Annotated in this window: 53 protein-coding genes and 1 pseudogene (2 of these 54 cut by a window edge); 19 read left to right on the top strand and 35 right to left on the bottom strand. The window is 67.1% G+C overall.

The window, feature by feature from the left end; genetic code table 11:
* Positions 1-2801 carry the 5' portion of an HD domain-containing protein gene (locus ACQEVG_RS18885; protein WP_432985495.1) on the bottom strand. 106 nt of this gene lie to the left of the window's left edge, so the window shows 2801 of its 2907 coding nt (coding positions 1-2801); the start codon lies at positions 2799-2801; the stop codon falls past the left edge of the window.
* Positions 2802-5234: 2433 nt separating this feature from the next.
* On the opposite strand from ACQEVG_RS18885, the gene ACQEVG_RS18880 reads away from it, so the two are divergent.
* Positions 5235-5570 (top strand): hypothetical protein, encoded by a 336-nt coding sequence (locus tag ACQEVG_RS18880; protein WP_432984814.1) that lies wholly within the window; start codon positions 5235-5237, stop codon positions 5568-5570.
* Between the two features lie 151 nt (positions 5571-5721).
* Here ACQEVG_RS18880 and ACQEVG_RS18875 read toward each other — a convergent pair whose 3' ends face one another.
* Positions 5722-5958 (bottom strand): hypothetical protein, encoded by a 237-nt coding sequence (locus tag ACQEVG_RS18875; RefSeq protein WP_432984811.1) that lies wholly within the window; start codon positions 5956-5958, stop codon positions 5722-5724.
* A 743-nt stretch (positions 5959-6701) separates the two neighbouring features.
* On the opposite strand from ACQEVG_RS18875, the gene ACQEVG_RS18870 reads away from it, so the two are divergent.
* The 5 genes from ACQEVG_RS18870 to ACQEVG_RS18850 all read left to right on the top strand — a co-directional run bounded on the left by ACQEVG_RS18870 (position 6702) and on the right by ACQEVG_RS18850 (position 11716).
* Entirely contained in the window at positions 6702-7763 is a 1062-nt protein-coding gene (locus ACQEVG_RS18870) for a hypothetical protein (RefSeq protein WP_432984808.1), read from the top strand.
* Positions 7764-7791: 28 nt separating this feature from the next.
* Complete coding sequence (locus ACQEVG_RS18865; RefSeq protein ID WP_432984805.1) at positions 7792-8427, top strand: histidine phosphatase family protein; 636 nt, start codon at positions 7792-7794, stop codon at positions 8425-8427.
* The gene (locus ACQEVG_RS18860; protein ID WP_432984802.1) at positions 8428-9231 is read left to right on the top strand and encodes a glycosyltransferase family 2 protein; all 804 of its coding nucleotides are present in this window, start codon (positions 8428-8430) and stop codon (positions 9229-9231) included.
* A 78-nt stretch (positions 9232-9309) separates the two neighbouring features.
* Positions 9310-10395: a hypothetical protein gene (locus ACQEVG_RS18855; RefSeq protein WP_432984799.1), complete on the top strand. Its 1086-nt coding sequence runs from the start codon at positions 9310-9312 to the stop codon at positions 10393-10395.
* An 88-nt stretch (positions 10396-10483) separates the two neighbouring features.
* Positions 10484-11716 carry an MFS transporter gene (locus ACQEVG_RS18850; RefSeq protein WP_432984796.1) on the top strand — a complete coding sequence of 411 codons (1233 nt, stop codon included), beginning with the start codon at positions 10484-10486 and terminating at the stop codon, positions 11714-11716.
* A gap of 219 nt (positions 11717-11935) precedes the next feature.
* Here ACQEVG_RS18850 and ACQEVG_RS18845 read toward each other — a convergent pair whose 3' ends face one another.
* The 4 genes from ACQEVG_RS18845 to ACQEVG_RS18830 all read right to left on the bottom strand — a co-directional run bounded on the left by ACQEVG_RS18845 (position 11936) and on the right by ACQEVG_RS18830 (position 16432).
* Positions 11936-12340, bottom strand: a complete 405-nt coding sequence (locus ACQEVG_RS18845) for a transposase (protein ID WP_432984793.1) — start codon at positions 12338-12340, stop codon at positions 11936-11938.
* A 1-nt stretch (position 12341) separates the two neighbouring features.
* On the bottom strand, positions 12342-12932 hold the full coding sequence (locus ACQEVG_RS18840) for a helix-turn-helix domain-containing protein (RefSeq protein WP_432984790.1): 591 nt from the start codon (positions 12930-12932) through the stop codon (positions 12342-12344).
* Positions 12933-13560: 628 nt separating this feature from the next.
* Positions 13561-15207 carry a GNAT family N-acetyltransferase gene (locus ACQEVG_RS18835; RefSeq protein WP_432984787.1) on the bottom strand — a complete coding sequence of 549 codons (1647 nt, stop codon included), beginning with the start codon at positions 15205-15207 and terminating at the stop codon, positions 13561-13563.
* Positions 15200-16432 carry a DUF6271 family protein gene (locus tag ACQEVG_RS18830; RefSeq protein ID WP_432984784.1) on the bottom strand — a complete coding sequence of 411 codons (1233 nt, stop codon included), beginning with the start codon at positions 16430-16432 and terminating at the stop codon, positions 15200-15202. The genes ACQEVG_RS18835 and ACQEVG_RS18830 overlap by 8 nt, the downstream gene beginning before the upstream one ends.
* A 995-nt stretch (positions 16433-17427) precedes the next feature.
* Here ACQEVG_RS18830 and ACQEVG_RS18825 point away from each other — a divergent pair.
* The 4 genes and pseudogenes from ACQEVG_RS18825 to ACQEVG_RS18810 form a co-directional block, all read left to right on the top strand.
* Positions 17428-17715 (top strand): annotated as a pseudogene (locus ACQEVG_RS18825) (helix-turn-helix domain-containing protein); the annotation flags it as partial.
* Between the two features lie 346 nt (positions 17716-18061).
* On the top strand, positions 18062-18391 hold the full coding sequence (locus ACQEVG_RS18820) for a peptidase inhibitor family I36 protein (RefSeq protein WP_432984781.1): 330 nt from the start codon (positions 18062-18064) through the stop codon (positions 18389-18391).
* Between the two features lie 47 nt (positions 18392-18438).
* On the top strand, positions 18439-19353 hold the full coding sequence (locus tag ACQEVG_RS18815) for a phytanoyl-CoA dioxygenase family protein (protein WP_432984778.1): 915 nt from the start codon (positions 18439-18441) through the stop codon (positions 19351-19353).
* Positions 19343-20272, top strand: a complete 930-nt coding sequence (locus ACQEVG_RS18810; RefSeq protein WP_432984775.1) for a TIGR03621 family F420-dependent LLM class oxidoreductase — start codon at positions 19343-19345, stop codon at positions 20270-20272. Before ACQEVG_RS18815 ends, ACQEVG_RS18810 begins: the two co-directional genes overlap by 11 nt.
* 83 nt (positions 20273-20355) lie before the next feature.
* Here the strand turns inward: ACQEVG_RS18810 and ACQEVG_RS18805 are convergent, their stop codons facing one another.
* The 7 genes from ACQEVG_RS18805 to ACQEVG_RS18775 form a co-directional block, all read right to left on the bottom strand.
* Positions 20356-21471, bottom strand: coding sequence for a glycosyltransferase (locus tag ACQEVG_RS18805; protein ID WP_432984772.1), 1116 nt, complete (start codon positions 21469-21471; stop codon positions 20356-20358).
* A 22-nt stretch (positions 21472-21493) separates the two neighbouring features.
* A complete protein-coding gene (locus ACQEVG_RS18800) occupies positions 21494-22720 on the bottom strand; it encodes a hypothetical protein (RefSeq protein ID WP_432984769.1) in 1227 nt (408 codons plus the stop codon).
* A complete protein-coding gene (locus ACQEVG_RS18795) occupies positions 22717-23955 on the bottom strand; it encodes an ABC transporter substrate-binding protein (RefSeq protein WP_432984766.1) in 1239 nt (412 codons plus the stop codon). Before ACQEVG_RS18795 ends, ACQEVG_RS18800 begins: the two co-directional genes overlap by 4 nt.
* 64 nt (positions 23956-24019) lie before the next feature.
* On the bottom strand, positions 24020-24862 hold the full coding sequence (locus ACQEVG_RS18790) for a carbohydrate ABC transporter permease (protein ID WP_432984763.1): 843 nt from the start codon (positions 24860-24862) through the stop codon (positions 24020-24022).
* Positions 24859-25701, bottom strand: a complete 843-nt coding sequence (locus ACQEVG_RS18785) for a carbohydrate ABC transporter permease (RefSeq protein ID WP_432984760.1) — start codon at positions 25699-25701, stop codon at positions 24859-24861. Before ACQEVG_RS18785 ends, ACQEVG_RS18790 begins: the two co-directional genes overlap by 4 nt.
* Positions 25702-25899: 198 nt before the next feature.
* Entirely contained in the window at positions 25900-27684 is a 1785-nt protein-coding gene (locus ACQEVG_RS18780; RefSeq protein ID WP_432984758.1) for an ATP-binding cassette domain-containing protein, read from the bottom strand.
* Positions 27681-29621 (bottom strand): ABC transporter ATP-binding protein, encoded by a 1941-nt coding sequence (locus tag ACQEVG_RS18775; RefSeq protein ID WP_432984756.1) that lies wholly within the window; start codon positions 29619-29621, stop codon positions 27681-27683. Before ACQEVG_RS18775 ends, ACQEVG_RS18780 begins: the two co-directional genes overlap by 4 nt.
* A gap of 550 nt (positions 29622-30171) precedes the next feature.
* Between ACQEVG_RS18775 and ACQEVG_RS18770 the strand changes: the two genes are divergently transcribed.
* A complete protein-coding gene (locus ACQEVG_RS18770) occupies positions 30172-31833 on the top strand; it encodes a carbamoyltransferase family protein (RefSeq protein ID WP_432984754.1) in 1662 nt (553 codons plus the stop codon).
* A gap of 102 nt (positions 31834-31935) precedes the next feature.
* Positions 31936-32157, top strand: coding sequence for a hypothetical protein (locus ACQEVG_RS18765; protein ID WP_432984752.1), 222 nt, complete (start codon positions 31936-31938; stop codon positions 32155-32157).
* Between the two features lie 88 nt (positions 32158-32245).
* On the opposite strand, the gene ACQEVG_RS18760 is transcribed toward ACQEVG_RS18765, so the two are convergent.
* Positions 32246-32401, bottom strand: a complete 156-nt coding sequence (locus ACQEVG_RS18760) for a hypothetical protein (RefSeq protein WP_432984750.1) — start codon at positions 32399-32401, stop codon at positions 32246-32248.
* Positions 32402-32445: 44 nt separating this feature from the next.
* On the opposite strand from ACQEVG_RS18760, the gene ACQEVG_RS18755 reads away from it, so the two are divergent.
* Both ACQEVG_RS18755 and ACQEVG_RS18750 read left to right on the top strand, forming a co-directional pair.
* A complete protein-coding gene (locus ACQEVG_RS18755; protein ID WP_432984748.1) occupies positions 32446-33030 on the top strand; it encodes a hypothetical protein in 585 nt (194 codons plus the stop codon).
* Positions 33030-33689, top strand: a complete 660-nt coding sequence (locus ACQEVG_RS18750; protein ID WP_432984746.1) for a Sua5/YciO/YrdC/YwlC family protein — start codon at positions 33030-33032, stop codon at positions 33687-33689. The genes ACQEVG_RS18755 and ACQEVG_RS18750 overlap by 1 nt, the downstream gene beginning before the upstream one ends.
* Before the next feature lie 6 nt (positions 33690-33695).
* Here ACQEVG_RS18750 and ACQEVG_RS18745 read toward each other — a convergent pair whose 3' ends face one another.
* Genes ACQEVG_RS18745 through ACQEVG_RS18690 form a run of 12 tightly spaced genes read right to left on the bottom strand, consistent with a single transcriptional unit; the run spans position 33696 to position 46528 of the window.
* On the bottom strand, positions 33696-34466 hold the full coding sequence (locus ACQEVG_RS18745; RefSeq protein WP_432984744.1) for a class I SAM-dependent methyltransferase: 771 nt from the start codon (positions 34464-34466) through the stop codon (positions 33696-33698).
* Positions 34463-35338, bottom strand: coding sequence for a phytanoyl-CoA dioxygenase family protein (locus ACQEVG_RS18740; protein ID WP_432984742.1), 876 nt, complete (start codon positions 35336-35338; stop codon positions 34463-34465). Before ACQEVG_RS18740 ends, ACQEVG_RS18745 begins: the two co-directional genes overlap by 4 nt.
* Before the next feature lie 48 nt (positions 35339-35386).
* Positions 35387-36337: an SDR family NAD(P)-dependent oxidoreductase gene (locus tag ACQEVG_RS18735; RefSeq protein WP_432984740.1), complete on the bottom strand. Its 951-nt coding sequence runs from the start codon at positions 36335-36337 to the stop codon at positions 35387-35389.
* Between the two features lie 55 nt (positions 36338-36392).
* Positions 36393-37145 (bottom strand): phytanoyl-CoA dioxygenase family protein, encoded by a 753-nt coding sequence (locus ACQEVG_RS18730; protein WP_432984738.1) that lies wholly within the window; start codon positions 37143-37145, stop codon positions 36393-36395.
* Positions 37146-37179: 34 nt separating this feature from the next.
* Positions 37180-38109 carry a TIGR03621 family F420-dependent LLM class oxidoreductase gene (locus tag ACQEVG_RS18725; protein ID WP_432984736.1) on the bottom strand — a complete coding sequence of 310 codons (930 nt, stop codon included), beginning with the start codon at positions 38107-38109 and terminating at the stop codon, positions 37180-37182.
* Positions 38106-40124 carry a hypothetical protein gene (locus ACQEVG_RS18720; RefSeq protein ID WP_432984734.1) on the bottom strand — a complete coding sequence of 673 codons (2019 nt, stop codon included), beginning with the start codon at positions 40122-40124 and terminating at the stop codon, positions 38106-38108. Before ACQEVG_RS18720 ends, ACQEVG_RS18725 begins: the two co-directional genes overlap by 4 nt.
* Positions 40121-40969, bottom strand: coding sequence for a class I SAM-dependent methyltransferase (locus ACQEVG_RS18715; protein WP_432984731.1), 849 nt, complete (start codon positions 40967-40969; stop codon positions 40121-40123). Before ACQEVG_RS18715 ends, ACQEVG_RS18720 begins: the two co-directional genes overlap by 4 nt.
* Positions 40969-42006, bottom strand: a complete 1038-nt coding sequence (locus ACQEVG_RS18710) for an HAD family hydrolase (RefSeq protein ID WP_432984729.1) — start codon at positions 42004-42006, stop codon at positions 40969-40971. Before ACQEVG_RS18710 ends, ACQEVG_RS18715 begins: the two co-directional genes overlap by 1 nt.
* A complete protein-coding gene (locus ACQEVG_RS18705) occupies positions 41999-43126 on the bottom strand; it encodes an enolase C-terminal domain-like protein (RefSeq protein WP_432984727.1) in 1128 nt (375 codons plus the stop codon). The genes ACQEVG_RS18710 and ACQEVG_RS18705 overlap by 8 nt, the downstream gene beginning before the upstream one ends.
* Positions 43123-44178: a hypothetical protein gene (locus ACQEVG_RS18700; RefSeq protein WP_432984725.1), complete on the bottom strand. Its 1056-nt coding sequence runs from the start codon at positions 44176-44178 to the stop codon at positions 43123-43125. Before ACQEVG_RS18700 ends, ACQEVG_RS18705 begins: the two co-directional genes overlap by 4 nt.
* 23 nt (positions 44179-44201) lie before the next feature.
* A complete protein-coding gene (locus ACQEVG_RS18695) occupies positions 44202-44894 on the bottom strand; it encodes a hypothetical protein (RefSeq protein ID WP_432984723.1) in 693 nt (230 codons plus the stop codon).
* Positions 44888-46528 carry a B12-binding domain-containing radical SAM protein gene (locus ACQEVG_RS18690; RefSeq protein WP_432984721.1) on the bottom strand — a complete coding sequence of 547 codons (1641 nt, stop codon included), beginning with the start codon at positions 46526-46528 and terminating at the stop codon, positions 44888-44890. Before ACQEVG_RS18690 ends, ACQEVG_RS18695 begins: the two co-directional genes overlap by 7 nt.
* Before the next feature lie 538 nt (positions 46529-47066).
* Between ACQEVG_RS18690 and ACQEVG_RS18685 the strand changes: the two genes are divergently transcribed.
* The gene (locus ACQEVG_RS18685) at positions 47067-47231 is read left to right on the top strand and encodes a hypothetical protein (protein WP_432984719.1); all 165 of its coding nucleotides are present in this window, start codon (positions 47067-47069) and stop codon (positions 47229-47231) included.
* A 380-nt stretch (positions 47232-47611) separates the two neighbouring features.
* Positions 47612-48454: a class I SAM-dependent methyltransferase gene (locus ACQEVG_RS18680; RefSeq protein ID WP_432984717.1), complete on the top strand. Its 843-nt coding sequence runs from the start codon at positions 47612-47614 to the stop codon at positions 48452-48454.
* A gap of 93 nt (positions 48455-48547) precedes the next feature.
* Here ACQEVG_RS18680 and ACQEVG_RS18675 read toward each other — a convergent pair whose 3' ends face one another.
* Positions 48548-49462, bottom strand: coding sequence for a metallophosphoesterase family protein (locus ACQEVG_RS18675; RefSeq protein WP_432984715.1), 915 nt, complete (start codon positions 49460-49462; stop codon positions 48548-48550).
* A gap of 314 nt (positions 49463-49776) precedes the next feature.
* Here ACQEVG_RS18675 and ACQEVG_RS18670 point away from each other — a divergent pair, with 314 nt between their 5' ends.
* Entirely contained in the window at positions 49777-50598 is an 822-nt protein-coding gene (locus ACQEVG_RS18670) for a phytanoyl-CoA dioxygenase family protein (protein WP_432984713.1), read from the top strand.
* A 180-nt stretch (positions 50599-50778) separates the two neighbouring features.
* On the opposite strand, the gene ACQEVG_RS18665 is transcribed toward ACQEVG_RS18670, so the two are convergent.
* The 8 genes from ACQEVG_RS18665 to ACQEVG_RS18630 all read right to left on the bottom strand — a co-directional run bounded on the left by ACQEVG_RS18665 (position 50779) and on the right by ACQEVG_RS18630 (position 56399).
* Positions 50779-51834 carry a LacI family DNA-binding transcriptional regulator gene (locus tag ACQEVG_RS18665; protein WP_432985492.1) on the bottom strand — a complete coding sequence of 352 codons (1056 nt, stop codon included), beginning with the start codon at positions 51832-51834 and terminating at the stop codon, positions 50779-50781.
* Positions 51824-52087 carry a hypothetical protein gene (locus tag ACQEVG_RS18660; RefSeq protein WP_432985510.1) on the bottom strand — a complete coding sequence of 88 codons (264 nt, stop codon included), beginning with the start codon at positions 52085-52087 and terminating at the stop codon, positions 51824-51826. The genes ACQEVG_RS18665 and ACQEVG_RS18660 overlap by 11 nt, the downstream gene beginning before the upstream one ends.
* 422 nt (positions 52088-52509) lie before the next feature.
* On the bottom strand, positions 52510-53139 hold the full coding sequence (locus tag ACQEVG_RS18655) for a DUF6000 family protein (protein ID WP_432984711.1): 630 nt from the start codon (positions 53137-53139) through the stop codon (positions 52510-52512).
* A gap of 57 nt (positions 53140-53196) precedes the next feature.
* Positions 53197-54081 (bottom strand): tyrosine-type recombinase/integrase, encoded by an 885-nt coding sequence (locus ACQEVG_RS18650; RefSeq protein WP_432984708.1) that lies wholly within the window; start codon positions 54079-54081, stop codon positions 53197-53199.
* 37 nt (positions 54082-54118) lie between these two features.
* Positions 54119-54340, bottom strand: coding sequence for a hypothetical protein (locus tag ACQEVG_RS18645; protein ID WP_432984705.1), 222 nt, complete (start codon positions 54338-54340; stop codon positions 54119-54121).
* A gap of 13 nt (positions 54341-54353) precedes the next feature.
* Positions 54354-55061, bottom strand: coding sequence for a hypothetical protein (locus ACQEVG_RS18640; RefSeq protein WP_432984702.1), 708 nt, complete (start codon positions 55059-55061; stop codon positions 54354-54356).
* 208 nt (positions 55062-55269) lie between these two features.
* The gene (locus ACQEVG_RS18635; RefSeq protein WP_432984699.1) at positions 55270-55563 is read right to left on the bottom strand and encodes a tyrosine-type recombinase/integrase; all 294 of its coding nucleotides are present in this window, start codon (positions 55561-55563) and stop codon (positions 55270-55272) included.
* Positions 55563-56399, bottom strand: coding sequence for a tyrosine-type recombinase/integrase (locus ACQEVG_RS18630; RefSeq protein ID WP_432984696.1), 837 nt, complete (start codon positions 56397-56399; stop codon positions 55563-55565). Before ACQEVG_RS18630 ends, ACQEVG_RS18635 begins: the two co-directional genes overlap by 1 nt.
* Positions 56400-56552: 153 nt before the next feature.
* On the opposite strand from ACQEVG_RS18630, the gene ACQEVG_RS18625 reads away from it, so the two are divergent.
* The gene (locus ACQEVG_RS18625; RefSeq protein WP_432984693.1) at positions 56553-57107 is read left to right on the top strand and encodes a DNA cytosine methyltransferase; all 555 of its coding nucleotides are present in this window, start codon (positions 56553-56555) and stop codon (positions 57105-57107) included.
* 448 nt (positions 57108-57555) lie between these two features.
* Positions 57556-57671 carry the 5' end (the start) of a hypothetical protein gene (locus ACQEVG_RS18620; protein ID WP_432984690.1) on the top strand. 487 nt of this gene lie beyond the right edge of the window, so only the first 116 of its 603 coding nucleotides appear in the window; it begins with the start codon at positions 57556-57558; its stop codon lies off the right edge, out of view.

Here is a 57671-nt window from a genome sequence, read left to right as displayed (position 1 = left end):
ACCAGGTCGGCAAGCAGCGGATGCTGCTCCCAGCTGGCCGGAGGACAGTGCTGCGGGCCGCGGCGGGCGACCCAGGCGGCTGGCACGGGCACGGTGTGCTGCAGGATATGGCGTACCTGGCGGGGGCTCAGGTACCTCTGGTCGGGCAGCGACTGCGTACCCGCACGGTCCAGGGCCAGTTCGCCGCCAGAGGTCAGATAGCAGGGCAGCAGACGTCGTGGCAGGGTGCCCAGGCGGGTGGCAGCCTGGGCGGCGGTCAGATACTGACGATGCAGGTCGGCCAGGGCCGATACCCGGTCGTGCGGCGGGATCAGGTGCACGGCGCTGAGGTGTTCCTCGGCCCTGGAGCGCTCCAGGTGTCCTGCCAGCAGCCGGCGCAGGTTCGCCGTCTCCTCGGCGAACGGAGAGTCCTCGCCGTGGACCTGCTCGACCAGATCCTGCACGTCGCCGGGCACGCCCAGCTGCAAGTCATAATTCTTGGCCTGCAGGAGGGCCGCGGTGGCGTGCAGCAGGAATGCCGGCTCCACGGTGCGCCACTCGGCCGGGACTGCGGTGGCCCCCGCGGCGCCGAGCGGCTGTAGAACCGTCAGGTGCGGCACGCCGTCGGAGTTCCACCAGCGCGGGCGGCGGGCGGTGTTCTGCCAGGCCAGGTAGAAGCGCGCGAGGCGGCCGGCGCGCTGCAGCAGCCGGGCGATCGAGGCCAGGTCACTGACCATCATGTCAACGTCGATGTCCAAGCTGGTGTCCAGCATGCTCGTGGTCACCACGACCAGCCGGTGCGGGCGGGGCCCGGACGGCCCGAGAGCCCGGCGCACCCAGCCGGTGCGCTGTTCGCGCACCCAGCCGGGGAACCGCGCATGCAGCAGCAGCAGTTCCCCCGGATCGCCCGTCCAGGACCGTTGCAGATATCGGTAGGTGTCCTGGCTGTCGGCGACCGTCGCGCATGCCACCGTTGCGCAGCCGCCCTCACGGGCCACCTGTCCGATCGTCTGGCCGATCACGGCGAGCCGCTCGTGCGGTTCCACGTCCCGGTTCACGTCACGCAGCCGCCGGTAGGTCACCGCGCGCATGGTCATCCGCAGTGGGCGGCTCTGGGCCCGGGAATGCCGGATGCGGGCTGTGTCCTCCATCCGGTGGGCGGTGCCGGTGGCGGCATCGGCGAACAGCCACCCCGGGTAGGCCGGCGCATAGTCCGCGGCCGCAAGCCGGGCCGGCTCATGTCCGGCGCCAGCCAGGTACGCGGCCACCATGGCGCTGCTGGTTGAGGCGGGCATCGTCGCCGACAGCAGCACCACTGGTGTACGCAGACTCCCCAGCCAGCGCAGCAGTCGCAGCAACTGCAGGTGGCTGTACGGGGTCAAGGCGTGGGCTTCGTCGACGACCACCGTCTTGCCCGACAGGGCCAGCAACCGCAGCGCGCTGAACTGCACCGGCAGCACCGCCATCTGCGCCTGATCGACGGTCGCCGCGCTGAACTGGGCCAGCAGCGCCGCGTCCTGGCCGCGCAGGAAGCCCTCCGGCGCGGTCACCTCCCGCGCCGCCTGCCACTCCCCCGCCTCTGTCGGCTCCAGCGCTCCGCTGTCCCGGCCGGCCGCACCGCCCTCGGCGGGTGCCGGAATGTCGGCCGGGCGGGTGCCGTCAGGCATCAGTGTGGTCACGGCACCGGCAGGATCAGCGTGCCCGCTGGCCGCCTCGCTGGTGAGCCGTGTGTCGGTGTAGGCGGCGTTCAGCCGGCTGTGGCCGTGGACCAGCGTCACCGGCGCACGCTCGGGCCGGTGGGCGCGCACATACGTTTCCAGCGTCTCCCACGCGGCGTCGGTGGTCGCGGTGGTCGGCATCAGCCACGCCACGCCGGCCGTGCCGCACCCGCCGTTGCAGATCCGGCTGACCTCCAGCGCGCCGACGCTCTTGCCCGATCCCGTACCGTCGGCAATCACCGTGATGCCGACGCCGTACTCGCCCACCAAACCGGGCAGCTGCGCCATCAGCGAAGCCTGCAGAGCGTTGGGGCCCTTCAAGTGCGGGTGGGCGGTGGTGAACGGGAGCGGCTCCAGGTCGACGCGCTCCAACTCCGCCTCATCGACCGTCTCGACCGCCCAAGCGCGGGCGGTCGCGAAGTGCTCGGCTGCGCCGAACGCCGGCATGTGCGCTGCCCCCTCCCAGTGCCCGCGCTGCCCGGACAGCCGGCCCGCCAGCATCCCCACGCCGGTCAGCAGAACCGCCGCCTGCACCGAAACGCGCTCCGGAACCGTCACGGCACCGGTCAGATACCGCAGCAGCGCCGCGTAGCGGGCCCGTAACTCCCGCCAGGTTGGTCCGCCCGCCGTGTCCGCGACCCTCCGCACGGCAGCGCCACCGCTCACATCGACCTGCAGGAACCGGCCCCCCATGCCCCCGACCACCTGCGCGCAACGTAGCGCCGGACTGCTGTTGCCGCCGACGGCGAAGCCGAACCCGCCCAGCACACCGAGCGCCACATGCATCGAGGACCGGTCCACCTCCACCGGTACCTGCGGGATACGGCCCGCCCCGGCCACCAGATCCTCACCCAGCCGCTCCCACGCGCCACGCTCACGCCGCTGGAAGCCCGGCACCAGCTTGCCCAACTCCCGCAAGCCCGCCAGCAACGCCGTCAGCGACCGCGCCTGCTCCTCGCCCACACCCAGGCCCTCAGCGATCACCGCACGCTGCGACGCGCTCAAGAACCGGTCCCACAACACCGCCGCAACCGCCGCGTCATCCAGCATCCGAAACAGCAACGGATACGACGTCCACGTCGCTGCATCAAACTCCGCCCACACCCTAAGGTCGATACCGCCGAACCGTGCATCCTCAACCACCCCCACCCGCAACCCCTTTCAGCCCCGGTCCCACTCATCGCACCAGTCGATCACGTTCAGCACACTAGGCTTAACGGCATGTCACCGGACACCAGGACAGCCTGCCTTGCACCACCAGCGGCACCGAGACCGCCGACTTCGCCCCGCACACGCAGGGATGACTCAGCGGCCTGATTGCGCTTATTGCTCCACCCGCTTCCCGCCCCGCACACGCAGGGATGACACGGTCTTCTCCAACCCGCGCAACGGCACCGCGGGCCCCTCCCCGCAAACGCAGGGATGACACGCCGGTGAGGAGCGGGGCTGGCAGTACCGGTGACCCCACCCCGCACCCGCAGGAATGGCCCGTTCGTGTCCACGAGGGGTAAGCCGAACTCCAACTCCGCCCAGACACGCAGGGATGACTCGCACGGCGCTGGCCTGATCGCCGGATCCCACGAATCCGCCCCGCACATGCAGGGATGACACCATGCAGTCGGCGTCGGTCAGTTCGTCCTCGTCCTCAGCCCCGCACACGCGGGGATGACTCACGGGTCCAGTCGCAGCGCACGCCCTGGGACAGCTCCGCCCCGCACACGCAGAGACGACTCTCAGGACTCCATGCTGCTTACCGAGTTCGGCCCCAATCGCCCCGCACAGGCGGGGATGACTCCTGATCGGCCGCCATCACACCCGGACGGATTCCCTCCGCCCCGCACACGCGGGGACGAACTCTCAGGTGTAGCAGGTGCCATCGCGTACCGTCCCCGGGCCCCGTCCTGCCGGGCCACGTCACTCCCCGGTGGCCGGAGCCAATCCGCTAACACACCGGTCTCACCCGCCGTGACCAAGATCAGCCACACGAACCAGTGTTGCGACCAGACAAAAACCATAGTGGGCTCTGGTAACGTCCCAGCTCAGCAAGCCTCCGCCCCGCCACACGCAGGGATGACTCGTTCGGTGACCTCATCACCCTGGCCGCTCAGGGCTCCACCCCGCACACGCAGGGATGACTCCGGCCAGACCTACCAGCCCCGGCTCCTCGGCGGCTCCGCCCCGCACATGCAGGGATGACTCGCGGGTCCAGTCGCAGCGCACGCCCTGGGACAGCTCCGCCCCGCACATGCAGGGATGAGTCGGCGCATACGCTCGCGAGCCACAGCATGATGAGCTCCGCCCTGCACACGCAGGGATGACTCCAGCCTGTGGACCAATCCCGACGACAATCAGGGCGCCGCCCCGCACGCGCAGGGATGGCTCAGTCCGGTACGCGTGCGCCGTCACCATCGCCCACTCCACCCCGCACACGCAGGGATGACTCCCGGCTCAGCAGCGCGTCACTCAGGTGCGCCCCCTCCGCCCCGCACACGCAGGGATGACACCTACTCGAAGGCCTCCCCATTGAGTAACTGCGCCTCTGCCCCGCCACACGCAGGGATGACTCCGAGAGCCGCCTCATGACCGACGGACAGATCTTCTCCGCCCCGCACACGCGGGGAAGACTCGACCAGCGGCAACCTCACCGCCCGCGCCAGGAACTCCGCCCCGCCACACGCAGGGATGGCTCTCAGGCGCAGTATCATCGAGTGCCGTCCCCGACCCCGTCCTGACGGGCCACGACACCACTCCCCCGATGGCCGGGGCGAATCCACTGCCGCACCGATCTCACCCGCCGTGACCAAGCTCAGCCACGCGAACCAGTCTTGCGGACAGCAAAAACTGCAGTGGGCTCTAACGCCCCAGCTCACAAGTCTCCGCCCCGCACACGCAGGGATGACACCTCACGGTCGGTCAGGCCGCCGTCCTTCTTGGGCTCCGCCCCGCACACGCAGGGATGACACCACGGCAGTCCATACATCGCGGTCGAACCACTTCCGGCCCCGCACACGCAGGGTTGATTCGCTCACCGGGGGCGGCCCTGACATCCTGCATGTCCCTGCCGAAGCATGAGTCATCCGACAGCAAGCCCTCTTCAGGTGGCAGGGAGCTGGGTCCCCTCCTTCGCAGGACCCGGCGCCCAACACTGGGCACCCGACCCACGCAGCCGACCTCGCCCCCGCTAAATGGAAGAACCTGCAGGTCAGGTAGGGACCGCTATCGGGATTCTCACTTCAATGTCCTGCAATGTCCCATATGACGTCACGTCAACTTCTCACCGGCTGCCGCTCTTGATTCTGCCAGGGATCGGCAAATGAGCACGTGACATGGGGTGCAGCAACAGAGGAACACAGGACATCACTATGAGAGCCTCGTCGGACATCAAAGTGAGACTCAGCACATACCGTCACTGACACCCACCCACTGACACCAAACCGGCACATCGCAAACGACACCGCACAGATCTACCGACTCGACCTGGAGCGCGCCGCCGAACTCCCCACGGAGGCCGACCTGACCGCAGCGCAGCGCACCCAGATGCCGGGGTATCTCGCCATCGCCGATGCCATCTGCATCGGCGGCCCCGGCCTGGCCCGCCTCGCGATCCGCTACGCGAACAACTGGCAGGTGATCGAGGCCGACGCAGAGCTCGTGCACTTCGGCCACGCCCGGATCGGCATCGGAGGGTCCGCACCGGACTCCCTCACGGTGATCACCGAACTCGCGGACACCGCCCTGAAGAGGGGCGCCGCGACGCTCGAACTGACCACCGAACACCCGGGCTGCACCCGCACCGTGCAGCGCCTGAAGTTCACCGACGAGCGTGGCGCCGAGGTCGATGAGCTTTACAGCCGCACCGCGCCGCCTTTCTGACTTCTCCGCCGGTCCGGCCCGGGCACCCGCCCCGGGCCGGACGGGCAGCTGGTCGAGGGTCCGGCGCCGACGCCGGAGTTCAGCAGCAACGCCGATCCCCAGGGCCGAAGCCCCTTCGTGTGAGGACCCGCTCATGGACATCACCACCCGTTTACAGCTCTTGGAGTCCATCCGCCGTGCCGACCAGGCCGACGCTGCGCTCACTGCTGCCGAGCGTGCCGTCCGCAAAGCCGTAGACGACGCTTGCCAGGCACTGGAGAACATCACCAGCCTGGAGCAGAAACTGACCGAGGCCACCGCCCGAACTGAGCGCACCCAGCTCGCCGACAAGTTGGAAGCCGCCCGCCAGACCTACGCCGCATGCGGCCGACGCAAGCAGGCTGCGCAAGCAAAGCAGAACCGGGCCAAGGATGTGGCACAAGCCGCCACCGACGCATGGAACACCCTCCACTCCACGCGGGCCTGGGGCCCTGCTGAGGGGACACGAGCCGCCCTGAAGGTGGACCTGCTCTACCAAGTTGCCTCCGTGCCAGCGGAGTTGCTACGCGAAGCCGACGCCATTGCGGTGCAGTCGACGTTCGTTCTGTATGACGAAACGCATAGAGGTACTCCCCGATATGGCGGGCGTGCCCCTTCGACACTGGTGCGCCCGCCACGGCGTGGGCATGCTGGCCCGCACTCAATGAGTCGAGTTCCAGCCAGAGTTGTGGCTGGCAGGGCAGGGGGCGCCCGCTGTCTCCTCCGCCGCGTCGGCCCGGGTCCGCGCTGTGGGACGAGCAGTTGCTGATTGACGAAGTCCGCACGTCAGAGGGGGATTTTGGGTCGGCCGATGCCCACCGCACGCCCGGAGGCCGTTCACCTGCGTCCGGGTTCCGACAGCAGCATATATGCGAATTCAGCCGATCCCTGTAGTGGCGACCGGTCAGTCATTCATCTGTCGCGCCTTGACAGCCAAGTGGCGTCGCGTGTTCGATCATTGCCGAAACAACGTGTCCGAATGTGACTGAAAGCGCAGACCTACAAGCCCACTCCTGGACCGCGCCACCGCATTCTGCGGTTCCCGTACAAGCACCCGCACCTGCGGGCAGCTGATAGTGAACGCATACAGAACGTGACACGCCGGAGGCACGAGTGACTGCATTTCTGTACCATTTTCATGGTCTTGGCGATTTCGACTTCTCATCCATGTACCCGGATGACGTGAAAAGCGTCCAGGAGCTCGCGGCTCAGCGTGATCTTGAGATCCTACCCACTATATATCTGCGCCGCGAGTCCCTTCCGCAGTTGCGTGACACCATCCAGGCGTTCTCGGAACTCTCGCGCGCGGGCGACGTTCCGAACATCGCCGGTTTCGCCATCGAAGGGCCGATTCTCGGTCCGGACGGCGGAATTCCCAGGCGCGGAAAGTGGTATCCGACTGCCGACGAGTGGATTCAACTGGCGGAGCTCGGCCCCTTGGGACTGAAGTATGTGATCATGGCTCCCGATGCGGCGGATCTCGATGAATCGGTCGGCGAAGGACTGCCCTTCTCGGAACTGCTCTGCCGTTTGTATGACAAGGGTGTGAGGATTGGAGTCGGGCACTATCACCGAGACAATCCCCACCGCAGCGCCCGCAGGCTCGAGGAAGTAGTCGATCATCTCCATCGCCACTACGAGTCGTCGCCCTTCCTCTTGCTGACCGATCACCTCTACAACGACACGCCGAGGGACTTCGTCCACGCCTGGCGCTCCGCGTCGGCGATGGAGCGTCGTACCGACGAACTGGCCGCGGTGATGGCTCCTCGCTGGACCCGGGACACGCTGACCGATCTGCTCGGGCCCGTGCCGGCGGCAATGCTCAACGCCGCCCTCGACGACCGGCTCATGCCCTGCCTCAACTTCGACGGTCGCCATGTCGACCTCGCGATCTGCAGGCGCACCGTCGATTACCTCGGCGCCGACCGGCTCATCGCGCTGACCGACCATATCGAGGTCGACACGATGGCGGGAGAGCCTCTCACTCAGGACGCCCACTCGGGACTTCGACTCCGCGACGACGGCGCGGTTGCCGCAGGATCGTCCGGGTACGCCACGCAGCGCGCCAACATGCTGTCGATCGGTCTGGACGACGATCAGGTGCAGCAGCTCTTCTACCGGAACCCGAAGGCCGCCATCGAGTTCCGGCCCGCAAGGCGGACGTCGTCCGTGTGACCGCTCTGCATGAGAGTGAGGTTCGGATATGCGTCTCATTTTCCTGCGGCACGGGCAGACGGATGACAACACCGTGCTCAGGATCTCCACAGAGCCGCCGGGCCCTTCCCTGAACGCTGTCGGACGTGAGCAGGCAAGTCTGGCCGGTGAGCGGCTAGCCTCGGCCGTCGGTGTGAGGGCGGTCTATTCGAGCCCGCTCCGGCGAGCCGTCGAGACCGCCGAAATCGTCGCCTCGATCGCCGGATGCAAGGTGCTGACGGCCGAGGAACTGGCAGAGTGCCGGGCGGGAAGTGCCGAGGGACAACTGCACCAGGAGATCGACGCCGAGATCCGGCGGACCTGGAAGCGGTGGCTTCGCGGCGATCTGGACCATCCGTTCTCACCGAACGGTGAGTCGGCCCGGTCGGCAGCGGCGCGGGTCACGAACCTGCTGGGCCGGCTGAGTCGGCCCGACCCCGGCGACAAGGCGTTCGTCCTCGTCGGGCACGGCACGCTCTTCCGGCTCGCGATCCCCACCTTCTGCCCGAACGTCACTCCCGAGTTCGTTCGGTCGCGCTGGCTCGAGAACGGGGAGTACGTCGAAGTGTCCATGATCGATGGTGTCGGTCATTGCCTGTCGTGGCACGGAGAGTCCCCCTCCGCACGCACCGAGAGTGGAGTGTGAATGATCGGCACCGTGTCGGAGACCCAACAAGAGAATGGCTCCGCGCCACCGAAGGTTTCGCTCATCACTGCGGCCCACCCTCAGCGCCTGGATCACCTCCCCGAAACGTCTCGCAGCATCGAAGAGGTGCGGCGGCGGCTGACCCGGGCGGGTGTTGCCGTGGAGTGGATCGTTGTGATCGACGGGCCCGGTGCCGATGAAGGGTGCGTTTCACACATGCTGGCAGACCGGGTCCACCGGCTTCCCATTGCGCAGGGCGTCTCCTCGGCCCGCAACCACGGCCTGGCGATGAGCCGAGGTGTGTGGGTCTTCCCCGTCGATGCGGACGACATGCTCGATGCGGACGGTTTCGAATCTCTCGTCACGCGGACGTTCGACGAGGACATCATGTGGGTCGCGACCAATCGCTGCTGGCTTGACGACCTTTCTCCCACCCCCCGCTGGATCAGCGCGGTACGTCGATGGCGGCAGTATGAGCTGGAGGAGGAGTGGACATCACCGTTTCCATTTCACCCCAACAACATCATGGTCCGGCGGATTACTGCACTGTCTCACTTCGGTTGGCCCGGCCTGGGCGTGAACGAGGACGTCGGCTACTGCCTGCTGGCGTCCGCCGCAGGCGCCGGGTTGAGCCTGCCTATCACGACGCTCCTCTACCGGCGATGGGAAGGACAGACCATCCGCAGGGAGGGCTACCACGAGGCGAAGGTAGACTCGTTCCTCACGATGGAGGCCGTCATCAATGCACGGCGCTCGCAGGTCGGCATCCCTCCGATCAAGGCACCCTACCCAAGCCCTTTCTGACTGCCCGTCGAGACCTCCTGCGCGACGAATGCGAGGTGAGCCGTGCGCGGCGACCCAATCACAATCTCGGCTGCGGTCATGACGCATCCAGCACGAGCAGATGTCGCCGCCGCCCTGTGCGAGCGCCATTCCGAACTCAATCTGCGCATCGTCATGGACCCCGAGCCCGACCAGCCGCCCTGGGTCGTGAGAACCTTCCGCGAGGGCTGGCGGGCCGCGGACCGTCTCGCCTCGCATCACCTACTGCTCCAGGACGACGTCCTCCTGTGCGAGGACTTCGCACTTCACGTGGACCGCGTAGTGCGATTGATGCCGCACGCGGCGATCAGCCTGTTCGCCGACTGGAGTGCCCGTAACTCCGCGACGGTGCGCCTGGCCGCCCTGACCGGGGCCTCCTGGGCTCCGGTCATCGGCAGGTTCGCGCCAACGCAGGGCATGGTGCTGCCGACCGACGTGGCCAGGTCCTTGGTGGACTACCTGTCCAACGGGGGCGCTGTCCCGGGGGAACCCGAGGACATCACGGTGCTCCGGTTTTTCAGATCATGCGGAATACAGCCGGTGATCATGGTTCCCAATATCATTGAGCACCGTGAGATGCCGAGTATCGCTGGCAATTCTGATCTTGGACTGCGTCAGTCGGCCTGCTTTCTTGATCCCCTGCCTCGGGGGCATGAGTGGAACAAGGAAGTCCTCCGCACACCAGTGGTGCCGTACCTCCGCTGGGACACCGGCGAGGCGTACTGCCTTGAGGAAAAGAAGGCTGGGGAGCCGTGGAATTTCCTCGAAGCTCGTACATGGCTGGCCCAGCAAGGCACAACGGCAGAGGCTCTCCTTGCTCCGTTATTGCGGGATCGACACGTGTCACAACTGTTGAACTCTATGAGCCCCGACATAGAGCCCCGTCTTCTGCAAGAGATCTCACTGGTCAGCCACATGACTGCCATGGTCGCGGAAGAGTTGGGATCCGTCTCCGGAGGCGAATTTCGCGCCCGGCCGAAGGGATGGGGACCAACCGGCGATCAAGCACTGGACAGCCTCGCGCCCGGCACGCTTCGAAGCTTCCTCGACATGTCGATCATTGATCAACACAGGGCGTCGCTGAGGTCGTTGGCTCAAAGGAGCGCGATGCTGGGCTCTCGGACCGCGTGGCCGACTCCCGCTTGACCCGGCCTCTTCTGGACGTGGTCACCACGAGCTCTCCGGTGGGCAGTCGCGTTCACGACCTCCCCCCATCCCCCAGGGAGACCTGCTGATGCGAACCCCGCGATCCCGCCGCCAGACGGAGTCGACGGGCCGCCTCGGTCTTGCGACATGCTTCCTGCTCACTGGCGTGGCCGTGGCAGTCTGGGGGTCCCGTATACCCGACATTCAGCAGCATGCCGACGCTCAACCTGCCAAATTCGGACTCACGCTGTTCGCAGGTGCGGTGGGCGCTTTGATTGCAATGCAACTGTCGGGGCGGCTGTTGCCCCGCTTGCCGGCGCCCATTTTTCTCAGGAGCGCCAGCGTGGGCGTCGCCGTCACGCTAGTCGGTCCCGCTCTGGCCGACAGCGTTGTGCAGTTGGCCGTCGCCTTGTTCCTCCAGGGCCTTGCGCATGGCGCCATGGCCGTCGCAATGAACACATGCGCAGTTGGCGTTGAGCGGGAACTCGGTCGTCCGGTCATGTCGTCGTTTCACTCCGCCTTCAGCATCGGCAGCCTGGCAGGCGCACTCGCAGGAGTTGGATCGACCCACATCAGCATTGATGCCCTTACCTTGTTCACGACAGCTGGCAGCGTGCAATTGCTGGTTCTGGCCATGATTTGGCGGAACCTGCCGTCAAGCGCAGCGACACGCGCCGATGACATGGGTACCTCGGTCGCTCGTGCCACCACTCCGCCGAGCCAAGCAAATCGCACACGTCTGATGATCCTCTCCCTGCTCGCCGTAGCGGCCATGGTTTGTGAGGGGTCGATCAGCGACTGGTGCGGAATTTACGTACGCGACGAACTTGGTGGCAGTTCCAAGCAAGCCCCGTTGGCCTTCGCCGCGTATGCCGTGTCCATGACCATAGGGCGTCTCATAGGCGACTCCATTGCAGGCCGATGGGGTCGACTCCGGTTCCTGCGGTACTCTGCCCTCGCCGCTGCGGTCGGCTTGGCGCTGACAGTCATCGCTTCCAGTCCGGGGCTTGGCCTCGTTGGTTTCGCCATATTCGGCCTGGGGCAAGCGTGCGTGATGCCCCAACTGATCTCACTGGCAGGGCAATCAGAGGGCATCGATACTGGGCGAGTCGTTGCCAGAGTCGTCGGCCTCAGCCAGGTTGGCTTTCTCATCGGGCCGATGCTGGTGGGGCCTGTCGCGCAAAACATGTCCCTGCGTATTGCTTTCGGAATCACGACGTTGCTTTGCCTAGTGATTGCCGCAACTCGCATGCCCGGTATCACGCGCCAAGGGCCTGGCGACCGAACGCCCAAGGGGCACGTTAAGGATCTCGAGACCTGAACCTCAACCCCCCGAGCGTTACACAACCGGCGATCACGATAGGCGGCCGGTCGTGGGAACGGCTGCGGCCGTTCTTACCGGTCAGCGATGGGCGATGTGGCCGGTGGCGGGTCACCGACAGGTGACCAACGGGATTCTGCACCGGGTTCGGGCCGGGGTGCACTGCCAAAACCCCAGAACTCTATTGTCTCGTGATCCTGATTGCGTTACTTCGAGTTGTTATTGACGAGTTTCTTCACCGCGGTCTGGACGAGTTGGACCTTGGCGAGGATCTCGCCGGCGGTGGCGGTCCAGGTGAAGGGTTTCGCGTTCTCGTTCCAGGATGTAGTCGCCGATCTGTTTGACCAGGACGTTGACCCTCGCGAACGTGCCGCGGCGGATGGACCGCCGGGTGATGATCCCGAACCATATCTCGATCTGGTTCAACCACGAGGACTCGACGGGGGTGAAATGGAAGTGGACGTGCGGGTTTTTCGCCAGCCATGCCTTCACGTCCGGGGTGGGGTGCGTGGAAAGGTTGTCCAAGACGACATGGATTTCCTTGCCCGCATGCGGGGTGACTGCCTTCTCCATGAACGCCAGGAAGTTCGCGCCGTTCCGATTCGGCTTGCACTCGCCCAGCACTTCACCTTTCGTGACGTTCAGCGCGGCTTCGTGGTGCCGTGCCGCCTATAGTCGCAGGTGCGCCTCTCCGTGGCCGCGAAGTCCACCGGCAGCACTGGCTGGGTCCGGTCCAGGGCTTGTACTGCGTCTTGTCGTCGATCGACAGCACCACGGCGCCATCGGGCGGGGCCAGGTACAAACCGACGACATCGGCGACCTTCTCCGCGAACGCCGGGTCTTTCGAGATCTTGAAGGTGCCCGAGCGGTGCGGCTTCAGATTCTCCTCACGCCAGACGCGATGTAATGCCAGGACACCGAGATGCCCTCCCGCCGCTTCAGATGGTCGGCCAGCGGCCGCGTCGACCAGTGCGACGGGGCCGGATTCCGCCGGCGGGGACATCCTCGTCAAAGCGATCACCCGAGCCCGCACCCGCGGCGGCACCTGGGTACGTGGCCCGCCACGGCGCTTCTCCTCCAGACCGGCAAGGCCCCGCTCGGCATAACGGGCCTTGCAGCGGTCAACCGTCAGCGGCGCCACACCGGCAAGCTCGGCGATGTCCTTGCGCCGCCGCCCCTCGCCGGACCACAACACGATCCGTGCGCGAAGCGCCACATCGGCCGGAACATCCCACGACTGGGCCAACTCCCCAGTTCTGCCATCTGTTCAGAGGAGAGTTCGAAACCAGACTCAACGATCACAGAAGCCTCAGGTTCCATGAACAGCATCACGAGACACTAGGGTGAAATCGCGTGGCAGTGCCTTCACGCCCGCCTGGTGGAGGCGGTGCGGGAGGTGAGGTCCTGGGCCGTTCGGGGGCGGCTTCACCAGCGAGAGCTCCATCTGAGCGCGGACGGCCGCTGCCGACCGCTGTCCCTGATCGTCACGGGCGGGCAGCGAGCGGACTGTGCCCAGTTCAAGCCTGTCCTGGAGAAGATCCGTGGGGCGCGGCTCATGTCGGGCGTGCCGCGCAAGAAGCCCGCGAGTCTGGCGGCCGATAAGGCGTACAGCAAACAGTCAGGCCCGCCTGCGTAAGGAGTCACAGGGGACGGCCACCCGACGCGGCAGTAGGTGCGGGGCGGCGTGGGCGACCTCCCAGGGCGGACCAATCGGTCATCGCGCCCTCGGTCACGGTGGCGAAGACCATCGCGGAACCCAGCCGACGCGTGCCGCCCCGGTCGAGTACTGGAAGCCGAGCAAGAAGAACAGCTCGGCAAGGACGACTGGGAGCGGCGGAACCCGGTCATGGGCATGCGGATCCTTGGCTCTCGTCGCCGATCACACGAGACATGTAGACGGCGTCCGAGCCGTATCCGGCGGGGAGAGCGATCTCCGGATGGGCGCGGTACCCGTGTGCCGACCAGAATCCGTTGGTTCCGCCCACTGCGACCAGGGAGATCTGTTCGTACCGGAAGGATCTGGCGGCGTCGGTGAGGTGCTGCAGCATTCGTTTAGCCCAGCCACGGCCGCGATACTCGTCGCCTATGACGATGTCGTGCAGGTGCAGGTTCGACGAACGGAAGACAGTGTCCTCGGGACGTTCCGGATCGGGAAACCTGAACTGCGGATAGGGCAGGGCGAGCAGGTATCCGGCGATGCGTTCGTTGGTGTCCAGCACGAACGAGGTCGCCGGGGAACTGCGGCCCCGCGACTCGAGCGCGACGCGGCTCTCGGAGAGTCCGCTCGCGGTGTACGCGCCTGCCTCTAGCGCCGCGATGGCGCTCCAGTCGTCGGCCTTGATCGGCCGGACCCGCTCCGCGCGGAGGGGCACACAGGGCAGCGGGTCGTAGCCGTTGAATCCCAGCGTGGTGTAGCTGATGGCGTAGGCACCGGCGGAGTGGATCCACACCGGGTCCCCCGAGGCTAGATCGATCGGCACAGGTACCGGAGCGCCACCGAGCACGTCGTCGCTGTCGCAGGACGGGCCAGCGACGACGGCCGGAGAGCTCCGGCTGGCGGTGCGGGTGGGAAATTCCAGGCGGTAGTGGAGTTGGTCACCCTCGTACAGTCCATTGAACCGGCCGCAACTCAGGTAGAGCCACCTCTGCTCGCGGTCGGTCAGGCGGGCAACGTGAGCGCGTATCGTTCCATGGTCGGCAACGAGATGCCGTCCGGGTTCAATGATGAATTCGAGGTGGCTGCGCGACACCTTCCGCAGACGCCGCATACCGGCCCGAATGGCGGCGAAGATCTCTGCCGTCGGCGGAGTCAGCGGGTTGCCGTCACCGGTGAGGTAGCCGCGGGCGGGCAGCCCGCCGCCGAGGTTGATGTGGTCGAGGTGGATGCCCCGCGACTCCAGCTCTGGTAGGACGGAGGCAAATTCTTCCAGGCCCTGCTGCCACCCGGGTACGGTCATCTGTTGCGACCCTACGTGGACGGACAACCCGGCGGGGACGAGACCGTGCCGACGGGCCTCGTCCAGGACGCCGACCGGATCGATGCTGCCACACTTGCCGGTGAGCCCCCACAGCGCACCATGGCCGCTGGCGACCAGGCGGCAGAACACCCTTGCCCCAGGGGCGTGCTGGGCGATCGCCCGCACGTCCTCGACGCAGTCGGTCGCGAACGTGGTGATGCCCAGCTTGTGGGCGGCTGCGATCTCGGCGTCGGACTTGACCGTGTTGCCGTAGTGCACGTCCTGCGGGACGGCCCCGGCTCGCAGGGCCTCCCGGATCTCGCCAGGGCTGGCCGCGTCGAAGCCGGAGCCCCGGGCGGCCAGGCATGCGAGCACCTCGTGCGACGGGCATGCCTTCATGGCGAATCGCACTGTGACGCCGGGCAGTTCGCCACGCAGGACGTCGTACTGGTTCTCGATGCCGGTCAGGTCATAGATGAGCGCGTCCTCAACGGCGCTGATGAGCGTGGATCGTATGTGCGCCGGATCAGGCATGGCGGACGCTCGTGACGCGGGCCGCCTCGACCAGCGGCGCCCACGCGCCGATGAGCAGCGCGTAGTCGGACATGTCCTGGCGAGCCTCGACAAGCAGGCCTTCCCGACGGGACCGCACCTGATCCGCGACGACCGTGAACCGCCCGCCGAGTCTGCGGTACGCGCGCTCAAGCTTGTCGATCTTGGCCTCGTTGGGCTCTCGGTTCTGCCGGGTGCTCTCCCGGACGATCGCGGCGATCGTGGCCGGGTTGTCGTCGGTCATCCGCTGGTAGACGAAGTGGAAGTAGTGCATGGACAGGATGAACTTCGTGAACCGCATCTGGTAGGCCAGGAAACCGGCGTCCGCCTTGCGTTCGGGCGTGTGGAAATTGACGATGTGGCGGTTGTGGAGAACCCCCGGCATCCGGGCCTTGGCTGCGACATGGATGAGGAAGTAGTCGCTGCCGATGGTGTCGGTCGCCGGCGGCAGCGGAGCCCTCTCGTGCAGCCCGTGGAAGCTGATGTTGTGCATGTCCACCCGCATTGGGTTGACCACGTCGAGCACCGACCAGTCGCCGGTGAATGGTTCCGATCCGGTGAACGAGTCCTCAACCAGGGCGCGTTTCTCCTCCTTCGAGGCGCCCTCGGGGGCCCACAGGCTGACCAGGTCGTAGTACCCTTCGTGGCTGCGAATCTCACCGAGATCCACGGACATCTCACCGACGAACGACCCGCCGACCATGACCACCGTGGCGTCCCGCAACGACGGATCCAGGCGATTCGCGACGGTCACGGCCTGGTGCGCTGGCTTGCCGAGAGAAAGTAATTCCGCGTGGATCGGGAAGATCTTCTCACCGTTGTACGTCTGGAAAATACTGTCGGAGTCGCGGCGGTGCACCGACTCGCACCCCAGCGCGACCGCGATCAGGAAGGCGCGATTGGTGCAGGCACCGTAGGAGAGACCGTCTGGGAGCATCAGATCGGCCACCAATCCGGGCTTGGCGACACCGGAGCGCCGGATCACCCGTTCCAGGAATTCACGCTGGGCCGACTCGTCCAGATGCCAGACGTTGTCCGCCTGGCTCAACGTGCGGGCGTGCGCCGCGAAGTCCGTCGACGAGTCCAGGACCAGCAGGCACACCTCCACGGCGAAGTGCTTCGCCGCGTAAGCGGCTTCCGCGATCACCTCCGCGAGCGCGGCGGCGCACTCACGGTTCGTCGGCACGGTCAGGCAGACGCGGCGCACGTTCGCACCTCCCGGCGCGAGATCGGGCGCAGCAGCGGCAGCCGAGTTGGAACGGTGCCTGGGTGGGGTCCGGAAGAAGAAACTCTCGACAAGAAGCCAATCACCTGTATCACTCCTGCACCGTTTTCGCGATCGGCGTGCGCCCGGAAGGACATATGGATGTGCGTCATGACGTGGGCCGACTTCCTCCGTCCTGACCGAAGCGACGAACTCCGTCTGTGGTTCGGGTACATGGCGAAGCTCCTGATGGACGGGGCGTCGACCACGAGTAACCACGGCACCAAGAGCAACGCGTGTCTGTCAACCGGCCTGCCATAGCCTTGACCATCGCCATCTGCGTTTCCCTGTAGGCAAGTTGGCTGCTTGCGCTCGCGAACGCGACTGCCCTTCCATCCAGGTCTGACCACCACCTGGCGTCTGACCGTCGGCTTGCGTGGGGGTTGGCGCGCCGCACTGCCCGGCCCGGATCGGTGGAGTTTCCCTGGGTTGCGGTGAGCCTGGTGGGCCCGCGTGATCGCTCGGTCGATTTGAAGCCACTCCGGGATTTCCGCCGACTCCATCAGACCCGGAGCGGTTCAGTAGCGGTCGACGCCGAACCAGGAGGCCAGAATGTTGCGTGCGGCGCCGTGGCGGAGGTTGACCAAGGTGGCCAACAGTCCGTCGACAAAAACCAGTTTGTGCCTCGCCCCAGCGCCCACGGCCGGGCGACGAGGACGCGGCGCCAACCCCGGACTAGTGCCGCTCGTGCCCGCAACGGACCGATCTTGGCGACGAGTTCGGCAAGCACATCTGACGTCAGCCCGGTGATCCGTTGGCTTTGGATGATTCCTGCACGTGCCCGGTTCCCTCCCACTGGCCGTGATCAACGACCCCGGATTCCACGTGCCACGTCAACCATGCACGACCTCGCTAGTGCTGTGACAACAGAGGTTCGCCGGGTTGGTGGTCATGGCGTTGGATGTGCGGTGACACCCGATCCGACCGCTGGAGGCGTGGTGGCCGAGCCTGTCCGTGTGCGCAGGCTGACTAACCAGGAGGGGCAGCGGCTGCAACAGATCGTGCGGTCGGGGCGGCACCAGTTCGGTGGCTACCGGCGGGCGATGGGCTGCTGGCCTCGGCTGGCGGGAACCGCGTGCCGGAGATCACCCAGCTGATCCAGACCGACGAGGGAACGTGCGCGCGAGTTGATCCACCGGTTCAACCAGATCGGCCTGGCCTGTCTAGACCCTCACTGGGCGGGAGGGCCGTCCCTCCAACTCTGCCCTGATGACGAGGACTTGGTCTCAGATAAGTCGGGGCGTTGACTACTTTACTGCGAGCTTCTTAGGATGGGCAGCCGCGGGAAACAGCTTCCCGATGCAATCCCAGCACCATTGAGCTGGGCAGTGCGAGTCCCGGTCCCAGGTACCGGACATATGGCTTTGCCTGCCGCTGCCGCAGTTATCGCCGCGAGGTTCCGCCGACCGAGGCGTAGGTGAGGTGCTTTCCAGACCAATCGGTCGAAGTGCCCTATTAGGCACTCGAGAACGAGGGATTCCCATGTCTGTGACGTATATTCCGAGCAAGGGTCGAGCAACAGGTTCCCCCCGAGGCAGGAGACTTCTCCCCGGCATCCTGATGGCGGCTTCGATGGCCGCAGCCGCGGGCTTCGCGACTGCGGGGCCCGCCGCGGCGGCGGCCGGCGATTGCTCCTTCGCCAAGACAGTATGCCTGTTCTCAGGGGAGAACTTCACCGGCGAGCGGATCACACTCAGCTCCCTTTCACCCGGCGGGACCTGTGTGAATCTGTCGCAGTCGGGATGGAACCATCACGCCCAGTCGGTGGTCAACACGCACAGCAGCAGTGCTGCCCTGTTCGCCAACGAGGACTGCGCCGGTGGCCCGTATCAGGTTCCGGGAAACTCCAGCATCGCCCAACTCGGCTCCTTCGCCGCCGTAAGTGTATGGATCGCCGGATAACGCGTGGACAAGCAAAGGCTGGAGCCCTCTGCCTGAATTCATCTCCCGTGACCACGTACGACGCCGCTCTCGCCGAGGAATCTATGGAGGGGCCACCAATGAGCGCACCAAGCATCACGCTGGATAGCGTGGATCACGGGATCCCGTTGCTGGAAAGGGACGGCTACATCCTGATCCGCGATGTCCTGTCAGGCAAGGAAGTCGAGCGTGCCCGCGCGGTCTGCGACAACTACTTACTACCCGACGCGGACGCCGAGAACGAGATCGAGGCCACAGCGCTGCTGCAGATGCCCGAGATGAATTTCATCTTTGGCAAAAGGGTGATCAAGGCGCTGACCGCGTGGCTCGGCGGAACCCTCGCCTACTACCCGAACTACGTGGCCCGGCTCAACCGCCGCACCGAATGGCACGTCGACAACGGATTCTCTCCGAGGTACCTGCCCGACGCGAGCCACGTGTACGACCCACAGTTCAAACACGTCCAGTGCGTCGTCTACTTCCAGGACAACTTGCCGGGCCCCGGAGGAGGCCTAGACATCAGACCCGGGTCGCACAAGTGGGCTACCAACGGCGAGTTCCCCGACGACGATTTTCTCATGCGCGCCTACCCCGACGTCGTCTCGATCGACTCGAAGGCAGGCGACCTCCTCGTCTTCGACGGCAGAGTAATGCACCGAGGGACACCACAGGACGGCTCGCACAAACTCCGCAAGTACGGAATCTTCTGGAGCGCGTCACGCAATGACCTCCAGCAAATCGACCGGTACATCGAATACTTCACGGCCCGCGTAGAATATCTGCGCGCACAGAACCTGCCATCCGAAGAACTCCAGCGCGATATGCGACGCCACCACCTCATGCATAGCGTCCACTTCCCAGACAGCTACCTTCCCGAGGCAGTAGAGGCCGTCCGGAAATACGCCGTCGCCCTCGCTGAGATTCCACACGCCAGTGTCAGGTGACAACAGGCACACTCGGTTCCGCTTCGCCGTCGCTACGGGCGGCGTCAAGACTGCGGACGAGTGGCGGGAACTGGCGCGCAAGGTCGAAGGTTCGGGCTACGACCTGTTGACCATGACCGATCACATCCATCAGCCGATGGCACCCTTCACCGCACTCGCCATAGCGACCACTGTCACCACCACGCTCCGGCTTGGCACTTACGTCATGTGCCACGACCTGCGCAACCCGGTCATCCTCGCGAAGGAGTTCGCGACACTGGACGTCCTGAGCGGTGGCCGCGCCGAGATCGGGCTCGGTGCCGGCTGGCGGCAGAGCGATTACGCTCAGACCGGGATACCGCACGGCAGCCGCCCGCAACGCTTTGAGCGGTTTACGGAGTACATTGACGTCGTCTGCGAACTCCTCGCAGGTGGCCCCGTCACCTACGAGGGGCGCCACCTCTCGGTCTCCGGCGTGACAAGCGTGCCGTCCCCGACGAAGGAGATCCCGCTGCTGATCGGCGGCTCACGGCGGCGACTAATCGAGCTCGCCGCGAGACGGGCCGATACTGTCAGCATCGCACCGAGCAGACATGCCGACGGCCGCCGGTCAACGTACTGGGACCTCGAGATCGACGACCGGGTGCGCTGGGCGCGCGCGGCCGCAGCCGGCCGGCCCATTCAGCCCGAAATCGACCTCGCCATCCACGAATGCCGCGTCCTGCCGAACGCCAAGGCGACGATCACACAGCTCAGCGCCGCCTTCGGCTTCCGCGAAGACCAGATCCACGCGATCCCCAGCCTGCTCGTCGGTTCACCGGAGCAGGTCACCGAGGCCCTGCTCGCCCGGCGTGAGCGGTGGGGGGCGTCGCGGGTCACGATCCCGGACACCGCGCTCGAAGCGATGGCCCCGATCGTCGCCCGCCTCGCAGGCACCTGACACAAACTGAAGGGGCACTCCGCAGGCGGATCCGCTGCCCGCAGAGTGCCCCTTCGCTGTGTCAGTGCGCCGGGGCCGGGTCGTCAGGCCGGTCGGTAGCGGGCGAGGATCTGCTGCCGCACGGCGGCGGACGGGCGGTAGAAGTACATCAGCTCGCGCACCGTCGTGGTGCACTGCACTGGTCCAGCCAGCACCGCCTGCTCCGTGTCATCGATGACGACCAGGTCGCGCTCGGCCGCCAGTTCGGGCAGCCGGGCGAGCGTGACAGGGGCATTGGCGTCATCCACCTTGAGTAGCTCGTAGCCGACCGGCTCCGGTAGCCGGCCCGCCAGCGCCCGCGCCGCGAACTCCATACGGACCATGCATTCCAGCCAGTCGAGGCTGCGATCCGCCGGGTCGAACGCCCGGCAGATGACCTGCTGGACCGCGACCTCGGCTGCTCCCCCATGCTTGTCGATGAAGTGGTCGAGGTTACTGCGCCACTGGACGAACATCTCCGGGGTGACCTCGCGCTTAGTCTGGTAGGCCAGGGCCTTCGGGTTGAACGCGAATGCCAGCCCCCGGCGGTACAACCGGTAGCCCAGCTCGGAGTCCTCCAGACCCCAGCCAAGGAACCCCTCGTCGAAGCCGCCGACTGCAAGCAGGTGCTCGCGGCGCACCGACAAGTTACAGCTGAACGCGTAATGCCAGCAGGTGGCAAGATTGTTGAAGTTTTCCGAGAACTCGGTCATCACGCGGTCGCGGCCGTCCCAGCCCACGATCTCGGGCATCCCCTCAAGGGAGAACTCCCGGGCGAGGCGCTCGTCGTCGATCACGCCCTCACCCAGGTCCCCCCGCGGGCCGACAACCACCAAGTCGGTACGCAGCCTGTGGAAACGGGCGTGCGCGGCGATGAAGTTGGGCTCGACGATCTGGTCGGCGTCGACCATGACCACCACGTCGCCGAAGGCCTTGGCAATGCCGGCGTTTCGGGCCGCGGCCCGTCCGGAGGCTGGTGTCCGCGGCAGGAACACATACGTCAGCGGGTACGTCAGCTCCAGCTCGACGAGCAGGTCCCCGGTGTCGTCAGTGGAGCCGTCGTCGACCACGACCACTTCGAGCGAGTCACCAACGTCGAGCTCGCACTGCGCCAGGCACAACAGCAGCAGGCGCACCTGCGGGCCGGTATTATAGGAGGGGACGACAACACTGATATTCATCGTGCCTCAGCGGTAAGGGCGATCACTTCGACTCCTTCGTGCCAGCGTTCCACCTCGGCCGGATGGTGTTCGCGTCGGGGGCCCACAGTGACCGCAGATCCGGCCAATGTTCGATCGCGGCGAAGCCAGTACGCATCCCCGTGATGCACAACGGTGTGAGTTGCGCGGCAGTGTCGTGGATCTTGTCGCGCGGGCATGTTTTCCGCAGCGCCCCGGCAGCGAAGGTGCCCAGTGCGATCCTGGCCCAGGGGCTGGCGTCTAGCCGCTTGTCGAATGCCTTCGGGCCGACCGGTTCGAGCATGCCGCGGGCGACGATGCCCTGCACGAACATGGTCAGCCAGAACTGGAACAGCATGCTCGGGCCGAAGCCGGGCTTGAGCGCCTCAGGGTGGTAGTCAAGGTCGCTGACGAACGCCTCCTCCAGCTCGAGCGTCGACATGCCGGCGGGGAGCAGGACTTCATTGATGTTCATAGTGGACCGCTCCACCCTGCCGAGCGGTTCGTAGTGGCACAACGACTCGAAGTCACCCAGTCCGAGGTGGGCCACGGCAGGCGGTGTGGCGACGGTGCTCGTGAACGTCTCAGCGCCGAGATCCTGTCCAAGCGGGAACACGGTCGAGTTGCGGATGCCGTAGAACAGGTCGTTGAGCAGGAGGCTCTGTGCCGGGCGGTGCTCGACCAGGTTGGGCACCGAGACGTAGGTCGTCAGTCCATGCTCGGTGAGGAACTCAGCCATGGCACGGTTATCCGGTTTGTCAGCTGAGTACCGTTCCGCAAACCCTGCGAACTGCCGGGCGAGCGGGGCGGGGATGATCAGCGCCTGAGTAGGCGCCCACGAGTCGACCACAGGCGTCCATGAAGCGCCGGTGAACGCCGCCAGCCGGACCGCCTGGGACGTGGACATGACCCAGTTGGCGAAAAAGGCGATCGCGCCCTCCGGCGCCACCTGCAGCGCCTGGTGCATCGCTGCGGCGAAGCCGTTGCAGAGCTGCACGTCCTCCTGCAGCACGAGCTGGTGGGTGGCGTCCTCCCGCACCGCGCTCCAGGCCAGCTTCGCGGTACGCAGCGTCGCCGGCTTGCCCTCGGGCTCGGGATCCAGCACGATCTGGATGTCTAGCTCGGGATGGCGTCGTCGGAGCTGCTCGGCCTGGTGCCGCCGGTCGGGATGGGCCATTACGACCGTCGATACCCTGATATCACGCGCCATGCCTGCCTGATCCCTTCTGCATGGTCTGATGCGGGCGATCATTTTTTGAGGATGTCATTGACTTCTTTCTCTGCCTTATCGAGCGCGTCCTCAACCGTCTCGTCGCCCCGCACGGCTGCGAGGAGGTGGATGACGACGGCCGCGGTTATCTGCGGCCAAGCCGCGATGGTTGGTGGGTCGACTGCGTGAGCCATTTCCCTCACCGCGGTGGCTGGGATGGGGTTCTGCGCATAGAAATCCTCGAGTTCGTTGATCGTGCTCGTTCGGTTGGGTAGGTAGCTGGAAGCCTTGACGAAGTCACCGTTCTTTGACGTGCTCAGCAAGTAGGAGATGAACCTGAACCCTGCCTCCTGCACTTTCTTTGGCGCCTTGTTGAACAGGCAGATGTTGGCACCGCCCATCTCGGTAAAGGTCCCTGCGGGTCCAGCAGGCAAGGGCGCGGCGGCGATCTCGAACTTGCTGCCGACGCTCTCCTTGATGAACGACAGGGCGGTGCTGTTCGACACGTACATCGCCGTGTGGCCAGCGCCGAAGTTGAGCTGGCCGGCGGACGGCTCCGACGACACCCGCACCTGCTCCTTGCGTGCCAGGTCGACCCAGAACCTCAGCGCGTCGCGCCCGGCCTGGGAGTTGAACGCCGCCTTCGTCTGATCCTCGGTAAGGATCTCGCCGCCGTAGGAGTAGACCATCGAGTCCCACACCGACACCATGTACGGCGAGTTGAAGAAGTCGGCGGCCCAGCTGTTGGCCACCTTGAACTTTGCCGCGTACTCCGCGAACTGAGTCCAGGTGGTCGGTGGCTTGGTGAGGCCAGCCTGCCTAAACAGCTTCTTGTTGTAGTACAGGAAGGACAGGTTGCGGTCGAAGGGCAGTGTGAGCTGTTTGCCGTTGATCTTCGTCGCCTTCATCAGCGCCGGCTCGAAGTCTTTGATGTCCTTGGCGGTCAGGGCGTTGGGGGTCCCAAACATGGTGCTCATGTCGGCTAGGCCGTTCACCTTGGCGTACGCGGCAGCCCAGGAGGGCTGGCACGGCGACAACGTCGGTGGCTCGCCTGCCGAGAGCTGCACGAGGGTCTTCTGCAGCAGAGTCGCCGCGTCGGGGTACTGCTGCAGCTTGACGGTGATCTTGCTCTGGCTGGCGTTGAACGAGTCGACAATCTCCTTGAGCGCCTTCAGAACCTCGCCCTGGTTAGCAGTCCCCACCGTCACAGTGATGCGACCGGAGGCATCCGCATTCCCGCTGCCGCATGCCGCCGTCACAGCAGTAGCGGCAAGCATGGCCAGCAGTCTGACTCTCAATGGCTTTCTCATCGGGCGCTCCCCCATAGTTCTCATCGGGCACTTAACTCCTCAAGTCGCTGTCGCCAGTCATCGCCGCGGTCACCTGACGGCGCGCCAGCAGGTATACGACGAGCACGGGCGCGGTCACCAACACTCCTGCGGCGGCGAGAATCGTCGGCGACGAACCGGCGTCGCTGTTGTTGAGGTACGACAGCGCTACCTGCACGGGCCTCACGGTCTCGTCGGTGGTAAAGATGAGCGGCCATTCGAAGAGATTCCAACCGGCGATGAAGCTGATGAGCGCCGTCGCCGCGACGGCTGACCTGCTGCTCGGCAGGGCGATCCTGAAGAGGTACCGCAGGTGCGAGCAGCCCTCGACATGAGCTGCTTCCCACAGCTCGCGCGGCAGGGCGAGGAACCGCTGCCGCATGATGAAAATGCCCAGCGGGCTCGCCGTGAACGGAAGGATCAATGCCCAGTAGGTGTTAAGCAGGCCGGACGTGCGCATCAGTACGAAGTTCGGAACGAAGCTCAGCTCGCTCGGCACGACGAACGACGCGACCACCAAGCCGAACAGGATCCGTTTCGCCGGGAGGCGCACGTTGGCCAGCGCGTAGCCGGCCAGGCACGACGTGAGCGTGGCGAGTACCGTGATCGACAATGCGACGAAGATCGTGTTCGTGAAGTACTGCGGCCAGTCCTGCGCCGTGAATACCGCATCGAAGTTGCGCCATGGCGTCGTGGGCACCAGCGGCGGCGACGTCGAGGCTGCCTGGTCAGGCCGGGACATCGACAGCACGATCATCCAGTAGACGGGCAGCGCGAAGAGCAGGCAGGTTCCGTAGAGCAGCACGCTGCCGATCCGGTCGCGCCAGGTGCGCGGGCTACGAGGCCAGGGAGTCATCGGTAGAAGACCCTTCGCTGTCCAAGCGCCGCGCCGACAGCGAGCACTGCCATGATGATGGTGGTCAGCGCGGTCGCCACCGCCGCGCCGTAGCCGCCCTGGAAGTTCACGAACGCAAGCTGGTACTGGTACAGATTCACGGTCAGCCCGCTCGACTCGGTGCCGCCAGTACCGGCCGTGAACATGAAGCTGACGACGAACACCTTTAATGCCGCGGACGTGTTGAAGATGATCAGCAGGTATGTGGTTGGGCTGACCAGTGGGAAGACGATGCTGCGCAGCATCCGCCTGGAGCTGGCACCATCGAGCGCGGCGGCCTCGAAGACCTCGCGCGGGATCCGGCCGAAGCTGGACAGGTAGAGCACAAGGCTGAACCCGGTGCCCTGCCACACTGCGTACACCGCCATCGATGGCACGATCCAGTGCGGACTACCAAGCCAGTCGACGGGATCAATGCCAAGGTGTCCGAGCAGCGAGTTGAGCACACCGTAATTGCCGTGGAAGATCCACGACCAGGTGAGCACGGTGGCGGTAGGCGGCAGCACGTACGGCGAGAAGATCACCGACTCCAGCACATGGCCGGTGCGCATCCGTCGATACAGCGCCCAACCGAGCACGGATCCCAGCACAGTTGTCGTCGGCACTGTCAGGAGCGCAAAATACAAGGTATGGAATAGCGCCTGCCAGAAGTTCCCATCATGCGCCAACTTGGCGTAGTTGTCGGTGGCGATGAATTTTGGGGAGTCACCGAGCAAGCTCCAGTTGTAGAGCGAGATCACCGCAACGAAAATGCTCGGCCCTACGATGAAAACGATCAGCGGCAGCACCGCCGGCGTCACGAGAGTCAGGCCAAGCAGCCCTTCATGCAAGCCCCGCCGCCGTCGCGAGACCGGCTTCTCACCAGCCCGAACCGGGAGAGAATGTGGTTGGGCACGTAAATCTAGCCTGCTCATGACATCTCTCGTCCCGTATGAATCACCGGCGTCGTGCGCACGCTGGTTATGCGCGCCATGTGGAACAGATCAGCGCCGGGTAAGTTAGTCGGCATAGGCTCGGGCCTGGCTCGCGTACAGCTCTGCATACTGACCGTCCAGCGTGATCAGAGCGTCGTGCGTGCCCTGTTCGACGATGCGGCCGCCGTGGAGCACTACGACGGAGTCGGCCAGGCGCACGGTGGAAAGCCGGTGGGTAACGAAGAGCGTCACGCCGCCGACGCTGATCGCTACCTCCTTCGCCATCGCCTGGTAGGCGTCGACGAGCCGCTGCTCGGCCAGTGCGTCCAGAGCGGAGGCTGGCTCGTCCAGAGCGAGCAGCATCGGCCGAGTCCGCATGAGTGTGCGGGCAAAGCCGATGCGCTGCCACTGCCCGCCGGAGAGATCCTGCCCGTCACCGTAACCGTTGCCCAGTAGCGCATCCGGGTCGCCGAGCTGGTCGGCAAGCACGCTGGCGCCAGCCCGGTCGACGGCGACGCGTACCGCCTCGCGCGATTCAACCTCGGGCAGGTGGCCGATTCCGACGCTGTGCTGTAGCGACAGCTCAACCTTGGCGAAGTCCTGGAACAGTGCGGCCACGCGGGTGCGCCACTCCTCGGGAGCCACCCCGGCGAGGTCGACGCCGTCGATGAGCAACCGCCCGCGCGTCGGCGCGTAGAGCCCGAGCAGTAGCGCGATGAGGGTGCTCTTGCCAGCACCGTTTTCCCCGACGAGCGCCACCGAGCGACCGGCTGGCAGGTGGAGGTCGATGTCGCGCAGTGTCTCGGTCCGGGCACCGGGGTAGGTGAACCCGATCGACTCCAGCCGAATACCGTCGCCAATGGCGGCCGGTGGCGGGCCGTCCGGCGCCGGGCCAGCGGCAGCGGCGGTCTCCCGCTCCAGGGCGAGGAAGCGGCGCAGCCCGGCCGCCGAGCGGTGGATCACGCCGAGTAGGTCCAGACCGCCGGCCATCTGGGCGCCGACCTGCGTGGCGAGCGAGACGACCAGGACCACGTCACCGACGCTTGCCTCACCGCGGCGGGCCATGGCGTAGACCCACAGGACGGAGCCGACATAGATGACGGCGAAGATCAACTGGCCGACCACCACTAGCGACGTGTGCCGACGCTGCGCCCGTCTCATCGCCGAGCCGTAGGCGCCCAGCAGCCGGTCCTGCTGCGCGACGAAGTATGCGGCGCTCCCTGCTATCTGGATCTCCTTGTGGCTGGCCGGATTGGTGGTAAGCAGCCGCAGGTGCCGAATGGAGCGGGTGGTCGGCGACTGCTCCTCACGGGTGGCTTGCAGCACCTGCTCGGCACGGCGGCCGAGGAATACCGGCACGAGCCCGACGAGCGGCAACAGCAGCAGCACCGGCGATAGCGTCGCGAGCAGCACAGCAGTGAAGAGCACCTGAGCGGCGATCGCGCCGAGCTGCAGCCCCGACTGCACCGTCATTCGCATCTGCATCACGTCCTGGCGGAGCAGATCGATCTGGTCGGCAAAGGCCGGGGTGTCGCGGCGGTCCAGTCGGCTCGTGCCATTGACTAGGCGGATCAGGTCACGGTTGAGCTGCTCGTCGGTGAGCTCGGAGAGCTCGAAGTAGTAGATGTGCGCGAAGTTGTCGAGCGTCAGCTCGGCGCCGAGGGCGACTGCGGCCAACACGGCCCATCGCACAGCGGCGTTGGGCTCCCCCGCCGTCACGCCGTCCACGAGCCGACCGAGGCTCACCGCCACGACGGGGGTAGCCAGGGCTGCCAGCACCAACAGCCCGGCGCCGACGATCAGACGCCTGCGGTCCAGCCGCCAGCCCAGGACGAAGAGGTATCGCAGGCAGAACAGCGTCTCTCTCACAGGTCCATCTCCCCACGGCTGGACCGACTGGCGTCGGTCGCGGAGGGCTCGAAGCGGCGGGCCTGCACGGCAAACATGCGCGCGTAGGCGCCGCCCTCGGCGACCAGTTCGTCATGACTCCCAGCTTCGGTCACCCGGCCGCCGTCGAGCACGACGATGTGGTCCGCACGGCGCACAGAGGAGAACCGGTGCGAGATGATCACACTGGTGACGCCGCAGGTGAGGTCCAGGAACCGGTCGTAGAATTCCGCCTCGCCACGGGCGTCCAACTGCGACGTCGGCTCATCGAGTACGAGTACTGAGGCGCCGTGCCGCACCGCGAACAGTGACCTGGCCAGAGCCAGACGCTGCCACTGGCCGCCTGAAAGCTCACGGCCGCCCCGCAGCGAACGGGTCAGAGGGGTCTCGAGCTCGTCCGGTAGTTGCGCCGCCAGGTTGCCGAGCCCGACCCTCTCCAGCTCGGCCAGGATCCCGGCGCTATCGTCGCGGTGCTCGATCGCGCTCATCGCGACGTTGTCACGTAGGCTCGCCTCGTAGCGGATGTAGTCCTGGAATGTCACCGTGATCGCGCGGGTCCAGGCAATCGGGTCGACGTCGCGGAGATCGGTGCCGTCGACGCTGATCGTGCCGGCGTCCGGGCGGTACAGACCAGTCAGCAGCTTCACCAGCGTAGTCTTGCCAGCGCCGTTGACGCCGACGATCGCGGTTGACGTGCCGGCCCGCAGCTCGAGGTCCAGGCCGTCGATGACTGGGAGGTCTGGGCGGTAGCCGAAGTGGACACCGTCGAAGCGGATCCCGGTGCGGGCCCGGTCAACGCGCAGGCATGCGGCCGCCGGGTCGGCGCCTGCCCTGGAGGGCGACTGTTCTTGCTCCGCAGTGGCGTGCCGGGCGATCTCATCGATCTCCAGCAGCGCCTCCCAGGCGCCGCGGCCGAAGACCATCTTGATGTCCGACTCCTGGAAGACGATGCCGAACCGTGCGCATAACGCGAGTGCCTGCACCGCCATGACGGTCGCGCCGACCTCTGCGACAACGGTCCCCGTCCGGGCAACGACGAACAGCACCGCCGTCGTGCCGCCGATAGCCAGGACTGTGTAGACCACGAACGGCCGACCGTAGAGACGCCGCCGCCAGTACCACAGCTGGCGGTGCAGGTTACTCGCCTCGGCGGAATAGCGAGCGTCGATCCAGCCGACGAGGCCGAAGGCCCGAATGTCTTTGGCGGCGCGGGTGCTCGTGGCCAGCTCACGCACGTAGTTGGTCTGCCGTTGCAGCGGCGTGAATTGGCGATTGAGTCGCCCCCAGTGGAAGAATGCCTCGGACCGCCCGCGACGGATGATAAGGGCGACGGCAGCAGCGATCACCGCGGGCCACGGCCCGGCGACGATGGCGAGGATGGTCACGGCGCCAGCGAGCTGGGTGTAGCGCGCGGCGAGGGCCAAGCCTCCCTCGGTGGCAGCGCCCGGCGTGAAGGTCCACTGCTCGTAGATCTCATCCACCATGCTCAGCCGGTCGGCGACATCGGAGCGTTCCATCACCGGCAGCGGCGCGTCCCGCAGCGCGAAGGTCATGAAGCGGGTCAGGCAGTAGCGGTCGATCCGGCGGGCGACCTCCTTAGAAAGCAGCAGTTGCACCGGTGCGAGGCCCTGCTGCAGGACGAAGGCGCCTAGCGCTAGACCGAGCCACCGGCCGGCGACGTCGAGGTCACCGCCGACCGCGAGATGCTGCAGCGCGATGCCGATGCCGACGATGAACGTCACTGGCCCAAGACCGGACAGCACGTGCAACGCGAGCGTGCGGCAGACGAGCCCGGCACCCGCCTTACGTGCGAGGGCCACTAATTGGCCGGCGGCCTCGCGCCGTTGCCGCTCACGCCTGATGACACCCTGCAGGATGGCACGCGGCAGCGAGCGCTTCGCTGCGCCGACATACCTCACAAGGCCCCCGCTCTGGCTCTGGTCGCACGCATGTCTGGTCGCTCGTTGGCCGAGGTTGTTCCGGGGGCTTTGCCCGAGCCCTGCCTATGGCATGAGACTCACGCCCCTCATGGGACACACTCCCTTCCGCATCTTTGACGACACTTGATGGGGTGTCAATGCAGGCTTTGGCGCACACTTGGTGGTGACCGAGAGCAGTGAGCATGGCCGGCAGCAGTGCTCGCAGGTCGCGGCGGCTTCGGCAAACTCTGGATCAGACGGGGCGAGTCGTCGACTGCTTGGGGATGCATCGCCGGCGCTGCAGGAGCAGGTACTTCACTCCGGCTCTTCGTCACCATCAAATTGTGCGCCAGAGCCAAATGCAGGGCGGAAAGACCTTCACCATCGTCGACAACGGGATGGCACCGCCTACGCCCCCAACATCCGCTGTGGACATAGGCGGTGAGGGGTGGACACGTTGCCGAAGTTGGGTGAGGGTTAGGCGGATGGCGGTTCCCGACACAGTCACGCGGGCGCGTCTGCGCCGGCAACCGAATCACGGGGGCACATCATGATCATTCTTGGTCTCGCGGGCGGCCTCGGCCATGACGCATCGGCAGCCCTGGTGATCGACGGACAGCTCGTGTCGCTCGCCGAGGAGGAGCGCTTCATCCGCAGGCGACACGCGCACGATCAACTGCCGGTGGAGGCAACCGCCTACTGCTTAGCCGCGGCCGGTATCACGATGGCTGACGTCGACGTCATCGCCACGAGCTGGCTCGTCGCCGACTCCGCAGACGTGCAGCGCGACATACAGGTCAGCCTGCTCGCCCACCCCTATTTCGCCGAGGGTCGGCGGCCCAGATGGGAGCAGGTTGCGCATCCGATCTCGCACGCCTCCGCCGCCTACCACACCTCCGGGTTCGACGAGGCGACAATCATCAGCACGGACGGCGTCGGCGACCGCATCTCGACCCTCATTGCCTACGCCCGCGGCGGGGCCATCGACGTGAAGCGCCACTGGCCGATCAGCGAGTCGCTTGGGATGTTCTATCTCGGTCTGACCAACTACCTCGGCTTCCGCTTCGGCCAGGAGGGCAAGGTCATGGGCCTAGCCTCCTACAGCGAGCCGGACAAGAGCTGGATGCCGTTCGTCCTGCACGACGACGGCGGCTACCACACGGGCCTGAGCCCGCTCGGCGAGGACCAGCCGAACTTCGGCCCGCCGCTGGTGAAGGCGTGGGCGGCCCGCGCGGCAGAGCGCTTCGGTCCGCCGCGGCCGCGGCAGTACACGTACAACCCGATCACCGCACGGCTGGAGGTGTCAGCCGAGACGGGCGAGTGGCAGCAGCACGTGGCGGCATCCGGCCAGCACGTCCTGGAGCGGGCGCTGCTGCACGTAGTCGAGAGCGCGGTGCGCGAGACCGGCTGCCGCAACGTCGTGCTCGCCGGCGGCGTCGGGCTGAACTGCACGGCCAACGGCGCCATCTGGCAGTCGGGGCTCGTCGACCGGCTCGCCATCTTCCCGGCCAGCGGCGACGCCGGCACCAGCGCTGGCGCGGCGCTGGCCGTCGCCGCAGCGGCGGGCGAGCGGCACGGCCGAGCTCTGGGCACGGCGGGCCTCGGCCCGCAGTTCAGCGACGAAGAGATGCGCACCGCCCTGCGCGACAAGGGCGTGCCCTACACCGACGTCGATGACATCGCCGACGCCGTCGCTGACCTCATCATCGACGGCCAGGTGGTGGGTTGGTTCCAGGGCCGTGCCGAGTTCGGACCGCGCGCGCTCGGGCAGCGCTCCATCCTCGCCTCGCCGCTGGAGCACCGGATGCACCACCGCGTCAACGCAATCAAGAATCGGGAGCAGTGGCGGCCCCTGGCACCCAGCATGTCCGCCGCAGCGGCCGAAAAGTACCTCATCAACCCGGGGCCCTCGCGGTTCATGCTGGCGGCCTGTCAGGTGCGGGACGAGATGCGAGCCGAGATCCCCGCCGTCGTGCACGTCGACGGCTCGTGCCGACCGCAGATCCTCGACGACGACGCCCCGGCGGAGTACCGCCGGCTGCTCGACCGCCTGGCCGCCCGGGGCCACCCCGAGATCGTCATGAACACCTCGTTCAACCTCGCCAACGAGCCGATCGTGCACTCACCTCAGGACGCGCTGCGCTCGTTCTTCGGCTCCGGCCTGGACGCCCTGGCGATCGGGTCGATGCTTGTGCAGAAGCCCGCCGGATGAGGTACTGCATGCTGGGCGAGACCGGCATGGAGGTCTCGGTCCTCACGTTCGGTGCGGCTCTGCTGCGCCTCGCCGTGCAGCTGGAGCATCGAGCACCCCGCAGTGCACTTCTCGGTGCGCGGCACCCTCACCGAGAAGCGCCTGCAGGAAACGCTCGGTGCGGAGGATCTCTACCCGGACGAGGTGCTGGACCGCATCGACAAGCTGGTGCTGCACGGCACTGGTATGCGCTCCGAGGAGTCCCGTTGGCGCGCACCGTACCTGCACACCGTGAACCGGCGCACTGGTCGCCAGGGGCACCCAGCGGACCGGCGAAGAGCGTGACGCCAGCCGGATCGGACCCCGACCCAGAGCCGGGCACCCCGCCACCCGCAGACGGCCACGTGCACAGCGAGTGCTCCTGGGATGCGCCCTACACGTCGATGGAGCTCGCCTGCCGTCGCGCCGTCCAGCTCGGGCTGCCGTCGATCGCGTTCAGCGACCCCGCCGACTTCACCGCGCGACGCTTCGCCGCGGACGTGGCGCCGCCGCACTGGCAGCGCAGCCTGGTGACCGACCGGGTACTCACTCCCCCGCCGCTGGACGTGCGGCGGTTACCCGCAGCATCGACGCGTGCGGGCAGATGTTCCCCATGCTGCGCCGTCCCCTGTGGAGCTGAGCGAACCGCACCGGCATCAGCGGCGCGTCGCCGACCTGCTCGGCGGCGCCTGCTTCGAGCGTGTTCTCGCCTCCGTGCATACCCTGCCCTCCGACCCGGGAGCCAGCACGGTCGACGCGGTGTTCGGCGTCCGTACACCGCACGAGGTGGTCCGGCGGTACCTTGGCGAGGTCCTGCAAGTCGTCGAACGCTTCGACGACTTCCACGTGCTGGCCCTCATCGACTACGCCGCGCGGTTCTGGCCGCATGAGTGCAAGGAGTACCGAGTGGCCGACTTCGAGGACGACTACCGCGCCGTGCCGGCTGTGCTGGCCGCGAAAGGCAAAGCGCTGGAGGCTAACACCCGCGTCCCGCTCAACCTCGACATCCTGTGGTGGCGGCGCGACGAGCGCCGGGAGGCGATCACATTCGGCAGCGACGCGCAAAGCCCCGAACAGGTGGCTCGCGGCTTCGCCGACGCCGCGGCACTGGCCGCGACGGCCCGGTTCGCGCCCGGCCACGAACTCAACGGCCTCAACGACCTGTGGACGCGGCGCTGATGGCCCCGGTGCGCATCCTGCCGGCCGCGGACGGCACCGCGGCGCTCGACGCCTGCGTCGCGGTCGTGGATGCCGGAGGCATCGTCGCGCTGCCGACTCGCCGGTGGTACATGCTGTGCGCCGACTCCACCGACGAGGCCGCGTGCCGAGGCATCTTCGTCGGCAAGGGCCGCCCAGCAGCAAAGCCCCTGGCGCTGGTCATGCCGTCGAACGCGGCCGTGGCGAAGCGCTTCGTGCTCTCGCCTGACGCCGGGCGGCTCGCCGAGCGGCTCTGGCCAGGCGACCTGGCCCTGCTCCTGCCGTGGCGGAGCGCCAAGGACGCTGATCAGCACCCGTGGCTCGGCACTGGCACCGCGATGGTCACCCGCGACCCGTGGCTGCTTGGCGACCTCGCGGCCCGCACCCGCAACCCGCCGGCCACGGCGGTCGTCAGCCGCAGCGACGGGCAGACGCCCACCAAGCGGGAGCCCGCACTCAGCCCGGCGGCCGTCGCGGCGTTCGCCGAGGCGCACGACGCCTCGGTGGATCTGCTCATCGACGGCGGGCTGTGCCCGCTCAGCATCGGCTTGACGGTCGTGGACTGCTCGGCACAGCCCATCGTCGTTCGCGCCGGCGCCGTGCACCCCCGGGCGGTCGAGACAGCGCTGCGCGAGCCGTGAGCCGACTCAGGAACGCTTGCGGATGCTCCAGACCGCGTCGATCGGCCACCGGCTTGTCCACTCTGCCGGCCGGTCGCCGAACGTGGTCCGGGCGTCCGCGGCCGGCGGCTCTTCGATAAGCCGCTCGACGAACAGGCCGTGCGAGCCGAACAGCCGCACCCACTCCCCGTAGCCGAGGACGAAGTCGACGGCGTCCGGCGCGACCTGCCGCGTGTGCAGCCCGAAGTACGCCTGGCGCAGTTCCGCGGTGAGCGTGCGGGTCTTGTGGTCCCAGCACATCGCGAAGAACGGCGAGTTGGTGCAGAAGGCGAGCTGCCCGCCCGGGCGCAAGACCCGGGCGAGCTCGGGCACCGTACGGTACGGGTCGGCCCACGACATCCCGCCGTAGTCGGAGAACGCCAGGTCGAACGAGGCCGCCGCGAACGGCAGCGCATGGGCGTCGGCCTGTACAAGCGCCGGCTGGTGCCCCGCGTCGCTGCGGCTGTGCCGGTCGGCGTGGCGGAGTTGGGCCAGGGAGATGTCCAGGGCCACCACCCGGGCACCACGCCGGGCCAGGGACTGTGCCCAGTGCGCGGCCCCGCAGCCCAACTCCAGCACTTCGCGGCCCGCGACGGGGTCCAGCACCCGCAGTTCGCTCTCCGGGCGGCGCCACAGCCCCCACGCCTCGGCGTGCGCGCCAAGCAGTCCGCCGTGCTTCTCCTGGTACCCGTCGCTCCACATGTCCCATGTGCGCCGGTTGCTGCGGGCGATCTCTCCGCCCCGGTGAGTGGTGGTCACCCAGCACCGCCGGCCGCTGCGGGTTCGTAGGTGATCGGGAAGTCGGCGTGGTCGAGGATCTCAAACGGCTTGATGCCGCGCTCCGCGATCGTCGGCGACGGCACGCCCATATAGACCGCGTCGGCGGGGAAGAACGACGGCCGGTACACCCAGCGCGGCCGGGTGCCGACGTTGGCGTCGGTCCCGTGCACTACCCAGCTGCAGTGCGCGATCACGTCACCGGGCTCGAAGGACATCTCATCGGACATCTCGCAGGAGTGCAGCCGCGGCGCGAGGCGGTAGGCCTCGTCGAGATCGACGCAGGCACCGCCGCGCCACAGCGGCCCGAGCTTGTGCGAGCCGGTCAAGTACCGCACCGCGCCCTGCTGCGGCTCCACGTGGTCGAGCGGGATCCAGAAGTAGATCCACGACCGGTCGGTGGGGTTCTTGTCCTGGTGCCAGCCCAGTGCCTGGCCGCGGTCCTGCCGCTGGCTCAGCGGCAGCTTGACAAGCAGGATGTCGTCGAAGAAGCGTTGCGCGTGGTCTCGACCCAGCAGCAGGGCGGCGTTGCGGCCGAGTTGCTTGGACAGCACAACGCGCTCGTAGAGCTCGTCGACCTCCGAGGGGCTGCGGAATGACTGCGACGCGGGCGAGGTCTCGAAGTCGAAGCCTTTGCGCTCCTCGTTGGCGTCCCCCTCCGGGCCCATGAGCTGCTGGGCCCGCTGCAGCATTGATCCGATGAGGTCCGGGTCGATCAGTCTCGGCAGCCGGATCCAGCCGTTCTCCCAGAACTTTTCGATCTCCGCGCGGGTGACTTGCCTGATGCCCGGGACGTCGGTGCCGGCGGACCGTTGCGCGGTGCCGGTGTCCTCGGGAGCGTCCTGAATACTCATAGCGTTCCCTTGCAATGCCGTCGTCTTCGTCGTTCTTGGGCCGAGGTCTCAGAACTCTCGGTGCGGTCCTTGCAGTGCCTTGTACTCGGGGTACGCGCCGGCCAGCCGGCGCAGACCGACCCGGGTCTCCTCCAGTGTCCAGAAGCCCGGCTGTTCAATCGACTCCGCCAGCTCCCACGGGCGGTAGCGACCGATGAGCCCGCCCATCACACGAAACACCTGCCCGGTGATCCAGCCCGCGTCGGTGGTGGCAAGGTACGTCGACAACATCGCGGCGTGCTGAGGTGAGCTGGCGTCGCCAGCGTCGTGGGACTCGGGGGTGCTGGCGCCCACATGCCGCGCCATCCGGCCGCGGACGCTCGCCGCATTGACCGCGTTGACGGTGACGCCATATGGGTACATCTCGTGCGCAAGCTCCAGTGTCATGCCGGCAATGGCACCCTTGGCTGCGGCGTGGGTGACGCCGAGGTCGGGGCGGCCGACGAGGCCCGTGGCGGCCGTGAAGGTGACCAACGCGCATGGGGAGCCAGCCCGTTCCGCACTGTTCGCTCGCCATCGGCGGCAGGCGGCCGCACCGACGAGGTACGTGTGTGTGGCGTGCGAGTCCAGAACGTTGCGCCAGTCTTCGATCGTCGTGTCCCACACCGGGTTGGTGCGCAGCGTGCCAGCGGCCGCGATTACGGCGTCGACGTTGCCGTGCGCGGCGAACAGGTCCTCAATCATCCCCTCCACCTGGTCGGCGTCGGTGACGTCACAGAATCGGCCCTCGACGCTGCTGCAATCCCCGGCCTCAGTTGCGAGCCGTTTCGCCACGTCGGTGACGACGGCCGTGTCCTGGCCGACGCCGTCGACGCTCGTGCCGTTGTCGGCGATTATCACCGTCGCTCCGACTTGGGCAGCCTGCACGGCGATGGCGGAGCCGATGTCGCCGGCGCCTCCCGTCACCAGGATGACCCGTCCCGCGAGATCGATCGGTACGGAAAGCGCAGTCATCTTCATCCGTTTTAACCTAGCCCTTTCATGAAATGGAGGTCAGAACAGCGGGATTGGACTGCTATGGCTGCCCGGGTTCCGCGACCGTGCCGTCGGCGCGGTACCAGGTCTGTGCGCGGTAGGCACCGAAGCTCAGGCTGCGCGCGGCGAGGCGCTCCCCCTCGGTCACGACCCCAGCGTGGTGAGCGATGTCGCTGTCGAAGAGGATGAGCGTCCCGGCATCACCCAGCGCCACGACGCGCTGGTCATTGAGCTCGGTCGGCAGCACCCGCGCGTCGTCGTCGCTCGGCACGATGTTCCGCTTGCGGTTCTCCCGCTGCATCTCGCGGGTCAGCCGGTGCGAGCCGGGCACGCAGTGGAACGGGCCGTTGGCTGGTCCCACGTCCGTCAAGTACACGAACGATTTGAGGTGCCGCATCTTGTCATGGTGGAGCTGCTGGACCCGAGTGATGCTGCCGACCACGTCGAGGATCGCGTAGACGGTGCGGCTGAAGATGTACCCCTCGCCGAAGAACCCGCTGACCACTGCCTCCAGCTCGGGCCGGGCGAAGGCCGCAGTCAGTGTTGGGAGCACCGAGGCGTCCATGTCGGCGCGCTCCATTCGCACCGACTTGCCCAACGAGTACTCCTCGTGGTGCGCCCACGACGGGGTCCGCTCGAACAACTCGTGGCACTCCCGGGTCGCTGCGGTGACGGCCTGAGCGTCGAGATAGCCGGGCACGAGCACCACACCATCCTTTTCCAGCGCATCCAGGACCGCCGGGACTTCGTGGATGTCGGCGTGCTCGATCGTCTGGTCCTGCTGCGTCGCCATGTTCAGCCTCCGTTGTGAGGATCGTTGCCAGCGCTCAGGTGCCAGCCAGCCGTTCAATCACCGGGCGGACGAGGTCCAGGTGCGCGTCTCGGAACACGTAGTAGCTGATGCCGGTCCGGGCCCGGCGCTCCAGCAGTAGGTCTGCCAGCTCCTGCGAGTCGCGGCCCAGCAGGTGCTCTGGGGTCTGCCGGGCGGTCGCCGCGCCCACCCCGGTGGCGGAGACGTAGTCGTCCAGTTGCCGCCCCGCATTGGCACCGGTCCCGGCCCGCACGACCAGGACGTTTAGTTCGACGTCGGCGGCGCGATCGCCGAGGTGGTCCCGCAGTGTGCGCGCCTTGCGCTCGGTGGACTCCAGTGACATGTCGTCCGCGATCTCCCGCGGCGTCGAGCCTGCCGACATGCTGCGGGAGAAGCTCACGATGTCGGCCGAGCGCGCCGCGAGCCGCAGCATCCGGTCGCCGCCGGCGCCGACGAGTAGCGGCACCCGAGGGCCGACCAGTCCCTGCAACCCCTCTACTGTGTAGTGCTTGCCCTGGAACGAGAACGGCTCACCAGTCCAGCTGTAGCGCAGGATCTCGATCGCCTCAGCGAGCCGGTCGACCCGCTCCCGGCCAGGGTCCATCAGGATGCCGAGCTGCCGGTAGTCCCGCTCCATCCAGCCAGCACCAATGCCCAGCTCGAATCGCCCCTCTGAGAGAAGCGCGAGTGTCGTGGCGTCGCGGCCGAGAAGCGCCGGATGCTGGAGATCGTTGTTGTGCACCAGGGTAGTGACAGTCAGCGATGTCCGCGCCGCCGCGTCCGCGAGCGCCACGAACGGGGCGAACTGAGGGGTGGTGTGCAGCGGGACATGCAGCCCGCTGAAGCCGCCATTCTCAACCCGGGCCAGTAGGTTGAGCCATGCCTCGCGGCTCGGCGCACCTTTAGTGAGCACCCCGAACCGAAATGGCCGTGTTGCCGCGTTCATAGCCGCCTCACCTCGCAAGACAGATCGGCCGGGATCAGCGGCCCGGGATCGGAGCCCGCAGGCCGCACAAGTTCCGCGGGCAGCACACAGCCGGCTTCGCGTAATTTGTTCAATACCGCCCACCGGGTGAGCTCGTTGGCCGCCAGGGTGTCCCAAGGCGTCGCACCCCACCGCTCGCGGTATCCAAGCCAGGCAGCGGGCCCCGGCCCTATGGCCGCGTAGGCCGATGCGAGGTGGTGCGCTGCCACCCAGGACACACACACCACGGGCCGATCCGATGCACAGGCACCCCGAACCGTGTCCGCTGCCGGGCCGTCCAGTCGCCCCGGCTCCACCAGCGCAACGACGCCGATTCTCAGGCCGTACGGCTCGGCTAGCGCCATCGCAGCGACCGCCTCGGTCACCGCCACGTCGCCCACCGCGACGATCGTCGCGTCGTCGACGTCCGTGCCGTGCATCCGTATCCCGAGCGCCGGGCCGCCCGGGTCCGGCAGATTGAGCAACTGCTGCTTGGAGCAAATCAGTGCGGCCACGACGTCCCGGTCGCCCAGCAGCTCCTGGAGCCGGTCGTGCGCGGACGCGGCGCCGATCGGGAAGACCACCCGGACCTGGCAGTCGGCGCAACGGGCCAGCAGCATGCCAACCAGGTCGGTATTTTGGTGCGTCGGAGAATTCCCCCAGCCGAGACTGGTCAGCACAACTCCGAGCGGCGGCCGACCAGCAGATGGACGGGCGGTGAGCAGTTTCAGATACTGGGCGAGCTGGGTTGCCAGCAGCGGAGCGAACGCCTCATACGACACAACGGCTGCGGGTCTGCCCGCCTCGACGTGCCCCCACGCCCAAGCGGAGCACAGCTCTTCCGCAAGCACCTCCGTCACCAGGCCAGCGGCCAGGCACTGGTCGAGCCGGTTCGACACCCCCTCATCCGGCGACAGCACCCGCACCGACTGCATTGACAGCAACCGGTCGACTGCGCTCATCGGCGAGCCGATGAGCGCAGTCGCGGCGGCTATCGAGCCGCCTGTAGGCGTGACCGGGGTGGAAGGGTGTTCCGAAGTCGGCAGATGGGTGCGGATCCGGCTGGCCAGGCGGCGCACTCCGGCCGGGACGCCGCCGTCCGCATCGACCACCCGGGGATGGTTGAGCGTGTCGAGCCACTTGCGCACCTCCTCAACAAGACGTGGGTCGGCAAGGTCAAGACCGCCCGGTTTGTGCGCATGGTGGCCATGGAAAGGCCGCCCTCCCACTTCAGCAGGGGCTGGCCAGCCCTTCTCCGTGACGCTCAGCCAGACGACCGGCGTCCCGGATCCGGCCAGTTCCCAGGCGCGCCGTGCGGCCTCTCCGGCTTCCGCAGCATCTGCGCCGCTGTCAAGCACGGTGTACCCCATGCCCTCAAGCAGTCCGCGCAGTTGCGCCGCTGAGAACCTGGCGGCCGAACCCATTCGGGCTCCGTTGACGTTAACGACCGGCAGCCAGCAAGCGCCATGAGCCGGACGTAGCACGTCGTGGTGTGCGAACGCGGCCAGCGCTGCAGGGGTCTCGCACTCTCCGTCGCCGACCACGACCGCAACGCGCAGTCCCGGGCTGGCCGCGGCGATGCCCTGGCTCACCCCAAGCGCTGGCCCCAGCTCACCGCCGACGTAGGGCACTTCCGGCTCGCCCAGCAGCTCCGTCGGGTCACCCCCCGGTGCGCCGTAGCGCCGGATGGCGGCGCTGATCGCGCCCAGCGACGCGCCGGAACGCAGCGCCTGGTGCGCGAACGTGTAGCTGCTGGCGTGCCCGGTCCCCACGACAAGCAGGAACCCCTCATCGGTGCACGCCTGAGCGAGGTGGGCAGCGGCCCACGCGATACCAGGGTTGCAGCCCCAGTGACCCACCGCCCGTGACCGCTGGGGCTCGCCCGGCGGCGGCCACGTAAGCCCCGCCGCGTGGCTGAAGCTCAACAGGCAGGCAGCGCGCCAGTAATCGGTCGCGGCGCTGCTGACGGGCGCCGCAGCATCATGGACGGCGGTCACTCTGTGCCGCCTCCCCCGCTGCCGCGGCGCGCGAGGACCACGCCGGTGTGCTCCACCGTCTCAAACCCTTCCTTCGGTGCGATCTCCGTCAGCCGCCGGGACAACTCCGCTCGGAATGCGGGCAGCTGGTCACCGAGCTGGGCCGGTGACGCGTACGACGTAGACAGCTGCTGCCCGATGACCTCATCGACGGAAAGCCAGCGGGTTGAGGTGAAGCGGCGCTGCTCAATGGCACTGAACGAGGATTCGAGCAGCACCTCCTCATGTGTGCGCTCCGGATGGCTGTAGGTGCCGCTGCCGGCCCGACGCCGCGGACCGAGGAACTGAGTGATCACCTCGCGGGTGACCTCGAGCCACGCCCCCTCCAGCGCGCCAGTCCGCGACCAGATGCTCGCCGAGCCCGACACCAGGGCGGCACCGCCTCCCGGCCCGATCACCTCGTCAAGAACGCGCAGGACGTGATCGCGATCCATCCAGTGGAAGGAGGCGCCCATCGTGCACAACCGGATCGTGGGCAGATCGGCCACGCGCAGGTCCTCGGCACGTCCCGTGATCCAGCGGATCTCGCCCGGGCCGCCGACCGGCTCCTGCCGCACTCCTTCGACGATCATCTCCGGGTCGGGGTCCACCGCCCAGACCTGGCACCCGGCCCGTGCCAGCGGCACGGCCAACTGCCCTGTGCCACAGCCGAGGTCCAGCACTGTCGATCCCTGACCGAGCTCGAAGACGTGCCCCAAGTAGTCGAAGACCTCAGCCGGGTATGGGGGCCGATACCGCGCGTAGTAGGCGGCCGTGCCAGCGAACAGGTCATGGTCGTGGGGCGGGCCTTCCGACTGCCGTTGCATCACTTGCTACCGTCTTTCTCGCGGCCCTTGAGGAAGAGCACTAAATCGGCCATTCTCTCGGAGACCGCCGTACTGGACCGGGCTTCCCGGATCATCGACAACGCGTGTCGCCGATCGGCTTGGGAGAGTCCGTCCAAACTGAGCCCTTCACGTTCGAGCCGCTCTTTCAGTTCGGCTGGCGCCTGGTAGGGCCGACGGTCCGGCGGCTGGTGCAGCCAGGCCAGCTCTGGCAGCGGGCCACCGGCCGCCACGACGACGGGCGGCAGGGCACGTCGTCGCACCACAACGGCGGTCCCGGTCACCGGTCCGGCGCTGAAGCGGAGCCGAGCTCGGGTGACCCGAGTGACCAGCGCGGTGAGGTGCGGCGCGACGATGACGTCTCGGCCAGCCCAGCGTTCATGGTGGCCAGCTACCACTGCGGCAGCCTGCTCCGGACGTGACCCTGCGGCCCGCAGCTGGGCGGTGAGCGCCTCCCTTGCGACCCCGTCGCCGCACACCAGGCGGGATTGAATCCCGGCCGCCTCCGGTGCTTTCCCGTCGGCCACGGGGTTGTCGCCCACCACTAGGGCGACCCGTACGTCGACCTTCTCCTCCTCCAGCAGCCGGGCCCAGAAGCGCGGGTCCTCTTTGACCAGGCCGTAGTCGCGCGACTCGACGACGCTGCTGACGTGACGCCCCAACTCGTCGGGCAGCGGCGGGGTACCTGGGCCGGCGTTCGACGCGACGATGATCCGCCAACCCAGATCGATGGCGGTCCGCAGCAGCTCCTGGGCACCGGGCAGGATCATGGCGTCGCCGGGGTCGGCAGTCAGCTCCGCCAGTACCGCTGCCCGGGCCGCGGGGCTCTGTGGGTCAAGGGCGCGCAGGCAGGCGTCGGGGTTGGCTGCGGTCAGCACCGCGGCTCGTACCTCGCGTTCGGGCCGGTCGTCGCCGACGGCACGAGCCGCCCGCACCACCCGCCCAGCCAGGCCGGGTCGTGTCCGGGTGACAAGCGTCCCTCCGGCATCCACTATGAGCACAGGGGGCCGGTCATACATCGACGAGGTCCATTCTGAGGTCCCCGCCCCATCCCGGAGCGGTCGGTACTGGCAGCGCGGCGGTGTGCGTGCCGGCACCGATCGGCACCGGCAACTCTGCGAAGTGGGCGCAGCGCCGCAGCTCGAGCAGTAGGTGCAGCTCAACGGCTTCGATGCGCTCACCGATCGCCGCGAGGTGCAGGGCTGGCAGTAGCCCGCCCCCGTGCGGAGCGCATCGCGCACCGGCGTGGGCTGCGGCCCGCACCAGCGTCCGCAGGCTCATCAGACCGCCGCAGAAGACGGCGTCCGGCTGCCAAACGTCGACCCGGCCGGCCCGCAGCTGTGCGGCGTCGGCCACGCCATAGCAGTGTTCACCAGCAGCGTGGGCAGTGCCGAACTCCCCGGCCTGTGCCTGCTCCACCTCGTCCGGGTGACAAGGCTCCTCCACCCAGGCAAGCCCGCCAACCACCGGCGTGCACGCCGCGCGGACCCGGTCGGGATGCCATGCACCGTGGAAATCAACTGCCAGGCGCCCCGGACCATGGCGGCGAAGGAATCCGGTGGTGACGTCAACCAGCTCCGGCCCGAGAATCATCGGATCCCACTTCTGCACCGCGTAGGTATCGGCCACCGAGTCCATCACGGACGCCACCTGCGGTCCGCTGTCGCGGACACCGAAGCACGTCGCGTAAGCGGGCACTCGGTCAGTGACGGCGACAGGTGCCAGCAACTGCCACACCGGCAATCCGACCCGTTTGGCCATCAGATCCCAGAGAGCTAGTTCGGCCGCGCCGACGCTGACGGCGAGCAGACCGGTGTGCGCGTGCCGGGTCGCGCGGCGCAGCCGCCGCGCGAAGTCGGCCGGGTCCACCTGGGCGGGTAACCGCGGGAACGCAGCTGCCAGCAAATCGGTCACGGGACGGGCGACAGTAGCGTCGACCGGCCCCCACCAGCCCCAGCGCTCGCCGTCGCTCACCCCAACGAGCCAGCCGCGCACCGGATCGGTTCGGAGGTAAGGTCGCACCGCAGCGTGATGCTCTGTTTGCGCTGGGGCGGGTACGGTGAACTCGCGCAACGCAACCCGCGCGACCGGGACCAGCTGGTCCGGGCCGGTGGTCACGAGGTCCGGGGCGGAGCTCACACCCGCGGCCCCTCTACAGGCCGGTCGGCGAAGCGCGAGTACCACAGCGGCCGATAGTTCTCCCACGAGCGCGGGGCGAGCCCAGTTGGTGCGAACACGGCCTCCAGCTCGGTCCGCAGCTTCATGTAGTAGCTGAGGTCCTCGGCCTCCCGGTGGCGGGCGCGCCGCATGTAGTCGTTGTGGGCCTGGTAGACCTGGATTCGCGGGAACGTACCGACATGCGGCGCCAGGTACGCGATGCCGTCCACCGCTTTGTCGTAGGAGTCAAGGCCTGCCACATAGGTGAAGTCAGCCATGATGTCGAGATCGCGGCAGTCTTCCATGATCTCGGCGGCCCGCTCCAGGGTGAGCGACGCCTTTGTATCCTTCAGCAGCAGTGACCGTCGTTCAAAGCACTCCAGCGTCAGGGTCAGGTGGAACGGTCCGCATGCCTCCCGCAGCTTCTCCAGGTCGGCGCGGTCGCGCAGCACCGATGACAGCAGGTGGAGCCGGCCGGTGAACCCGTACCGCCCTGCGGCCCGGCGTAGCGCCGCCATGTGGTCGATCGCCATGCCGGGATAGTGGAAACAGCCGCTACAAACCGTGATGACCTCGGTGTGGCTCAGGTCCGGCCAGTCATTGTCGGCCTGCAGCCATTCCAGCAACTCGGCGAGCTGGCTGTCTGACGTCAGCGTGTCGTCAGCGGCGTCCTCGATCACATTCGGGCAGAACATGCAGCCGGTGCAGCGCGACCGGGAATGGGTGTTGAGCGTGATTGACCGGCCGCCGGCGCGCAGGTACGTCAGCACGACATCGTCGTTCTCTAGCGCGACCACGTCGGCAACTGGCCCTCCCTCGACCAGCAGCGCGCCGTTGGCGACCTCGAACCGGGACTGTTCGTTGTCGAACGGCAGGATAATCTGCCAGGCCTCGTCCGAGCCCACCGGCCGAAGCTGCATCCGGGCCCTGGGGTAGTCGCGCAGCGGCCGGGCGCCCTCGGCGTTGGCTGCGATCAACGCGACGTCCATAAAGGGCACGCTGTACTCCTCGGACAGCGCCTGCAGCTGTTCCACCGCCGGGCACATCGTCATTCTGGTCACCATCCGCCTCCGATCGTCGCCGGGTATTCGATGCCGTCCTGGTTGGGGCCGCGGTCGCTGAGGGACACCGTCCCCAGGTCGGCCACCGCACCTTCGAGATGTCCGCCCGCGAGCCGGGCATCCTCTTTCATTGAGAACAGCCGCGCGTCGACGAGCGACACGAGGGCGCGGTAGGCGTTCCTGGCCTCCTGCCGGGGGACGGTGCAGGACTCCAACGTGGCCAGGGCGAAGCTGCACGGGCGCGGCGAGGACACTTTGATGTCGCGACACAAGCAGTGAACCTTGTCGACGAAGGCATCGTGGCTAAGCCCACCGGCGGCAACGATGACCTCGTCACCACCGAAGGTCCCGCAGATGTGAAAGACGACGTCCTTGAGGTGTTTTGCCGCCCAGTTGCTCGTCAACTCGCCCACCGTACGCATACACGCGTTACCGGCGAGGTGGCCGAAGGTGTCGGGGTCGGAAGCTCTCCGCTCGCTCACGTACTCACGCAGGCCGTCCACGTCGCCTATGGCAATGTGCATCTCCTCCGCGACGAGTGCCGGCAGCATCGCGATCAGATACTGCTCGAAGGACGGATATGCGATCAACGAGGTGAGCGGGTCGCAGTAGAGCACCCCCTCCTCCACGCCGACAGGTGTCTCCCCGGATCGAAGGTACATTGTCCGGTAACCCTGATTCGTCACCACATCTCCCCTAACCGTTCGGCCGCCGAGTAGTTGGTTGCCCGTACATTGAGCGATTCCAGCAAGCCGAGGATCCTGGTAGCTGCGTCTACCCGTTCCCGCGGGTCCGGGACGTCGACAGGCAGCATGCCGAGGCGCTCCACGAGCTTTTCAGCCCAGAGGTTCGCCTCGACGGAAAGGCCCGGGATGAGGGGGGTGTGGTACTCCGTCTGCCAAAGCAACAACACGGCCCGGTCGTTGCGCTGCCGCACCTCGTCCAGCGTGCGCCGATGCAACTTGCGAGCGATCGTGTGATCCATGCCTACGTGGGCCCACGCGGAGTCCGGGTCCTCGAAGTCGTCGATGCGGATCCCGAGACGCTCCGCGTCCTCCCAAACCGGCATGGTCTCGTCCGTCATCGAGAAGACGGAAAGCATGAAGTGGCCGGTGTACTCGTCAGTGAGGAACTGATGTGTCAGCTCGTAGTCCTCCGGTGCCTCGCCGGGGTAGCCGACCATGAATGAGCACCGGTACTTGACCGGCCCGCCGGAAAGCGCCTCATGCGCCCGCCGGTTGTGCTCCGCGCGGACCTGTTTGTGCATCAGCTCCAGCGACTTGGGGCTCATCGACTCGAACCCGATCGACAGGGTCGCGCAGTGTGCCTCAGCGAGGCGCTCGATCGTCTCCCGGCCGGTGATGACGTTGGCTCGGGTGTAGGCCTCCCACGTCACATTGACGGCAGGCAGCAGCTCCAGCAACTCCCGCATCCGTCGCGGCGGAACCGTGAAGGTAGAGTCCATTGCGCGGATGTGACTTGCCCCGTTGACGTCGTGGTAGCGCGCCCAGTCGGCGGCGATCTTCTCGGCCGACTTGTACCGCCACTTCGGCGACGCCATCGGGAACGAGCAGAACCGGCAGGAGAACGGGCAACCTCGCATCGACTCGTACGGCACGACCGCGCGACTCTGATCGCCAAAGCCCGGAGACGGATGCGTCTCAATGTCGATATAGTGAAACGGCGTCTGCCGATAGGTCTCGGGCCCCGTGCGCACCACCAGGTTCGGCACCTCGTCGAGCTCACCGCGGCCGTCGAGCGCCGCAAGCAGCAGCGGGATCGCATCCTCGCCGTCGCCCCGCACGATGATGTCCACATTGGAGTGCGCCTGCATGATGCGGTCGTACTTCAGGTTGCTGTACTGCCCACCAAGCACCACCGTGGCGCCCCCGAAGCGCTGTTGGATCCAGTCCAGGGCCAGCGCCAGGGTCCTGCGGTCGCAGATGAACGTGGTCGAGAGGAAAACGATGTCGTGGTGTGCGGCTGGCTCGCGGCTACGTTCCCAGACGTCGAACAGGTCGAAGACCTCGAATGGCCGCTCCGCAGCGAGCAGGATCGACTCGAGCGTGAAAGACGTTAAATGCGGTACGGCGCCACGTTTGGGCCGCAGCAGCGGGCCCCAGCGGGTGCCATCGTGGTAGCTCAGGTCGATCAGTCGCAGGTCCCCGAGCGGGTGCTGGGAGTACTCAGTCGCCAGCGGGTGCGTCGCCTTCCGGTCGAACATGGTGCCGCGGTAATACGCGCTGTTCTTGAAGTAGGGTCCTTCGCCGGCGAGAACCAGGACGGATTTCATGGTCATCGTGCGCTGCGTGGGTGTCGTCAAAGCTCACCAACCTAGTCGGTCTTCGCCACGCCGGTCGTAACCAATCACGTATGCACCCGCGACATCGTCGTTCACGTGAACAGAACCCGTCAAGGGGATCTACTGTGTCGGCGGTAGCTCAACACGTAGTGCTGCGTGGGGAGTTGGTGGAACACCGCGCGCCGGGGTTCACGCGCCGCGACACCCAGTCGTCCCAGGACGTGACCCAAGAGCTGCCGATGGAGTTGGAGCGTAACTGCTGGACGGTCGGCCAGGCGGTGGGCACGCAGCCGGGCCGGTTGCAGTACCGGGTCGGGTTTGTGCGCTGGGACGAACGCGCGGTGCTCACGGCCGCTGGCCGAGAGCGCCGCGACATCGGCGGCGCCCCGGACGAGGTCTTCTTCGCCCCAAGCCCGCCCAGGCCCTGGCCACGCTCCGCCGCGCGCACGCCGCCGGGGCGCAAGCCAGCTTCTTCGCCGCCGACGTCTCCGGGATCGTCCCCAGCCGGGGCCTGGCGGCCCATGGGCACCACCGACTCGAAGGAAAGCCCGACTGCCACGTGGCCGTGCTCCGTGAGGGGCCAGGTCACCCGCTGGACCTTCTGGCACCGCTGGAGCTGCACGGCCTGCTCACCTACGCCTTCTTCGCCGCGGCCACCGCCCCAGCCAAACAGGAAGCCGCCATACAGCGTCCCCGAACCCCGGTCTCGCACCCGTCCCCCTAACCGGGCCGCGTACTCCTACACGTCCTTCGCCAGCTGCTGCCCGCCCCCACGACACGACCACGAACACGTCACTCCTGGTCTCTGTGGCGCGGCCACCAGCGCGGCCTCCAGCACCTCGCACGACAAGCTCACCGTCGCTGGTACGCCTACCCCGACATCGCCTGCGACCACAAAGATCACGACCTACGGATGCCGTGTCTGTCAAGCGCGAGGTGGACACGCCATAGAGCGTGAGACCTGAGCCAACCGCAGGGCTGGAGCCGGGGCAGCGCCCGACGCTAGCCTGAACCCACCACGTTGGTGACGGACCGGACACCACCCAGATACGGCACGATGCCCGACGAAGCGGGTAATCAGCCCATAGCAGTAATGGAGCACAGATGCCCGAAGGCTGGCAGTGGGATCAGACCTTGTTCCGCGGTAGTGCTGACTACTACGACCAGGGTCGGTTGCCCTACGCGCCGGGATACGCGGCCGAGCTCGCCCGCAAGCTTGGCCAGCACGGCCAAGGCCGACTCCTGGATGTCGGCTGCGGCCCCGGCACTGTGACCCTCGCGCTGGCACCCTACTTCGCCGAGGTCGTCGGCCTTGATCCGGACCCGGACATGCTCGCTGCGGCGCGGCGCCGCGCGGAGCACTTGGGCGTGCAGAACGCGAGCTGGGCCGAGGCGCGTGCCGAGGACCTTCCGGCAGGCCTTGGCGTCTTCCGTACAGTGCTCTTCGCCCAGTCATTTCATTGGACGGACCGCGACCGCGTCGCCACGACGGCGTTCGAAATGATTGAGCCGGGCGGCTATTTCGTACACATGAGCGACCTCAAGGAGCCGCCCGCGACTCCGGCCCTGCTGCCCCACCCGGCGCCGCCATTCGAGCGGATCTCGGTGCTCGTGCGCGCATACCTCGGCGAGGTGCGTCGGGCCGGGCAGGGTGTGCTGCGCTACGGCACGCAGAGCGGTGAGCGTGCGATTCTGGAGCGAGCCGGGTTCGAGGGTTACCAGCGCCTGCTCGTCCCGTCCGGTGTCGTGGTCGAGCGCAGCATCGACGACATCGTCGCGTGGGTCTACTCTCGGTCGGACTCGGCACCGCACCTGTACGGCGATCGTCTCGACGAGTTCGAGCGCGACCTGCGTGCACTGCTGCATGAGGTCTCGCCTGACGGCGTCTTCGCCGAGCACCTCCCGGATACCGAGATCTGGTTCTGGCACAGGCCCTCGCGCGCATGAATCCGTTCGGCCGTCCGCTGCGGACCTTTGCGGTGGACGGCCGCCATGGGTTACCGCGGGATGACGGTGGGGCAGCCAAGGCCCACCGCCCCCTCATTGCATCCCCGAGATCTCCCTGTTCTCCTGCTGGCGCTCAGCATGCTGCATTGCCGCCGCGATCTCGCTGCGGATGAGTTTGGACTCCTCGAAGCCGCCCACCTCGACCTCCTCGAGCCCGGGCGTGGTCTGGAAGGTGGCCTTTACCCGCTCCCCGGTGAACTCGAACAGCACGACGCCGAGCTGTTCCAGCCCGGCCGGTAGCTTCTCCGTTTCCTCGCGGTGCACGAGAAACGCAGTTGACGGCCCCCACAGCTCAAAGCATTCGTCATGCCAGGTCTTCCGGTACCGGTGGACATCGCCGTTGGAGACACCGAGCAGCCGAGCCGCACGCAGCGTGTCGAGGATGCGCTCGCGGTCGGCAGGGTCGATGGCACCCTGCCGACCGTCACTGCCGCAGTAACCGGTCCAGAAGGACTTGTGCAGGAACAGCACCACGGCGCGGTCCTTGACCGACTGTGCGATGGTGGCCAGCCACTGCCACTGCTCGTCCTCCTCGGGCAGGCCGGTGCCGAAGATCTGACTGTTGAGCCCGACCAGTGCTATGTCGCCGAACCACTTCAACCAGGGTGCCGGGCCGAAATGGCGGCGATACCGGGCTATGCGCTCGGCCGTGACGGTCCACCAGGTGCGCTCGTACGGCTCGCCGATGTCGTGGTTGCCGGGGATGAGCAGCATCGGAGCGTCGATCAGGCGGAGCAGCTCGCTGGCGGCGAGATAATCCTCCTCCGAGTCCGGGTTGGACAGCACCGAGTCGCCAGCGTGGACGACCAGATCTGGCTGCAGGCTCTCGTTCACGAACCGGGCCAGCGTGCAGAAGTTACGGCGCAGCGGGCCGTCCCAGCGTGATAAGTGTGTGTCAGAGATCTGCACCAGACGCAGTGTCGTGGTGCCGTCGGCGGATGTTGTCATAGCTCTCCCAACGATTCTTGCAGGAGGCACATTTATTCGATCCTAGGCGAGCCTCATAGGCCGTTCAATCGATCGCGCTCGATTTGTGAGAACGCTTCCCGTCGATCTTTCTCGGCTCTAGGATGTTGGCGTAGATCTTGGGCGCTCAGCGCTCGTCATGTGTTCATGTCACCTTTCAGCACAATGCCCAATGTCACGCCCTGCACGCCAGACGACTCGACTTGGATGACGCGGCGACAGTATGCAGCCAATCGTGCTGGCATCCGACGGTGTCGCGCGGCAGGTGACTATTCCAAACTGCAAGGGAATCGCTCATGCGCGACGTCCTCAACGTGGAAATGCTCCGCCAGCAGTATCGCGATAGCGGATTTTGTGTGACACCGCCCGTTATCCCGCAGGAACTCCTCGACGAGGCGAACGTCGCCGCGGAGGCAGTCGCCGCGGGGCAGACCGACACCGGCCTGCCGCCGAAACTACGGGAGCGCGAGCGCGGCAACGGGCCACAGCAGCTGGTCAAGATCGCCGAGCCGCACAACTCCAGCCACTTGCTGCGCAGGCTGGTCGCTTGCCCAGGGATATGGCAGCTCGCGGCCGCAGTAACCGGCGCCCGGGCGCTGCAGGTCTGGGCCGTGGACCTGTTCATCAAGCGCCCGACCGACGAGGCGCCGGTGGCCAACATCGGCTGGCACCAGGACGGCCCGTTCGCCCCGTACTGGCGCGGCGACATCTTCACCGTCTGGGTCGCGCTGTCCGCGGTCTCAGCCGACGCGTCGCCGCTGCGTTATGTGCCTGGCTCGCAGCGGCTCGGCCCACTGGGCCGCACGGACTTGTTCCAGACCGACCTGGACGCAGCGCATATCGGGCTGCCACTGCCGGACGGGTTTCACTGGAGTGAGGTGACAGCCGAAGTCGCGGCTGGTGGCATCGCCCTGCACCACCGCGACATGCTGCACGCCAGCGGGCCCAACCGGTCCGGCGAGCCCCGGCGGTCGGTAGCCATCCGGGTGCGCACGGACCGGTGCGTCATGGACCGTGATGCGGACGCAGCCCGGGTCGCACACCTGGGCGACGAGGCCCTCGCACCAGTTGTTTACGGCGATGCGCGGCTGTTCGCCAAGCCAGGAAACCGGACGTAACCTCCAAGCATCGCCGCAGAAGCCACCGAGCACGACCACGCCTGGTAGTCGTCAGCGGCACGAAAGACGCCGGCCGCATCCACAAGCCATGGCTCGGCATCCGCGAGGAGAACCCGGGGCACCCTGGACCTGTCGACCCGCATGACCGGCGGCCACCACAGAGAGACCCGTTGCTCGCAGTCAGGCGGATCCCCGCACGACCAGATGGGTCGGGGTAATCACCGAGGTCAGAGGGTGGTTGCCGCTGTCCCCAGGGAGGGGCTGTCCTGAATCCCGGCTGAACAGCAGGCGGACCATCAACCGTCCCATCCCTTCAATGTCCTGGTGGACGGTCGTGAGGGGTGGATCCGTCGTCTCAGCTATGGAACGCAGGTCGTCGAAGCCGATGACGGCCACGTCCTCCGGCACTTTGATCTCCCGGTCCCGCAGTACCCGCAGCGCCCCTGCCGCCATGAGGTCCGACGCAACAAAGACCGCGTCCAGATCGGGGCACCGGTTCAGCAGTACGCTCATGGCGGCGGCGCCGCCATGCAGCGTGAAGTCGCCCTCGGCAATGAGGGAGGGCGTACTGTCCAGCAGGATGTCCCTATAGCCGTCGAGTCGGTCCACCGAAGCAGCTTGATCGAGCGGACCCGTAATGGTTGCCACACGTTTGCGTCCCAGCGAGACGAGGTGACGAACGGCCTCTCTGGCTCCGCCGCGGTTGTCGGCATCGACATAGGCATACCCGTGGTCGTGATATCCGGAGCCAGAGAGGTGACGGCCGCCGTAGATGGCGGGAAGGCCCATCCGCTCGACTATCTCGGGAAGCGGGTCATCGGTGCGCAGCGAGAACATCAGGGCACCGTCGACATGGCCACCGCCCAGGAAGTTGGCGACGAGCGGGTAGTCGTCGGGTTCCTCGATGTACAGCAGGAGCAGTTGTGCGCCATGGCTCACGAGTTCTTGCCGGATGCCACGCAAGTGGTGGTCGAAGAAAGGGTCTACGAAGAGCCGGTTCTGCGGTTCGGTGACCACGACGGCGACTGCATCGTTACGGCGGTTGACGAGGCGCCTGGCCGCCTGGTTCGGCACGTAGCCGAGCTCGGCCACGGCCTTGCGAGTGCGGGCCGCGGGTTCCGTACGTACGCCCGGGACACCGTTGACCACGCGAGAAACCGTCGAGCGTGAGACCCCCGCACGGCGGGCAACATCCTCGAGCGTTGGGCGCGATCCCTGGGGCTGTTTAGCCAACATGCTCTCCGTCGCACAGGAGTTCGATGAGTACTTGCTGGGCACAGTAGCCGTCCTCGAAGCTGGCTAACCTATCGGAGCGTCGACGTGTGGTCACGGCACTGATCCAGTCGTTGAGTTGATCGAGGAACGCGTCCGCCCATCCGGTCACCTCTCCACTTAAATCCTCCAGCTGGCTGGGGGCAAGCAACTTGACCGTTTCCCAAGCGACGCCGACCCGTCGGTTAAGAATCTCGACTTCCGCGACATCCCCCACTCACGCGTCCTGGTGGGATCGCCCATCGGCAAGGAGGTGGCACCTGCCGGCCGCAACTCCACCGCCAGCCAGCAGCCCGGCAATTACGCACGAAGGACGGCAATGCGCGTAACGGGCAGTGGTCCCGGACCCGCGCCACGGCATGGGATCTGGTCCGGGCCACCGAGGTACACGGCTACGACGTCGTCTGCGGGGAGAACGTCCCGGACTTCGTCACCCGGTGGAACCTGTTCGAGGCCTGGACGAACGTGTGGGATGCCATGGGCTATGACGGCCTGATCACTTCGTTTGACGCGGCGCACATCTCCGGCGAGGACAACGAGGCTGCGCCGCAGCACCGGGACCGCATCTTCATCGTTTATCTGGACAACTTCGAGCGCTGTGGGGGTGGTTTCCTTCGATCGGGTGTCACCCTGCCGGGTTCAGCGTTCTTGGTCCTGTGCCTTGCGGTGCCGGGCACTCTCGTCGGTGATGGCACAGAACTGGCCGATGATCTCGCTGTAGTCGTGCGGATCGTGGTGCTGCTTGCTGGGTGGGCCGTCGATCCACTGCTGCCAGAGCCCTTTCGGGGCGAGGAACCGAGCCGCGTGGTCGGCTCCGAGCCTCGTGTCGAGGTGCAACAGTGCGCCGAGGGCGGGAGCTTGGTCGTAGTAAAGGTCGGGTCGGAGCAGGTAGCGGTCGAGGTAGGCGGCCAGCAGGTCCGCGTCGGCTTCGGTGCCGAAGGTGGCAAGGGCGACGCAGTAGCCCTGACCCGCGCAGCAGACTTCGCTGGCGAGCAGGAGTTCGCCGAGGCGTTCGCGGAACTCGGCTCTGCCGGCGACGGCGATGAGCCAGGCCGCGGTCTTGCGCTCGCGCCATCCGCCTTCGAGCAGGATGCCCAGCTCGTGGGGGGTGATCTCGTCGGCGGCTTCGCCCAGTTTCCGCGTGAACTGCGCGCGCTCGGGCTTGGTCAGCCGCAGAAGGCTGCCGCCGAGCTTGAGGTAGCGCCGGTCGGGTGTGACGTAGCGGTGGACCAGTGCGAGCAGTTCGGGGTCCTCGTGGGCGTGGCGCATGGCCACATCCTGTCCGGGGCCGCGTTGCTCGGCCAGCCGTTTGTGCGGTTGTCCGGGTCATTCGATGGGCTCGTCGTGGGGTTCGCCGAGGTCGTCGAGGAGACTGGTGATCCGGTCGGCGGTGCGCTGATGCCGGTCGACCTCACGCTCCCAGCCGCGGGATTCGGCATCGGCGGCCAGCTGCCGTTCGACACAAAGACGTTGCCGCAGCCGTGGGGCGTATTGGGGTGTGGTGACGAACTTGGCGCAGGTCAGGTAGAGATCGCATTCGCAGGGGCCTTCCTGCGGCAGGCGCAGGCAGCGGCCCAGCTCCAGCCCTGTCTTGTAGAAGTTGGTCTTGAGCCAGTCCAGGGCGTCCTGGTCGAGTCGGCCGGCTCGCAGGGTGTCGGCGAGCGGGCCGGCGATGACCGCGCCGGGCTGCAGGACGGCCTGGTAGTCGGCCAGGACGGTGGGGTCCGAGATGTGCGTGTAGGTCATCGACATGCCGGGGCTCTTGTGCCCGAGGACCTTCATGATGGTCTGCATCCGGGCGCCCTTCTCCGCCAGCTCGGTGCCCAGGGTGTGCCTGAACCGGTGGGCGTGGATGGCGGCCTTGCCTTCGCCGTTGAGGATCGACAGCTCGGCGCAGATCTCCCGGAGCGGGTTGGCGAACAGGTAGTCGGGGTGGGCCAGGGTGCCGTTGCGCAAGAACAGGTAGCGCACTGGCTCGCCCAGGTCGGAATCGACCGGGCCGCGGTCGGGCTGGCCGTGCCGGAGCCGTGCCAGCTCGCGGATCGCCTCAGCGGCCTCCTCGTGGAGCGGGACGGTGCGTTCCTTGAGTGACTTGCCGGCGGCCAGACGAAGCCGCGCGGTGCCGTCGGGATAGGCGTCCAAGCAGTCCAGATGGAGTTTGCGGATCTCGGTGCGCCGGGCCCGCTCCAGCGGGCGACCAGCAGAGCGCATCGTTGCATCGGGCACTGCAGGGCCCGGACCCGCTCCATCACCGGTTCGAGTTGATGCTCCGGGATGAACCGCGGAACCCGCTGGACAGGCGGGGCATGTCCGCGTGGGTGATCAGTGGCCGTGCCGGGACGTCGTCCCACTCGGCGACCGCGGCATAGCGGAAGAGGACCGCGACGGTCGAGATGATCCCGGCGCGGAAGGCCGGGCTCAGTGGTTCGTCGGGGTGCTTGATCTTCCGCAGGCGGCTGACCGATTCCATGAAGGCGACCAGGTCAGCGCGGTGCAGCTGGTCGAGGCTGTCGATGTGGGGGCGGTCGGTGTCCAGCCACAGCCCGAAGCGCCGCAGTCCGCCCCGGGCGCTGGACATGCTCTCCGGACGCAGGACCAGGGCGCGTTCCCAGGAAGCGTTCGAGGACGGCGTTGATACGCGGTTTGCCGCTCAGCGGCGGGCGGGGCAGACCGCGGTAGGGGACTGGGAGCCGGTTGGTGATCCCTGCGTGGAACAGGGCCAGGCCGGCTCGGTAGGCGTTGGTGCCCCAGGCCGCGCGGCGGGTCGGAAGGCAGGCCGGATCGATGACCCGGTCGAGTCCGGGGATCCGGTCCAGGCGCTGGATGGCCTGGCGCAGGTCCTCGACGTCATCGGCGGTGATCGCGTGCAGGTCCGAGTCGCCGCGATGCAGGACGAGCCGGATCAGCGCCCACGTCAGTCGGAACCACCGGTCGTCGCGGACGTGCCCGAGGCCGACGAGGCGTTCGCGCAAATCCGTGGCCTGGCTGCTCAGGGGCAGCCCCATCTGGTCGGCGACGAGCCAGGGCTTGAGCACGCCGATCCCCAACAGCCAACCCCAGTCCAAGCGCAGCCGGCCGGTGAGCGCGAGGTAGGTCAGGTAGGGGCGGGCGTTGAAGTTGATCCACCCGCTGGTGGTGTCGAAGTCGCTGCCTGGCGCGGTGCGGGGTTTTGGTCTTCGCCGGTGCGCCATCCCAGGCGTTGCCGCAGCGGCTGGTCGTACCAGCTGGTCAGCTCGGGGTAGGTCCGCACGAAGCGCCGATAGAAGTTCAGGTGCTTGCGCCGCCAGTCGGCGCTGGTCGGCTGCCGTGCGATGAAGGCCGCGTACTCCGCCTCCGGGCAGTGGCCCGGCAGCCACAGGGCGGGGGACGGCGATGAGGGCGGCAGCGGCACGCTCGCATTCACGGTGTCTGTTCTCCGATCGCCGTCCGGTAGTCCTTGACGACCTCCGGATCGGCCACCCTGGTGTACATCTTCAAGGAGTCCGGCGTGGCGTGACCGAGCCGGGTCATGAGCGTCAGCTCCCGCATGCCGCCCTCGAACATCCGCGTGGCGTGCGTGTGGCGAAGGGCATGGGGCGTCAGCCACGCATCTCGAACACCGGCCCGTTCAGCGGCCCGGGCGAACATCCGCACCAGCGCGTCGTAGCCCAGCGGCTGGCAGCGCCTCTTCCCGCGGCCACCGACGAGGAACATCAGAGGCACTCCGCGTCGGCGGGGCGTTCGCGCATCATGTAGTCGTTCACCGCAGGCAGCGCGCGATCCTCCAGCAGGTCGACCACGCGGTCCCGGCGCGACTTCTGCTGCACCCGGCGTGGGTGGTCGTCACGTTTGCGGACGGTGATCCGGCGCCGGCCGTAGGAGATGTCCTCCAACTGCAGGCCGAGTACCTCGCCCGTGCGGAGGCCGCCCTCCCACATCAGCTCCAGCAAGGCCCGGTCCCGCCGCGTGCGCAGCACCCCCAACAGCGCCGAGTACGTCTCCGACGTCATCGGACGGGGGACCGCCTCCACTGTCTTGACCCGCAACACCCGACGGACAGGACGCTGCTTGCCGGCGTTGTCCAGCGGGGGTCGGTATCGGCCTGGAACCCGTGCAGCCGCTTGGTCGGCGACCTTGACGATCGGATTGTCCCGGCCCGAGTACACCTCACGGGCGATCAAGAACTCGTAGAAGGACGACACCGCGGCCATGATCCGGTTGCACGTCTTCGGCGACAGCACTCGGCCCTGACCGGCAACGACCGCAAGATCCAACCTCTGTGCCCGCCGCGACGAGGAGACCAGCCGCAGCCAGAGCAGGAACTCCGTCGCTCGCGCCGGGGTGAACTCCGCCGTCAGCTCCACTTCGCCGAGGAACAGGAACAGCTTCTGCAGATCATGGGCATAGGCCCGCACCGTGTTCGGCGAGTACGCCCGCACCGCCAACAACCGCAAGAACTCATCGACTTCCGCCACCAGCTCACCGGCAGCGTCGACCAACCGCACACACGGCTCGCCGGGCTTCGGGCTCGTCACCTTGACCACGCGCATGGCGGGGACCCTACGCACATCCACAGACGCGCACAGTCACCTGATTGGAGGACCTGTCCAGATAACACCGTCTTCGTCAAGAAGGGCCTCCCACTGCCCGATCTGCAGCCGCGCTCCGAATACCTGTGCCGCACCTGCGGCCCGGTTCGCGGCGTGCAGGCGTGGGCGAAGCGGTTCGACAAGACCGGCGCCCGCAAGGTCGGCATCTACGGCAAGCAGTACAAGTACCGCTGCCCCAACGTGCGCTGCCATGCGGTGGTCGAGCCGGTCACTCGGCCGATCCGGGACCATATTGACCTCACGCTGCCCGGCCGCCGGTTCCGCGACGGGCGGACGGATCGCAAGACGTTCACTCCCTACGTTCCGGAGACCCGCCGCAAGGTCGCCATTGGCCTCGAGCGCTTGGGCGACAAGCCGTTCCTGGTCATCCTGCGCAACCACTGCACCGTGCAGTCCCTGGACGAGCCGATCGGCGCGATCACCGCCGAAGGAAACCACCACATGCTCGTGAAACCGGGCCGCACTATCGACGACTGCGAAGTCCAGATGATCAGCCTCAAGACCAAGGCCCGAGCCCAACGCTTCCCCGACAGCCACACCTTCCAGGGCACGACCGCCGCCGACCTGACCAGGCAAGTCGGCAACGCCGTGCCGGTCAACGCCGCCTACTGGCTCGCCCAGCGGCTGCAGCCCACCCTGAACGACTGAGATTCCGCCCGCGAGGTCGCAGGGCGGCTGGGCCTCTGCCCCGGGGCCATTGCCGACCGCCAGACGACACCACGCGGAGATCATCAGTAATCAACCCGGCGACTGCTTGAACCGGGGCTGCGGCGCGACGCGTCGCAGCTGTCCGGTCCCCGTCATCTGTAGGCATCGCGCGTCCCCGACTAGCCGTGCCGACAGATAGACGGGACGCTCGACGGGCACCGTGAGCACCCTGCACGCTTGTTGACCAGCCTGCCTACAGAAGACCGGGACTGCCCACACTTCACCGGGACCGGACAGCAGCCCCAGGTGCACGCCCGCCCTCCACACGGGACGCGTAAATGGTGTACATTTATTGGAGTCGCACGGCAGGTGGTCCTGCAGCGCGACTCCCGAACCATGATCCCGCAGCCGCCGGCGACAACGTCGGCACCCCGGACAAGGAGAACTAATGATCCCCGCCGGCCGCACTCCTCTTGGCAAAGCGGACATCGCCGAGCGCCTGGGCAAGAAGTCCCTGCCCCGTACGGTCGCCGACATGCTGCCCGAGCCGATCAGCCGGGAGGG

It is taken from the genome of Streptomyces sp. CA-135486 (assembly GCF_050936555.1).
Lineage (GTDB): Bacteria > Actinomycetota > Actinomycetes > Streptomycetales > Streptomycetaceae > Streptomyces.
Note: the sequence above shows the minus strand (reverse complement) of the source record. Positions and strands in the feature narration are given on the sequence as shown.

Excerpts from the sequence above, each read along its gene's own strand:
- ACQEVG_RS18880 (WP_432984814.1), top strand. The coding sequence starts at position 5,235 with ATGCCGGGGTATCTCGCCATCGCCGATGCCATCTGCATCGGCGGCCCC.
- ACQEVG_RS18865 (WP_432984805.1), top strand. The coding sequence starts at position 7,792 with ATGCGTCTCATTTTCCTGCGGCACGGGCAGACGGATGACAACACCGTG.
- ACQEVG_RS18860 (WP_432984802.1), top strand. The coding sequence starts at position 8,428 with ATGATCGGCACCGTGTCGGAGACCCAACAAGAGAATGGCTCCGCGCCA.
- ACQEVG_RS18855 (WP_432984799.1), top strand. The coding sequence starts at position 9,310 with ATGACGCATCCAGCACGAGCAGATGTCGCCGCCGCCCTGTGCGAGCGC.
- ACQEVG_RS18850 (WP_432984796.1), top strand. The coding sequence starts at position 10,484 with ATGCGAACCCCGCGATCCCGCCGCCAGACGGAGTCGACGGGCCGCCTC.
- ACQEVG_RS18835 (WP_432984787.1), bottom strand. The coding sequence starts at position 15,207 with ATGCCTGATCCGGCGCACATACGATCCACGCTCATCAGCGCCGTTGAG.
- ACQEVG_RS18820 (WP_432984781.1), top strand. The coding sequence starts at position 18,062 with ATGGCCGCAGCCGCGGGCTTCGCGACTGCGGGGCCCGCCGCGGCGGCG.
- ACQEVG_RS18805 (WP_432984772.1), bottom strand. The coding sequence starts at position 21,471 with ATGAATATCAGTGTTGTCGTCCCCTCCTATAATACCGGCCCGCAGGTG.
- ACQEVG_RS18800 (WP_432984769.1), bottom strand. The coding sequence starts at position 22,720 with ATGATCGCCCGCATCAGACCATGCAGAAGGGATCAGGCAGGCATGGCG.
- ACQEVG_RS18795 (WP_432984766.1), bottom strand. The coding sequence starts at position 23,955 with ATGCTTGCCGCTACTGCTGTGACGGCGGCATGCGGCAGCGGGAATGCG.
- ACQEVG_RS18790 (WP_432984763.1), bottom strand. The coding sequence starts at position 24,862 with ATGACTCCCTGGCCTCGTAGCCCGCGCACCTGGCGCGACCGGATCGGC.
- ACQEVG_RS18770 (WP_432984754.1), top strand. The coding sequence starts at position 30,172 with ATGATCATTCTTGGTCTCGCGGGCGGCCTCGGCCATGACGCATCGGCA.
- ACQEVG_RS18750 (WP_432984746.1), top strand. The coding sequence starts at position 33,030 with ATGGCCCCGGTGCGCATCCTGCCGGCCGCGGACGGCACCGCGGCGCTC.
- ACQEVG_RS18740 (WP_432984742.1), bottom strand. The coding sequence starts at position 35,338 with ATGAGTATTCAGGACGCTCCCGAGGACACCGGCACCGCGCAACGGTCC.
- ACQEVG_RS18735 (WP_432984740.1), bottom strand. The coding sequence starts at position 36,337 with ATGAAGATGACTGCGCTTTCCGTACCGATCGATCTCGCGGGACGGGTC.
- ACQEVG_RS18730 (WP_432984738.1), bottom strand. The coding sequence starts at position 37,145 with ATGGCGACGCAGCAGGACCAGACGATCGAGCACGCCGACATCCACGAA.
- ACQEVG_RS18725 (WP_432984736.1), bottom strand. The coding sequence starts at position 38,109 with ATGAACGCGGCAACACGGCCATTTCGGTTCGGGGTGCTCACTAAAGGT.
- ACQEVG_RS18715 (WP_432984731.1), bottom strand. The coding sequence starts at position 40,969 with ATGCAACGGCAGTCGGAAGGCCCGCCCCACGACCATGACCTGTTCGCT.
- ACQEVG_RS18710 (WP_432984729.1), bottom strand. The coding sequence starts at position 42,006 with ATGTATGACCGGCCCCCTGTGCTCATAGTGGATGCCGGAGGGACGCTT.
- ACQEVG_RS18680 (WP_432984717.1), top strand. The coding sequence starts at position 47,612 with ATGCCCGAAGGCTGGCAGTGGGATCAGACCTTGTTCCGCGGTAGTGCT.
- ACQEVG_RS18675 (WP_432984715.1), bottom strand. The coding sequence starts at position 49,462 with ATGACAACATCCGCCGACGGCACCACGACACTGCGTCTGGTGCAGATC.
- ACQEVG_RS18670 (WP_432984713.1), top strand. The coding sequence starts at position 49,777 with ATGCGCGACGTCCTCAACGTGGAAATGCTCCGCCAGCAGTATCGCGAT.
- ACQEVG_RS18665 (WP_432985492.1), bottom strand. The coding sequence starts at position 51,834 with ATGTTGGCTAAACAGCCCCAGGGATCGCGCCCAACGCTCGAGGATGTT.
- ACQEVG_RS18655 (WP_432984711.1), bottom strand. The coding sequence starts at position 53,139 with ATGCGCCACGCCCACGAGGACCCCGAACTGCTCGCACTGGTCCACCGC.
- ACQEVG_RS18650 (WP_432984708.1), bottom strand. The coding sequence starts at position 54,081 with ATGCGCTCTGCTGGTCGCCCGCTGGAGCGGGCCCGGCGCACCGAGATC.
- ACQEVG_RS18645 (WP_432984705.1), bottom strand. The coding sequence starts at position 54,340 with ATGGAATCGGTCAGCCGCCTGCGGAAGATCAAGCACCCCGACGAACCA.
- ACQEVG_RS18640 (WP_432984702.1), bottom strand. The coding sequence starts at position 55,061 with ATGGCGCACCGGCGAAGACCAAAACCCCGCACCGCGCCAGGCAGCGAC.
- ACQEVG_RS18635 (WP_432984699.1), bottom strand. The coding sequence starts at position 55,563 with ATGTTCCTCGTCGGTGGCCGCGGGAAGAGGCGCTGCCAGCCGCTGGGC.
- ACQEVG_RS18630 (WP_432984696.1), bottom strand. The coding sequence starts at position 56,399 with ATGCGCGTGGTCAAGGTGACGAGCCCGAAGCCCGGCGAGCCGTGTGTG.